Origin of the sequence: Actinoplanes xinjiangensis, from assembly GCF_003148685.1 — a bacterium.
Taxonomy (GTDB): Bacteria; Actinomycetota; Actinomycetes; order Mycobacteriales; family Micromonosporaceae; genus Actinoplanes; species Actinoplanes xinjiangensis.
The window spans coordinates 115,344-171,561 of record NZ_QGGR01000016.1 but is presented as its reverse complement, the minus strand read 5'-3'; the positions used below and the strand labels follow the sequence as shown (position 1 = coordinate 171,561).

The window sequence follows — 56,218 nt, the reverse complement described above, 5'->3', positions numbered from 1 at the left end:
ACCGGGTTGAGGGTCCCGCCCGTGACCTGAGCTGTGGCCGCCACCTATTTGCTTCATGGCAAACAGCGGCATGGGTCAGCTCTGCCACCCGATGGCCGCGTCAACGCGGCCCAGCACGTCGCTTTCCTGGTCGACGCCCCGCAACAAGTCCACCGCCGTCGTCCGGATCTGGCCCACGATCATCGTTACCGGAGCGGGTGAGGCGGAGTCGAGTAGTTTCGCAGCAACCCGGACCGCCTCGAGGGCGTTCGCGTCGGCGTGCCCAGCGTGCCGGCTCGGATCTCCGCCGCCGGCCAGATCCGTGGCCAGACAGGCGCCGGCGCAGCGGACGGCATCGGTCAGTGCCCGAAGAGCCGGATCCAGTTCGTCGGGCGTGTTGGTGTGCAGTCGGGTCAATGTCACCGCGTGCCGGGCCAGCACCCACACATTGTCGACGACATGGTCAAGCTGATGAATGGTCGCTTGAACGTTGCGTACCTGCTGAAGTCGTCTGCGGCGACGGATCCGCAACCGCAGGGTCTCGCCTGCTGCGAGGGCCGCAGCGTCGAGACGCTCGACGCAGATGTGGAGGCGGTGTGCCCGGTCGAGTGCCGCATCGGCGGCCTGCTCGTCGCACCGGGCGATGGCTTCGCGAAGAGCGTCGAGCAGATCGGCCAGATCGGTGTACGTCTGACGGGCTTGAGCCACGAGCGGGGCGAGGGGCTTGCGGGCGACAGCGACCTGACTCGCCAGAATCGCGATCACACCCCCGATCAGCGCGTCGGCGAACCGGAACGGGATCAGCCGGCCCTCCGGCGCAGCGACGACGACCAGGTACAGCGCGGACAGTGCGGCCTGCACCACGAGGGTGCTACCGGCGCCGACCGCCAGCATGGGACCTACCGTGAGCACCAGCACGACGAACAGACTGAGCACACCCGTGCCGAGCGCCTGCACAACGAGCTCCGCGACGAGAACCCCGGCGGCCACGCCCAGAACCAGCTCGGCGCTCTGACGTAATCGCCGACCACCGGATTCGCTGAGAACGATGAGCGCGGCGGATGGCGCGAAGACCGGATCGGGATGGCCGATGAGATGGGCGGCGACGAGCCACGCGAGCGTCGCCGCTGTGGCGGCCAGGAACGTCGGTACGGCAGCTCCCTGTAACCGGGCCACCGTCCCGCGAAGAGTCATGATCGGAAGCACGGGAAGTTGATCTACCCGAGCTGCGGTCGCCGCTAACCGGCGTCTACCTCGAGGGGATGACTGCGCTGGCGATCGTCAGAAACCGTGCAGCGGTGATGAGCCATCTCGGCACGACAGGACGCCGATCCGTCACAGCCGCTCACCAGTCGTGACGGTGGCTGGCCCAGCGCGGATCGCGGCACGAGAGTGAAACCTCGCTCAGCACGGGCCGTCTTGACCGGGCAGCTCGTTTAGCCTCGGCTAGCCAGGCAGGTTCGCCACCTGAAACCGGACGCCGGCCTCCCGGAGTTGGTGTTGACGGTGAAGCTGTAACCGGCTTTCTCCTGTCTCCGTATTTGTGTGATCTGCTCGCCGAATTCGACGTCCGGGTCACTCTCCACCGCGGGGCGCGTGAGATCGACTACGTCACGCACCACACCCTCGACCTCAGTAGCTACTATTCGCCTTCATCGATTTTACGGGGGCAAAGGTAGTGACGGTCAGGCGAAGCCATGCCCGTAAGTTCATCGCGATGGTTGCCGCGGCAGCTCTGATCGGGGCGGCAGCCCATGCCTCGGTGTCGCCCCCGGCCGGCGCCTCCGCATCGGACACGGCCGATCCGGCGCCCGAGTCGCCCACGCCGTCGTCGGTGGGTCGGCAGGACCAGGGTCGTGATGCCCAGCGCTCCCCGCGGCCCGTCCTGGTCGGCCGGTCCGTCGCGCCGGCCGCGAAGCCCGCAGTCGTCGAGGCCGCACGCGAGGTGGTCCGGGCCAACAGGAAGGCCGTGCACGCCGTCGCGGGGGAGGAATACGAGGCTGACGACGTCGTCATCGACAGCAGCGGGGCCCGGCATGTGCGCTTCGACCGCACCTGGAACGGCCTTCGCGTGCTCGGCGGTGACTTCGTGGTTCACACCACCGCCGCGGGCAGGTTCGCCGGCGCCACCGTGGCTCAGGACGCGGCCGTCGACGTGTCCCGTACGCCTGCGGTGGCGAAGAACGACGCGATCGCCACGGCCGGGAAGCAGTCGCCCGGGTCGGCGGAGGCGCAGCTGGTCGTCGACGCCCACCGGGGTGAGCCGGCGCTGGCATGGCAGGTGACGATCGCGGGCCATCTCGTCGTGGTCGTGGACGCCACCACGGGCCGTATCCGGCGCACGTACGACCTGACCAAGCACGCCGACACCGCGACCGGGCACGGGTTGCACAACGGTGAGGTCAAGCTGTCCACCACGCGTACCGCGGAGGGCGCCTTCACCCTGATCGACCCGGACCGGGGCGGCAACACGACCCGGGACGCGCTGAACAGCCCCTCCGGGTCGACGCCGGCCAACTCCCGGGCGTTCATCGACGCCGACGACGTTTGGGGCGACGGCACGACCGCCGACCGGGCGACCGTGGGCGTCGACGTGCACTACGGCATGGCCAGGACCTGGGACTACTTCAACGACACCTTCGGCCGCGCGGGCATCAACGGCGACGGCAAGGGCGTCACGGCGTACGTCCACCACGACGTCGACTGGGCCAACGCCTCCTGGAACGACACCTGCCTCTGCATGAAGTTCGGCGACGCCAACGGCGACCGCAAGCCCTACACGGCACTCGACGACGTCGCACACGAGGTGACGCATGGGCTCACCTTCCGTACCGCCGACCTCGTCTATGCGGGCGAGTCGGGGGCGCTCAACGAGGCCACCAGCGACATCTTCGGCACACTGGTCGAGTTCGCAGCGGACAACCCGGCCGACGTGCCCGACTACCTGATCGGCGAGATGACCGCTCCGCAGCCGCTGCGCTGGATGGACGAGCCGACCCGCGACCGCAGGTCGGTGTCGTGCTGGAGTCCCTCGATCAAGGATCTCGACGTGCACCGTTCTTCCGGTGTGGCCAACAAGTTCTTCTACAGCCTGGCCGTGGGCAGCGGCGCGACGCGATGGGGCAGCAGCAGCCCGTGCGGCGGTGCGGCCCCGGTGACCGGCATCGGCAACGACGCGGCCGGCGCCATCTGGTACCGCGCCCTGGCCACGTACATGGTGTCGAGCACCGACTTCGTCGGGGCGCGACAGGCAACGCTACAGGCGGCGGCCGACCTGTACGGCTCGGACAGCGCCGAGCGGTCCGCGGTGCAGGCCGCGTGGCTCGCGGTCGGGGTGGACGGCTCGGGCACCGTGCCCGCGTCGAACACCGCACCCGTGATCGGCCCGGTTCGGTTCGCGCCGGCGCACCTCGGCACCCCGGTCCAGCATCAGCTGACCGGCAACGACCCGCAAGGACAGGCCATCCTCTGGTCGGCGGAAGACCTGCCGCCCGGCCTGACGATCGCGCCTGACGGCCTGATCAGCGGCACGCCGACGGCCAAGGGCATGTCGACGGTACGGATCCACGCCACCGATCCGGACGGCAACCGGACCGACGCGTCGGCGGCCCGCTGGTACGTCACCGGACCGCCGACCGTGGCAGGGCTTCTGCCCACCTCGCAGACCTTCAACGTCGGCGCCGCGACCTCTTTCCGGGTGAACTTCGAGGACTACCCCGACTTCCGCCTTCTCGGCCAGATCACGACGGTGACGGTGGAGACCACCGGGCTCCCTGACGGCCTGACCGCCACCACCTCCGTCGACCCCGATCTCGAATGGATGACCAGGGTGACCGTGGCGGGCACCCCCAGCACGGCGGGCACCGGGACGATCCGGTTCACCGCGACCGATCCCGACGGTGAGACGGCGACCTTCGACCTGCCGTACACCGTCGGACCGCCGCTGGCACCCGCGACGCCCATCGCGTACGTGTACTCCGGCGAGGTCGGCGGCACCGCTACCGTCAGCTGGTTCGCGCCGGCCACCGGAAGCCCTCAGGTCACCGGCTACGTCATCAAGGTCACGCCCGGCACGGAGCAGGTGGTGCCGGCGACGACCCGATCGGTCGCCCTGACCGGTCTCGACCCGGCGCAGGCGTACGAGATCAGTGTTCGTGCCCGCGGCAACGCGATCGACAGCGCCGAAAAGATCCTGACGATGAAACCGGCCCAGCTGACGCTGTCGCCGTCGTCGGCGACCGTCGATCCTGGCGCCCCGGTCACGCTGACCGGAACCGTCACGGGCCCGCCCACTCTCGGCCGGCTCTTTCTGGAGCAGAAGGCCCCCACGGCGGGCACCTGGACGCGGGTCTCCGCGCTCACGGCGGATGCGGCTGGCGCGTGGAGCCTCACGGTGAACCCCACCGTGACGACTGCTTACCGCGTGTCGTACCCGGCAGGCGCGATCGGCTGGTGGCCGAGCAGCAGTACGACCACGACGGTCCGGGTCGGTACGGCCGGTCCGGCGGGCAGCATCGTGTCGCCGTCGGCCGGCGCGCGCATCCGAGGCTCGGTCAAGGTCGTCTTCCGTGGTTCGGCCGACGTCGCCTCCGCCGAGGTCAACGGCGTGGCGATGCAGCGGGCGGGCAACGATTGGTCCGCGACCGTTGCACCGAGCGGCGGCCGGCTCGTGGTCGAAGCCACCGACAAGGACGGCTACCACAGCCGATTCACCCAGACCGTGGTGGTCGACAACGACGGCCCGACCGCGACCGTGACCCCGAAGCAGAACACCCACGTCCGTGGCACCTTCACCACCTCGCTCACCGCGGTGAGCGACGCCTCCGGCGTGGCCAGGGCCGAGCTGTGGGCGAACGGGAAGTACCTGGGCGCCGGGTACACGAAGAAGGTCGCGACCGGCCACAGCAACGGCACCGTCAAGCTCGTCTGGAAGCTGACCGACAAGCTCGGCAACACCCGCGGCTACACCCGGACCGTGATCGCCGACAACAAGGCTCCCTCGCTCTCGATCACCGCGGCGCCGGGCAACAAGGCGAAGGTCAAGGGCACCGTCAAGGTCGCGGCGAAGGCGTCCGACGCCTCCGGCATCGCGCGGATCGAGCTGATCGTGAACGGCAAGGTAGTAGCGACGGACACGACCGCCGGCTATGTGCTGAGCGTCAACACCAAGAAGCAGAAGAAGACCATGACGGTACGGATTCGCGCGTACGACAAGCTCGGCAACATCGCCTACACCAGCACCCGCACCTGGTACCGCAGATAGGGCGGCTCAGCCCCGGGCGGTGTGCCGGCGGGCAGGCGCACCACCCGGGCCGGACCGGCGACCACATTGGTCCGAGTGCCTCCAGCGATCCAGTTGTGGACCCGCCCATTGCCCGGCGGTTCTGCGTGCATGTCCTGGGGGCACGCCCGGTTTGCGGCGCTCAGTCGAAACAGTCCGCTTCATCGGTGAGCGCTGCACGACACCGCGATTCCCAGTGCGCGAATCGCGGCAAATGAGTAACTTGATTTCCCCTCGACCGGCTAGTCCAGCTGTCGTGCGCTTGCCAGAATGCCGATCTTCTCGACGAGGGTTACGGGTATCAGAAAGGCGATGTCCCACGCCTCGTCGTCATGTCCGATCAACACCGTCGCGATCTCAGGATCCGATCCCTCGCCGGGAGCACACCAAAAAACCCTGCCACCAGCGCTTACTCCAGCCGCGATCGACCTACGTCGGTCCCAGGCAGCGGCTCGAACGCCGCGCAGCCTGGCCAGATCCTCGAAGGCTGCCCAGACGTTCAGCTCCCAGTCATCACCGCCTTGGAGCTTGACCACAACCTCGTGCGGTGGGCCCGCGGCGCCCAGCGTCACGTCAATGACCGGTTGCATGCGGCGATCATAAGCTGCGAAGCGGCGCACCCAGATCGGCCCGAGCGTGCGCTAGCTGACCAGGCTGGCGCACAGAGCGTGACCAGCCCGGTAGGCGTACGCGCCGTCAGCGGCAGATCGTGTATGGCTTGACGACATGATCAAAGGATCATGACGGCAGGGGAGATGAATGCGTCGTGAGTGACTATGACGTGAGGGGCGGCTGTCAGGGACACCAAGGACCGCGACGGCGGGACCCTAGTCTTCGGCCGCTCTGAAAGGTCCGCCTTTTTGGCAGGGGTCAAGGACGGCGCGTTCGACGTCTGAATTAAGACAACGGAGGCCCCGTCCATGCTGACCGGACCGTCCTACGCGCAGGGCTGAGCTGTACGGAAACGATCAAGGCCTTCGGTGCTGCCCGAGTGTTCCGTGGCGCTGTAGCTACAGGTTGCACCGTCCGTCCTTGAGTCAGCGTCCGAACCGTTGGCGCCTGACCCCCAAGGTCGCTCCAAGGTCGCTCCGTGGTCGCCCTCTTGGGCCGTGCAGGGCTGTCAAAGCGTAGATCCATGGGGGCCTCGGTATCTGCCCGATACCGCCGAGAATCATCTTTGAGCTGCAAGAACACGTACTTCGGGGTATCCCGGTGGGCGTCAAGGTCGCACGCCGGTAGTCTGTCTGCTGCGGGCTGCTAGCTCAATGGCAGAGCTGAGGACTTTTAATCCTTAGGTTCAGGGTTCGAGTCCCTGGCGGCCCACTGTATTGGCTGGTCAGTGCCGGGTTACCGGTACTGACCAGTTCCGTATACGGGGCCGTACAGCAGCAAAGTACAGCAGCGCACGTCCGGGAGGTGCCGTGAGCGAGTCCGTGGCCGCTGATCGACTGCTGCTGGCCAGCCGGGTCGACTGCTGTCTCCAACTGCGTGAGCCGACCTTCATCAGCGCCGGGCAGACCTACTGGGTCGAGCACGAGACCGGCGAGCTCTGCGTGGACCGGGGCGCCGGCCGAGTTACCCGACACCCCGGCCGTCGACGGCCTGTCAGTGATCAAGGGACTCGCCCAACTTCTTGAGGGCCGCGCGAGTGGTTGCCGAGGACACCACGGTGTAGATCTCCATGGTGATCGAGAACTGGGCGTGCCGAAGGATCTGCATGGCCACCCGGGGATGAACGTCAAGATCGGCGAGCAGCGAGGCACAGGTACGGCGTGCGTCGCGGATCGTGATGCGGCGGACGCCGGCCAGGTCGCAGCGGCGGTCCCAGTAGCGGTTGAAGTTCCGCGGCTCGATCGGGGTGCCGAAGCGGGTCGTGAAGACCAGATCGGTCGGCTGCCACGCTTCGCCGGCCTCCTTCTTGGCTGAGTTCTGCGCGGTGGCGCGCTCCCGGAGGGCAACCGCGCAGATCTCCGGGAGCGGCAGGGTGTCATCCGAGGTGGGCGTCTTCGTCTCGCGGTGCAGCAGCTCCTTGCCGACCCGCTGAATCTGCATGTCGACGGTCAGCTCGGCCGCGTCCAGGTCGATGCCGGGCCAGGTGACGCCGAGCATCTCGCCCTTGCGGAGGCCGAGCACGAGGACCAGGACGTACGCGGCGTAGAACGGGTCCTTGTCGCCGCGAGCTGATTCCAGGAATTGCCGAGCTTCGTCGCTCGTCCAGGCGCGGCGCTTCTTCGAGCGGACCGACGGCAACTTGACGTTCGTCGCGGGATTGGTCGTGCGGTGGCCCTCGGTGATGGCTTGAGACAACAGAGTCCGAAGCACTCGCCGGATGTGGGCGACGGAGGTTGCCGAAGGCATGTCGCGGCAGCATTTGCCGAGCGCGCAGCACCGCTTCTTGGGCCGGCGTTCGTCCTTTCCCTGGGCGCAGCACTGGCACTGCTGGCGGACAGCGTTGAGCCAGGTCTGCACCTCGCTGAGCTGGAGCTTGTCGAGGCGCCGCTTTCCCAGACCCGGGACGATGTAGAGGCGGGAGGCGACCTCATACGTGACGTAGGTGCCGGGGGACAGGTTCGGCTTGACGATCTCGCTCAGCCAGTAGGCGGCGAAGTTGCCGAGCGTCAGAGCCTTGGTGACCATCGGACCTTCCTTGGCCTTCTGGTGAAGCGTCAGCCACTTGTCGTGGGTCTCCTCGCGGGTCTTGCCGTAGACGTACTTGCGGGTGCGTTTGCCGTCCGGCTTGGTGACCCAGACGTACGCGGCGAACCCGCCGTTTCGGTAGGGGTAGATCGAGCCCTCACCGTTGGCGCGAGTGCGGGGTGGCATCAGGCGGCCTCCTCGCTCCGGGAGACCTGCTCGTTGATGTATTCGTCGACCCACTCGGGCAGGATCCGGCGGTACTTGCCGTCCTTCACTGAGCGCAGCTCACCCGTGGCGATCTTCATCTTGACCTTGGACAGGCCGAAGCCGAGCAGGATGGCGACCTCTGCGGGCGAGTACCACCGGGGCTTCAGCACGGTCTCTCGGGCGGACATCACGCGGCTTGGCTCCTTCCAGGTAACGCGGGGGTGGTCGATTGCCGAGACATTCCAGGTGGGTCAAGTCCGGCCGTCTTCCGGGCGGCATTCAGTTGGGTACGGCGGTGGATTCGCTCGCTGATAGCCCGCAAGAGCCGGTGTTCGAGGGCCGGGAGATCCGGATCGTCATGTCGGGCCATCTCCCAAGCGACCGCCGGCTTTTGCTCGGTGTCGGGTTCGGGTTCCTCGGTGGTGATTCCGAGCAGCGCCTTGACCCAGGCGTGGGCATCCGCGCGGTGATCGGCCAGCGTCTTGCCGGACCAGTCGCGGGAGACCAGCACCCGGCGTCCGCCGATACCGAGGGTCGTCTTTTGGTGCACGCGTCCCTTGCAGTGGCCGGGCCGGAGCCGTCCGTGGGCCTTCTTGGGCTGGACGCCGTAGAACAGCCAGTTCGAGCACCGCTCGGAGCACGGGGTGACGCGGAGTTCGTGCCAGAGTCGGTCGAGGTGGGCGCGTTGTGGGTCGCTGGTGGTGGTGTGGCAGTCTGCGGCTGACTTGGTTACGTACTTGGTGATGTAGCCGATGGTCCGCTCGGCATCGCGGGTGCCGGGGTCGACTCCCTTGGCTTTGACTTGGGCGCCGAACCGGACCAGGTGTGCCGGCTCTGCGTCGGGGTCGTCGTCGATCGCGTCCAGGGCCTCAGCCCACGTCGCGAGGGGCCGTCCGGTGTCCGGGTCCACCCACGTCTCGGCTTTGCTGTCCCAGACGGGTGGTCGGTCGATCGGGTAGCGGAGCCGGTTGGCCGCCGGCCACCACACCTGGTGGTAGGTGGCGGTGGCGACCAGCTCCAGCATCGACCGCGCGATGGTGCCGCGGATCGCGAAGTGCGCATGCGGCACCAACCGGCGCTGAGGCTCGACACAGCCCGCGTACTGGACGTTCCAGCCGATCGCGCGGCGCAGGTTCTGCCAGTACCGGTCGAGCAGCCGCGGGAAGTGCACCGCATCCCACGCCGCGCGCCGGTAGTCGTACCTGCTTGGGTCGACCGGCGTGCCGAGCAGCGGATCACCGTCGGTGTGCCAGCGTCGGCACGAGCACGGCCGACCGGCGTGGATGGAGTGGACCGGGCCGTAGCTGTCCAAGGTCAGTGTGAGCCACATCGATGGACGGTGCTCGACACCATCGGTGCCGACGTAGGTCCGGCCGACCGTACGTGCCTCCACCTTCTGCCGGGGCAGATCCGGCACATCCTGACGCCGCTTCGTGGACCGGACTCGCCGAGGGCCGTTGTCGTCGTCGCCCTGGGCGTTCCGGGTGTGACCCGGCGCGATACTGCCCCGCAGGCCCTCCGCGGCGATCTCCTGTTCCACCGCTTCGATGGCCGTGTCGATGCGTTCGAGTTCCGCCGTGCGCTGGTCGGGGTCCATCGCGGCGAGCTGGAGGGCGGCCCGCTCGAACTCAAGGTGTGCCCGCGCAGTGATCAGGTCTCGCTGCCGAGGAGTGGCTGGCGCCGGACCGGGTAGCGGTTCGTCGGTGCGGTGCCAGCCCTCGCGGATCTGGACCTGCCGCAGCCTGCGTGCCCGCTTCGCGCAGGGCGGGCACTTGGCTTCCAGGGTGGCGCCGCAGGGCAGGTCGACGAGTTCTGTCTTGCCGGTGGCCAGGTCGGTCCGGCGTAGCGCCACCGGATGGATGCAGACGCCGTGATCGACAGCGAGGTCTTTGAGCGCGTCGACCGCCCGGGGGAGGGCCAGGCGTGCGGCCCGGGAGCCCGGCCGAGGCGCCGTTGTCTCGGCCGGGACGGGCAGGGTTGGTGTGGTCATCGGGTCACCTGCCCGATGACCGGCACGCCGTTCGACCGCGTGACCGGCCGGACAGGCACAGTTGGAACCACGGCAGGAATAGGCTGCGGCGCCGGAACGGTGACCGGGGCCGTGGCGCCGCCCGGCTTAGGAGCCGCCGTGGGGCTGGTGAAGACGAGTTTGACCAGGGCCATGAACGCCAGCGCGGGAACCGCGGACAGCAGCCACCCCGACGGGCTCGGCTGAGCGACGGCGAGCTGGGCGGACAGCGACAGGGTTCCGGCGGCAACGAGCAGGAACAGCGGGTAGCCGATCGGCCCACCCGTCCGGCGGCGTCGCTTGATCGTCAGTAGGGCTGCGACGGGAACGAGTTCGGAGATGACCGCGTTGACCCAGCCGAACGCGTCGGGGGTCCCGGCCGGAGCATGGCGCATGGTCCAGTCGTGGACGTGGGAGAAGGACGCCCACCCGGCCGCGAGGGCAACGGTGGTGAGGATGGCGGCCAGGGTCAGCGATTCCCACCGGTTCGTGTCGGTGCTGAAAGGTACGTTCATGACTGGTCTCGCCGGTGGGGATTGAGGTCGCGGTCGGTGTAGTAGCGAGCGAAGTCGCGAGCAACGCCGGGTGCCGGCTCGATGATTCGGCCTTCCTCATGGATGCAGATCCAGGCGCAGTCGAGGCAGTAGGGTGCGCCGTCGTGCCAGTGCGTGGCGGGTCGGATGCAGTAGATGGTCAGGCAGCGCACCGGCGCGGTATCCGCGGTCATGCGGCACCCCCAGCCGCGTTGCCGCCGACCAGCCGCAGGCGTCCGTAGTCGTGGGCCATGTCGCGGACGGTGTCGTCGTCGCAGTAGGTCAGCCGGACCCGCATCGGCGTCGGGTCTCCCTCGAGCACGACGTAGCCGATGCCGGGCTGGGTTTGGGGGATGCGGTCGCAGAGGGCGCCGCGGTCGCGCATGCCGTCGCCGAGGACCATGTCGACCTCTGCCGGCTCCGATAGCCGCAACCCGATCCGGGTCGGGAACAACCCACGCGCGGGCAGCACCTCCTTGCGGGGGTCCTGGATCGCGGCGACGACGTGGACGCCGACGGCGCGGCCCTGGGTCAGGACGATGCCGAGCGCGGCCTTGATCCGGTCCTTGAGCTGCCGCTCGGTCAGGTAGGCGGTCAGGTTCGCCAGCTCGTCGATGACCAGCACGATCAATGGCTCATCCACCGTCGGCACATGCTGGCGCGTCTGACCCGCCAGCCGGGCAGCACGTTCCTGCGCGGTGGCCGCCGCCTGTTCGATCATGGCGGCCATCTCGGCGAAGTCCCTGGAGGCGAACCGGGCGAACAGCGGCCGGCCGATCCCCAGCTCCATGCCGCCCTTGGGGTCCAGGCCCCACAGCTCGACCAGCCCATCGGCGACGCCACCGGACAGGGCACGGACGATCGACCAGATCACCGAGCCCTTACCCGAGCCGGTGGCGCCGACGATGAGGACCTGGGTACCGAACAGCCGCAGCCGGTAGAGGTCGCCGTCTTCCTGGGCGCCGATGGGTAGGGCGGTGAAGTCCAGCGCGTCGGGCACTGGCAGCGGCTCGACCGTGGCGTGGAGGGAGTCGCCGCGCATGAGGACCAGGACCACGGTGGCGTAGGTCGGGCCAGGCATGGCCTTGAGCTGCCGCACCCCGAACGTGTGCGCCAGCCGCTCGGAGGCTTTGGCGAAGTCGTCCGGGATCTGCCCGGTCACCATCCGCACCAACACTTCGTCACAGCCCGCGCGGCAGCGGACCCGGCGGATCTGCGGGATGATCGTGCGCTTGTCGTAGGAGACCGACAGCTTCGCGGTCACCATCGCGGCCATCCACCGCCGCCGGTACACCAGCCGCCGCACCCTGGCGAGGATCGGCCACCAGCCGAACCGCAACCAGCTCAGCCGATGCCCGAAGGCCCAGCCGGTCGAGATCGCTGCGATGCCGGCCACCAGTCCGGCGAGAGCCTGCCAGCCGTGGGCGAGATAGAGCCACGTCAGGCCGGTCGCCGGGAGGGTGGCGTACCAGTGGCGGATGTAGGTGGCGACCAGCCACGCCAGGGCCTTGATCGTCTCCCAGACGACGACGGCCCAGATCGGCAGCTTGAAGACGGGGGTGCGGACGTTGAGCGGCGCGACCGGGATGGTCTCCCCGCGGATGATGTTGATCAGCGGCATGGTCAGCTCACCGCCTTGTCGTCACCGGCGTTGAGGGTGGCGAGCACGTCGCGGATGCTGGCGATGCGTTCGGAGTCGGTGACGTTCGGGATCAGCACAGCCCACGCCTCGATCCGGCCGATCGCCCCGGCGTAGCGGTTGACGTGCTCCCAACCGGAGAGTGCGTGCTCGCGTAGGGCCTCCTGATCTGCTGCGTCTTCGCAGTCGTCACAGCGGTCGATGTCCGCGGTCATCGGTTTGGTCTGGCTGCATCCGATGCAGGTACGCCATACGGTGTTGCTCGGTGTGGTGACGCGGGCAGCGTCGACTACCTTGGCCATTACAGCCGTCTCCTTTTGCAGGTGGGTGGTTGAGCGCCCGGGGCGGGGATGACTTCTTGGCGGTTGTTGGCCCCGCTCCCGGACGCGACTTCTCTGGTCAGGCAGCCGTCGCACGGCTGGCCTGCTGCTGCGGTGTGGTCATGGCGCTGGCCTTGATCGACCAGGCCAGGCGCGACCGGCACTTGTTGGCGCCGCCCTTGCAGCGCTGCGAGTCCACGTACGGCGTGAGCATCACGTCGGTGAACTCGACCATCGGCGGGTAACCCGGCACCGCCGACGCGGGCGGAACCGGCTGCTGCGCGGCGACAACCTTGACCTTGAACTCCTTCGACGCGCCGAACTTCCCGGCCTCCGGGTCCAGGTCGAGAACCCGGACCAGCCACACGCGTTCGCCGGTGTCCTTGTCGCGGAGCTGGTCGTCGCCCTGTCCGCGCTTGTCGAAGTCGGTGGCCGGCTCCACCCCGAGGCAGAGCACGCCATGCGGCGCCACGTAGTCCCACGGCACCGGCACCTTGATCGAGTTGGGAACCACTTAATCCTCCGTCTGGCTATCAAGTCGACAACTTGACTTGTTATGTAGGGACGATTGTAGCTCGCGATCCTCCATCGGCAAGGTTGTCGATGGAAAAAGATCAGCGAAGGGGGAAGGAACCCTCGAGCTCATGCCGGACGGCCGGGATCACGACGTCGACCGCGAACCGCGGGTCTCCACTGCGGTCGAACACCGTGACCAGCACCGTTAGCACTGCGTCGCGCTCGTCGATCCGCAGGAGTTCCGCTTCCTCGGCGGTGGGGAGCCGCGCTGAGATTCGTTCCGTGGCGTGGTCGAAGTCGATGCCCTTGCGCGCCTTGAGATGCTGCAAGACGCCGTCGGGCAGGGGCGCCTTGCGGCCGATGTCGGTGCCGGCCGCCAGCTCGACCGGGACGTAGAGCGAACTCAGCTCGACCGGGCCGACCTCGGACTCGACGAGGCGCCGCCGCAGGATGACCGGGGTATCCGACTCCAGTTCGAGAGCCACGGCCGCCCGGTTCGGCGTCATGATCGCCCCGACCCGCAGGAGGGTCACGTCCGCTTCCTCGCCCTGGTCGAGGAGTTCGAGCATCCGGTCGGCGGATTGCTGGGCGGCGGGGGAGGGCCGGCCTTTCACGAACCGGCCTTTACCCTGCTGCGACTCGATCCAGCCGTCTTGCTGGAGGATGCCGAGTGCCCGCACCACCGTCGGGCGCGAGGTGTCGAACTCGGCCATCAGTTGCGTCTCGCTGGGGATCGCCGTGCCGGGCGCGTAGGTACCGTCCTCGATGCGCTGCTGCACAGCGTTCACGACGACCGCATATTTCGGCGGTGGCACGTTGATGGCCATCCGGCTCTCCGCCCGCTCAATGAGACAACAACTCAACTTGTCAACACAGTAAAGCAAGTCGCGGACGCAGGGAACCGCGCCCATCTGCCACAACTATCTGCCGGGGATCTTTCCCCAGGCGCCGTACGCCAACCGGCGTACCGACGTGAGACGAGTCATGGCAGGCGGCGGATCATCCCGAGAATGGTCGTCAGGTCCGACCGGGCCACCCAATGTGCGATCTGCCGCAGCTCGTCCTGTCGCCGCTCCACGCGGGCGGCGAGTTGGTCCAGGTCTGGTGCGAACAGTGGCAGCTCCCGCAACTGGTCGTGCACCGCGTAGAACGATCCTTCGGGGATGTGCACGTACCGGACCCATCGGCTGTTCATCGCGTGCAGTACCTGCCACCCGGGAAACCGGGCCTCCAGCGCGAGCTGCGCTCGCATCTGTTGTCGTAGATCCTCGGCCCCTGGCCACTCGTCGTCGCTCACCGCTCGGTCCACCGCAGGAACCGATCGAACAGGTCCGCCGGATGCCGATCGGCCAGCGCGCGAGCGGCCCTCTCCAACTCATCCCACATCCGCATCGCAAGCTGGACGTGATCAGGTGTCGTGGCGATCAGGTAGTCCCGTGCCGGCGCACACGGCCACGGCAAGGTGCAGGCACCACAGGCGTACGTGGCCGGGTCTGGCTGGTGCTGCGCCCCGGTGCTCACATCGGCGGTCATGCCGACCGCCGCTTACGGCCGCCGGCGCGGTACTCCTGCGCGGGAGTCAGCCGCCCGACCCGGCCGACCTGAGGGAACATCTCCGTCGGTGCGGTCCAACCCGGCAGCGCCGGTCGCGGCTGGGAGCGGATCTTCTCAAGCCGTAGTTCCAGACATGGCCACGGCAGCCCGCACGTACAACGGGCGCGGCGAAACAGAATCCGTCTGGCTTTCCGGTGCATCACGGTCCCATCCGGTCGTCGGGAGCCCCGACACGGCGAACCGAAGCGCCACCGGCCTACAGGGATCCCCTGGTAGGCGCGAGGCAAGGCCGAGCCGGAGCAACAGTTCGGCGAATTCCGTGACGGCGGCCAGCACGGTCACGACTTCCGGGCTGGGCGGACCGGTGAACAGTCGGGACACGCCCGCCGCACCATCCGCACGACGGTCTCGTCAGCGCGGATCACCCGACGCTTCGACGCCAACCGCCAGCCACGCCCTTCACAGGACCGGCACACCCCCGAGGAAATCGCCATGGCCCTGATCGTGGTCGTCTGTCGGTTTTCAACCCATCACCCGCGATAGTCCATCAAGGGGTAACTTCTATCCGGTGACCGGATATCGAGGTGCATGGTCGGTATCCGATGCACGGATCAAACTGACTCGGGAGGCCACGTGAGCAGCCGAAACACTGCCGTCTTCGCTGTCCCGGCACCGCTTTGGGACACCGATCCGATGCTCGACGCGTTGGCAGCCCGTGACATAGCTCAGCTGTTCCGCCTTGTTCAACGTGAAACCAAGGTCAGTCAGAGCCACCTCGGAGTGGCCGTCGGACTGAGTCAGGCCCAGGTCAGCGAGATCATCGGCGGCTCCCGTCGGGTAAGCAGCATCGACGTGCTCACCCGCATCGCATCCGGTCTCGGTATGTCCAGCCGCGCCCGCATCACCCTGATGCTCGGCGACCGTAACCGCACCACCGCCACTGTGCCGTTCGAGGCTGGTTCGGCCGGGCAGCAAACCACTGACCAGGAATTCACCGCCCGGTACGGCGACGTCGAGGCCGTCTACCCCAGCCGGTCGGAGTTCACCTCCCGCATGCCGCCGCATGACCTGTTCGACAACGCCACCGACATCCGCGCCGTCGGCCTATCCCTCAACCTGATCTGCCAGCAGTACGCCGACAGCCAGCTCGCCCAACTCGCGCAGAACGGCGCCCGCCTTCGCCTGCTCTTCCTCGACCCCGCCGGCAACGCCATCCGCCAACGCGAGATCGAGGAAGACATGACCGCCGGCACCCTCGGCGCCCTCACCACCCTCAACCTCCAAGGCGTCCTCCGAGTCCGCGACCGACTCCCCGCCGACATCCGGGACCGCATCGAGGTAGCCACCTACGACCAGACGATCCGTGCCAACATCACCTTGATCAACGACTCGCTCTGCATCGCGCAGCACTACCTGCCCCACGCCCGAGGCGTCGAGTCCCCCACCATGGTGATCAAGAAGCGATGGCCGGCCGCCGGCCTCTACCACGTCTTCGAGCGCACCTTCGACGAACTATGGAGCGGTGGCCACCCCCGATGACCGACTACGCCGACCTACTACCCATCGCCCACCAAGCCGTTGACCTCGCACAGGGCATCATGCGAAGCATGCAGCCCGGCACCCTAACAGCCAAGGGTGACCGCGACATGGCCTCTGAGGTCGACTTTGCCATTGAGGAACAGGTACGCGCGCTCTTGGCGAAAATCACGCCAGGCATCGGCTTTCTCGGAGAGGAGAACGGAACAAGCGGAGGGACTGGCGGCCTTATGTGGGCCTTGGACCCAGTCGACGGGACCGTCAATTTCGTGCACGGGTCGCCGCTCTGCGCGGTCTCGCTCGGCCTGATCACGGAGAACCGGTCGGTCCTAGGCGTAATTGACCTGCCCTTCCTCTCTATGCGCTACTCAGCGGCAGAAGGGGACGGCGCCCAGGCGAATGGGACTGCCATCTGCGTGAGTAGGACGGACCGCATCGGTGATGCGGTGGTGGCACTTGGTGACTATGCAGTGGGTGCGGGGGCAAAAGAGAAGAACCGGATCCGATTTGCGCTGACCCAGCGACTTGGGACCGACGTACAGCGAATCCGTATGCACGGTTCGGCCGCAATCGACCTGGCATGGCTTGCCGCCGGACATGTTGACGCCGTGGTCATGCTCGCCAACAAGCCGTGGGACACCGCCGCCGGTGTGGTGATCGCCCGTGAGGCGGGCGCTGTCGTAGTTGACCACGACCGTTCGCCGCATACCTTAGAGTCGGAGGCAACTATCGCGGCGAACGCAGAGCTGATCCCGTCAATACTTGCGTTGGTCGACGAGGATTAGGGCCTCGGCATCACTCTAGTTTCGTTTCCTGACTGGGCGAATAGCATAGAGGAGGCTAAGCGGCCAAACTGGGTATCTTGACTTGGGACCCGGATCCCAAGGTGAAGGCTGGCGCCTGCGTCGGACCACCCTTTGTTTGGCCTGTTGTATCGACGCCTGTTAAGCACCCATTTTTCGTGGGTCAGAGCCCAGGCTCCATGCGGCAACCTGGTCCAGGCGAACCCTCCATGGCATTTTGGAGCTTGTTTGGTTTCCTGCGGTTAGTGCGCCATCGATTACATGTAGGTAATCGCCCGAGTGGTCGATGAATTCACTGTCAGGACCGAGCCTTCCCGATGCTGAGAAAAGATGCTTTAGGGTCGTCGCGAATGACTCCGCACCTTCTCCGCCGTGTTCTATTAGTTCGAACCACTCCTTATACCAGGTAGCCTTTCTCACAAGTTGACCACTAAGCATCCCGCCGGGTATCGCTAAGACGATGCCTACTCTGGAGTCTAGAATGCTGACCATCGTATTCAGCATGGAAAGCGTTGCATCTATGTTTCCGGTGCTGTCTCTTGTGGGGTAATCCATAGAGGATGGCAGGTCCGTCATTGATCCTCCAGTGTCAGTGGGGCATACTTACGTCGACGTGTCACCCTACTAAGGTCCGGTGAGGTATGTCCAGCCAGATGGTTGGCATAATTGACGCAGGGTTCATTACTCGATCCGGTCGATTTTTGCTTGGCAATCCAACCCTCATGTTCGAGCCTGAGGAATTGGTCGGGTGGCTTCACTCATCAGCGCTACGCATGGGTGTCCGATTCCTTCGGGCCTATTGGTATGACGGCGCCTATGAACCGGGCTCCCCGCACTTTCAACAACAGCGTGAGAAGTTTGCGCGGCTGGAAAGCTGCCCAGGATTACAACTTCGCCTGGGGCATTTGCAAAAACGGAAGTTCGACTACAAGCCGGCTCTTCGCAGAGCTGCTGGCGAGATGGGTATCGATTATCAAGAGCTTATGCGACATTTTCAACCTGAAGCCATCTATCAGCAGAAGGGGGTAGACAGCCTTATCGTTCTGGATATGGTGCGCCTAGTCCAGCAAGGCGCATGCTCGCATGTCATGCTGATGGCGGGCGATAGGGATCTAGCTGAGTCCGTGCGCGCAGTGCAGCAGTTGGGGGCGACAGTTACTCTGGCTTTTCCGAAGGGTGCTCCGGTTGCCACTGAGGTTCGGAATCTCGCGGATGAAGTAGTCACCTGGAGCCCTGAGGCAGTTGAGCGTCTTACAAAGCCCTTCATGAAGAGGTTCGGAGATCTTTTGGGGTACGACCCAGATGATGACGAGGACGGGCCGTCGTGAGGGGGATGTAGGTGCGGCGGTCGCCGTGGGTGAGAGACCGTAGCTCTCATGTGTCTCGGGGCTGGCCTGACCAGCGTGAGAACGAAGTGCATCTAGGTTGACGACTTTTTGAGATCTGTACGCCTCCCGCCGCGACGTTAAGCGGTATCCTATTGCCGTGGCAGGGAGTGAACGCAAAACACCGCAAACGTACGGACGCTGGACCGTGGGAGCCAAAATTGGTGGTGGTGGCAACGGTGATGTGTACCGTTGCTCCGATGCCGGGTCATCTGCGGCCATCAAAGTTTTTCGTCACAGGAACGCCTCAGCCGACAGAATGGAAAGGTTTCGAAGGGAGATAGGTTTTCTACTCGCGGCTCAAGAATTCCCGGGCATCCTCCCTCTAATTGACCACAGTCTTCCTGGCAATGGCGGGGGTACGGCATGGTATGTGATGCCTTTGGCTGAGCCGCTGAGCGAAGCGCTCGGATCCGAGCCGACGCTTGACTTGGTAGTGACTGCCGTAGTCGCCTACGCCTCAACTCTGCGCGATCTTGCAAAATCTGATGTCCATCACCGCGATATCAAGCCTGACAATTTGTTTCGCTTGAATGGGCAGTGGGTCATCGGAGACTTTGGCCTAGTTAAGTACCCTGATGCATCCCCGCTCACTCGTGAGGGAAGGAAAGTAGGGCCAACGGACTATATAGCGCCGGAGATGCGACACAATGCAGACACTGCCGACGCTGAATTGGCAGATGTCTACTCGCTCGCGAAGACGCTGTGGGTCCTTGCTACCGGTTCAAATCTTCCACTGCCGGGGCAGCAGCGGGTGGAGGACGATTCTAGTCGGCTCACGGCGCGTTCAGCTCATCCATGGGCACCCTACCTAGACCGACTGATCGAACGCTGTACCGACAATAATCCGGCTGCACGTCCGCGTATGGACTATGTTTCTGCGGAACTGAATGCGCTAGCCAATCCAGCCGAACGGCCACCATCCTCGACGCCGGACCTCGCCGAGGAGGCCGATAAGATTTTAACACTAGGACAACCGCATACTCGCAAACGAGAAGAGATTGACCAGACGCGATTTGCGGGAGCGAAGGCGGCAGTTCGTATCCATGAATCGGCAAAATCGGTTTTTGATGAAGCTCTGAGCAAGTTGCCACATTTCTATATTAACGATCCAGTTCAAGTGTCGCCGCCCCGATCGTGGGTGGCAGATGGTGCTACAAACATATTTCACAGCTCCTGGGGTGCTGCCCTTATCGCACCACCCGGAATTGGTGTTTCGGTCACCGTAGGTTACGTCCTCAAGGTTCTCAATACTGCCGGTTCTTCCCGCCTCTTTATTTGCGTAACTGCAAATAGGAAGAATGGGGGGCGTGGCGACCAGAGGGAGATTATCGCCTCTAGTTTCGATGTTGATGTTCCGTCTGCACAGTTCGACGTTCTTGCATCTGAGGTCGAGTCCCTGTATCGCGAATGCTTGCCCGATATATTCAAGGCAATCAGGGAAATGATGGAGTCCGAACTCGCCCTCCAGCGGTCACTACTCCTCGGCGAGGTTGATTCAGGCGGTAATCCGGACGGGGCAACTGCATAGCATTTCTAGGCAAAGCTGCTGTCTGCCGACAGCAGCGTCACATACCTGTCCCGGAGCAAGTTCTTGGATCCGCTCTTATGAGATTGCCTTCTAGGTAATTGCTTAGTTGACCCGCTCCGCAGTGTAGGCAAGGTTGCGGCAGTCGGTGTTAATCGCGAACCAAGCATCCGGATCTCTGGTGATCCGGCGGCAGTTATTTCCACGAATTAGTCGCCGCCGGTAACAGGCCTGCGTGACTGGTGTCTGGCAATTAACGCCTCGATCAACGCCTCGACTACTGCCGAATCTGCCTGTTCTGGATCAAGGCGCCGCGCAAGCGCGGCGCTGGTCGGCCGCGCTCGGCCTGCTGGCGGGCTTCGCCCGGCATCGGCCGGCGCGCCGACCGATTCGGTGTTCGGGCCAGGGTCCTTGCCGAGCCGGGTGGTGGCCAGCCCTGTTCTCCGGGCCTACGGCTGTAGCGTGACTTGCCGTGATGATGTGCCCAGACTGCGGATCGAATCTCGACAGCGTGGCGCTAGGTGACCTCTGCCCGGCGTGTGGCGGAGCCCGTCGCAGTGCCGTGGTCCAAGCCGGGGCAGCCCTCGCTTCGGCCGGGGCGCTGAACGCCCATGTGAGTGTCGGCTATAACCCGGCTCGACCATGGCAGCAGAAGTGGCGAGACGTTGAGAACGGCTTGCACATGTTGGAAGACCTCTACAGCCGTGACGGTGCCAGCAATGAGGATGTCCGGCGTGAGGTCGAGGAGTTCTTCAAGAGCTGCCGCGAGCTGGCGGACTGGCTGAGTGAGCACGCCGGTAAGCGCGATGCGATGACGTATGTCAACAGTGACCCCGACCTGGTGCTATGTAACGGCATGACACAGACCATCAAGCACCACACAAGGAGACCCGGGCGCGACCCCGATCCCATCACCGCCCGGGTGTCGTGGGTGCATGGAGGCGGCGTACGTGCGGAGATCGAATGGTCTCGGCCGAGCGGACCGAGAGGCACGGAGGACGCCTTGGATCTTGCGCGGCGGTGCGCGGCGGCATGGACTCGGTTTTTCCAGCAACACAGACTGGATCCCTCCGGATAGCGCTCGGACGCCGTCAAGTTGCTGCCGCGCCGCTTCGCGGCTTGCCACTGGATTGGGTGGTCACCGTGAGCGGGGCATCGGGTGGTGGTCCGGCGCCGCGGGCCGTGCCAGCGTTGCTGTACAGCAGTGAAGTACAGCAACGCCAGCAGTCGGACCGGTCGGGACGGAACCTGATCAAGCCGTCTGACCTCATACGACGCTTGATCAAACCGCGTTGCAGGCAATCCTTAGGTTCAGGGTTCGAGTCCCTGGCGGCCCACTGTATTGGCTGGTCAGCGCCGGTTTCCGGCGCTGACCAGTTCCGTATCCGGGGCCGTACAGCCGCGCGTCCGGGAGGTGCTGTGAGCGAGTCCGTGACCCCTCTGATCGACTTCTGCTGGCCAGCCGGGTCGACAGCTGCCTGCAACTGCTTGAGCCGACCTTCATCGCCCGCCGACCAGACCTACTGGGTCGAGCACCAGACCGGCGAACTCTGCGTGGACCGGGGCGCCGGCCGAGCGACCCGGCACCGCGAACGCAGACGGCCAGTCAGTGATCAAGGGACTCGCCCCACTTCTTGAGCGCCGCGCGGGTGGTTGCCGAAGCGGGTCGTGAAAAGACCAAGTCGGTCGGCTGCCACGCTTCGCCGGCTTCCTCCTTGGCTGTCTGCTGGGCTGCGGCTCGCTCGCGGAGGGCGACCGTGCAGGTCTCCGGGAGTGGCAGGCGTCATCCGAGGTGGGTGTCTTCGTCGCGCGGTGCAGCAGGTCCTTACCGACAAGCTGGAATTGCATGTCGACGCCATCAGAGTCTCTTGACGATCCACAGTGGGACACCGAGGGTAGAGGGCATGCGATCACCTGAGCCTTCGGCCTCCACGCATGCCCACACCCCTAAACACGGGCTGACCGTCGGTGCCGCCGGTGTCGTCATCGCGGTAGCGGTCTTGGGTGCGGCTGTAACGGCGCGGGCCGACGGGGACACTCCGTCACCCGCGAGTAGTGACGACACCTCCTACCAGCTCCCGGCGCCACGAGAGTCCGCACCGATGGCGCAGTTGGTTGACCGCGATTCTGCCGACCCGAACACCGCCCAGCCAGCCGACTTGACGCCCGAAGAACTACAGCGCATAACCCAAAAGGCACTTGCGGAAGAAGCAGCCAGGCGCGCTGCCCTTCCGAACAACTAGGGATCTGCCGCCACAACCGAGGCGGAGGGGTGTCGGACTCGGTTTTACTCCGTTGACCAGCTATTACTGCCGAATCTTGCCTGCTCTGGATCAAGGCGCCTAGCAATGGCGAGGATCAGAGATTGCTGATCGAACTCATAGGCGCAGTCCGCGCAGACCCAGCCATTTGAATCCCAGTGCCGGATTTCCGGCACTGACCTGTTCCGTTGCCGGGCCGTACAGCAGCACCGGTTCGGGGCGTCAGCGGATGTGGCAGTTGACCTCGACGCCGGTGAGGCCGTCGGTGGAGACCGTCAAGGGGGTCTCGGCCCGGCAGGTCGGCGGCTGTTGAGGATCGCCGCCGGGGGCTCCGGTGACCACGTACCGGCCGGCGGCAACGGTGATGGTGAACCGGCCGCTGTCCGCCGTCGGGGCGGGTGTGATCGTGCCGTCGTCCGCCCGGAACCAGACCGTTCCCGGGATTCCCCGGGGTGGGGTGCCCTGGGGTCCGCCGACCTGCTGCAGCAGACCGGTGACGGTGACCGGGAACGGTCCGGCCGGCGCACGGACCGTGTCATCAGGGCGGCCGGGATCCGCTTCGAGGAAAGCCGTAGCGCCGCCGGCTCCGGCCAGGGCGATGAGCGCCACGCCGGCGATCAACCGGGTTCGTTGCCGCCGCCTGGCCCGTACCAGATCAGGGAATGCGGGCTGATGGGCCGGCTGTAGCCGAATCGCCTCGGTGGTCAGCAGTTCGCTGAGGTCAGGCATGCGTGGTCTCCTCTCGCAAGGTCGCGGCCAGTGCGGTGCGGGCCCGGCTGAGGCGGGATTTCACCGTTCCGGGGGCGACTTTCAGTGCTCGGGCGATCTCTTCGATGCTGAGCCCGAGAACGTGGTGCATCACCACGGCCTGGCGTTGGCCGATCGGCAGCCGGCGCATCGCGTGGGTCAGGTCGACCCGGTTGGGGCTCGGTGGTGGCTCGGTGGGTGGCGGGCCGTGGCGCAGCAGCGCGCGGATGGCGTTACGTGCCTTCCGTCGCCGGTTCGACAGCAGGTTGAAGGCCACGGTCCGGACCCAGGCCTCGGGGGAATCGAGCTGTGACACGTGGTCCCACCTGCTGAGGACGCGGAGGAATGCCTCCTGGACGCACTCCTCGGCCTCGGCCCGGCTCGGGGCGGCGAGGGTGATCACCCCGACGAGTCGCCGGTAGCAGGATGCGTACAGCTCTGACACGGCATCCTCGGCGGGCTTTCGGCTCATACCTCTCTCACCCGCGACCGTCTCGGAAGGTTCCCGGCATGCACAGAGTGGCCTCCCGCGGTACATCAAAGACGGACTCAAAGGGATTAAGCGGATAGGTCGGAAATTTCGGGCTCACCTTTGGGGTGTATTCGCTTGGGGTGACGGCCTTCGCGTGCCAGGGTCGGAGGCGGGCCGCATCGGGCGGTCCGTCAGATCGGAGAATGTTTTGTCGGTTTACGACCCTGGGCAGCTTCTGGCCGGCTACCGGTCCATGAGGATGCTGGCCGGCCTCGTCGAGCGGGGTGGCCGCCCGGCCGCGGTCAGCCCGACGGTTCCGCTGTGGGCCGGTGAGAAACAGTATGGATGGTTCCCGGTCGACGTCATCGGGGGCGATCGGGAAATCGCTGTGGTCACCAACCGGCGGTTGCTGCTGGGCGACGATTCGTTCGCGCTGCGGGCGGTGACCGGGCTGCGGCCGCGGCCCGACGAGTGGGCGCTCACGCTGGACGTCCGCGGGTACGGGACGGTGGAGATCATCGGGCCGTGGGTGCCGTGGCTCGGTGTGGTGCTCTGTGCCGAGATCCACGGTGCGGCGTGGCCGCCCGGATATGCGCCCGTCGTCATCCCGGCACCCCGCCGGGCACGGCGCCTGGAGGCGGTGCGCTGACCGCCTCAGTACACCCAGACCCGCATCTTCAGGGGAATGGCGTCGTTCTTCCACAGCCAGTTCATCGCGGAGACGGAGACGCGGGCGCATCCGTGTGACGCCGGATAGGGCGGAACGCTCGGGGCGCCGTGCACCGCGATGCCGCCGTTGAAGTACTTGGGGCGCCACAGCAGGCCGAGCGGAGCGTCACGCCACCCGTCGATCTGGCGGCCCACCTTGAACTTCCCGCGCGGGGTGTCGGCCAGGTAGGTCTCACCCTCCTGCTGGTAATACTCGTTCGACCCGGTCGACGTGTTGAAGGTGCGGGTGACCTGACCGTCGGTGACCAGGAGCAGCAGCTGCCGTTTCAGATCGATCTCGACCATGGTGCCGGTGGTGGAGCGCGCCTTCGGGCGTACCCCCTGGTCCAAGGCCTTTCGGGTGTTGGGGCCGACCGTGCCGTCGCGGCGGATGCCCGCCGCCTTCTGCACCGCGTAGACCGCCTGCTGGGTGGTCGACCCGAATTTCCCGTCCGCTTCGCCGTTCCAGTAACCCAGCTCGGTGAGGCGCTGCTGGAGCGCCAGGACGTCCGGGCCCTCCAGGCCGCTCTTCAGCTTCCGTTTCGGCTCCGGCGTCGCCGGAGCCGAGGAGGCGGTGGGCGCGGGAGCCGGCTGCGACGGCGATCCGGTGGGCGCGGCAGGCGACGACGATGACGGTACGCCCGGAGGCGGCCCGTCCGCGGTCGGTGTCCCCGATTCGCAGCCGGCGGCGAGGGTCAGCGCCACCGCGGCCGCGATCGTGATCGCCAGAGCTCTACGCACAGGTGAAGTCTAGAGACTCATTCACGACCGTCCACCGATGAACGGCAATCGTCCACTCGCGCGGGTGGCGTGGCGGGCGCACAGGAAAAAGAGCCGAGTAGGCTTTGTTTATGTCATGGAAGGCGAGCGCGCGGCACGGCGTACGGGAGGCGCCCGGTGGATTCGCGCTCGTGCAGGAGCTGCTGAACACCCGCCCGGCGATGTCGTATGCACCTGACCTGCTGGGCAGCGTCGAGGACGCCCAGTGGTGGGTGACCGATGCGCTCGGTCTGTGGTCGCATGTGTCGGGGCTGCCGGGGCCCACTCTGCTGCTCTCCGTCGCCGATCTGCGGTCGATGCGCCGGCTGCGGACCGCCTTCGAGCATGTGGTGACGGCGGGGACCAGCCCGGAGGTGGACGAGGCACTGCTGCCGCCGGCCGACGTCCAGGTGAGCCTGGTGCCGGACGGGGCGGGCTGGGTGCGGGTGGTGCCGACCGGCCGCGGCGTGCGGTGGCTGGCGTCGGCGTTGTGGGCGGAGGCGCTCCTGGCCCAGCAGGCGGGGATGTGGCCGCGGCTGAAACTGTGCAACAACCAGGCGTGCCGGGCCGCCTTCTTCGACACCTCGCGCAACAACAGCGGGGTCTGGCATGACGTCAGCACCTGTGGCAACACGGCGAACCTCCGTGCCTTCCGCGAGCGGCGCCGGATGCTCGGCCACGAACATCAGTGAACCCCGGCGGGAACTCGGGCGACCTCGCAGGCGACTATCAGGGCATGGCATGTGAGCGGTGGCGCGAGATGCTCTCCGCGCAGCTGGACGGCGAGGACGACCCGGCGATGCGCCCGTTGGTCGACGAGCACCTGGCCGGGTGCGCCGGCTGCCGGGACTGGCTGGACCGGGCGGCGGTGGTCAACCGGCTGACCCGGACGGCGGCGGTGCCCCAGGTGCCGGACCTGACCGAGGCGATCCTGGCCGCCCTGCCGGAGCAACCGCCGGCCCGGCGCCGGTGGCGGCCCCGACTGCCCGCGGCGGCCGTGCTCTACGTGGCGCTGGCCCTGGTCGGGGCGGTGCAGCTGATCCTCGGGCTGACGCAGGTCGGTGGCGGGGCGACCGTGGACCACGCGCACAACGGGCTGGGCGCCTCACAGGGGCACCTCTGGCACGAGTCGGCGGCGTGGAACGTCGCGGTCGGTGCCGGATATCTCTTCATCGCGCTGCGGCGGACCCGACCGACCGGGCTGGTGCCGATGCTGACCGCTTTCGTCGGGATGCTGCTGCTGATCTCGGTCACTGACCTGACCGCCGGGCGTGTCGACGCCGGCCGGCTGGTCGGCCACGGGTTCGTGATCGCCGGATATCTGCTGGTGGTGGCGTTGTCCCGAGGTGCCGGAGGCGAGGTGCGGCCGCCCGGTTCCCGGATGGGTGCCGGCTGGCGGGCACGTTTCGACGCGGAGACCCTGGAGGAGGCTCCCCGGCCGGGACTGCGGCTGCTGCCGCCGCCACACGGCCCGTTGACCGCGCTGCATCGGGACGATCATCAGGCGGCCTAGCGGTCTTCGCCGTCGGCGCTGCCTTACCGGTCGGGGCGGTCTTTATCGGTCGGCTGGTCGGACCGACAGCTCACGCCACTCGTCGGGGCCGGAGAGCAGGGCGCGGATCATGTCGAGAGCCGCGTCCTCACTGTCGTACTCGAAGAAGTGCGAGACCCCGTCCGAGCCGCCGGCGCGCTGCTCGACATACCACTGATCGCCGCTGGTGCGTAAGTAGACGTCCTTACGGGCCAGCCGCCCCCATTTGCTGTTCCACCAGTGCTTACGCTGCTCCATCCCGGCACTGTATCGAACATGTGTTCGATACAGTGCCGGGAGGGCTGATCTTTTCAGATTTTCAGCGGGGCTGGTCGGGCTGCGACCGCTTGAGGACCTCGTCGAGGGCGCTGTTGGGCACCTGGTTGCCCTGGCCGCGCAGCAGCGCGTCGCGGATCTCGGTGAGCAGCTTGACCTCTTCGCTGGGGGCCTTCGGCGGCGGCTCCTCGCCGCGGCGACGGCGCTCGGCGAGCCGGTTCAGCGGGAACACCACCAGGAAGTAGAGCACCGCGGCGGTCAGCAGGAAGGTGATGACCGCGTTCACGAAGGATGCGTAGTCGAAAAGGACCCCGCGAACCTTCCAGGTCCCGGCGTTGAGGCCTTCGCCGCCACCCAGCAGCTGGATCAGTGGCTTCAGGAACGCGTTGGTGAAGCTGGTGACCACGGTGGTGAAGGCAGCACCGATCACGACGCCGACCGCGAGGTCGACGACGTTGCCGCGCATGATGAAGTCTTTGAAGCCTTGGAACATCTTGCTCACAGGCACACTCCTGGGGCCGGGGTATTCAGTCCGGCGACGGGGTGCCCGCCACCGGTCGACGACAAACTACGCCGACCGGTGCCTCAGTCGAGGGCAGGCTCGTCGGCGGCGACCGCTTCGCCGACCGTGGGGTAGGTGTGCAGCACCTCGACGAGACCGCTCACCTCGAGGATGCGGAGCACCCCTCGCTGCGGCGCGGCCAGCCGGACGGTGCCGCCGGCGTCGTCAGTGCTGTTCTTCGCGCGGACGAAGACCGAGAGACCGGTCGAGTCGCAGAAGGACACCTCGGCGAGGTCGAAGACCAGGCGGGTCCGGCCCTTCTCCAGCAGGTCACTGATCTGATCCTGCAGCTGGGGGGCGGTTGCCATGTCGAGCTCACCAGCGACCGACACGACCACCATGTCGTCGCGTTGTTCCGTTTGTACCGTCAGGGACATTCGCCGACCTCCAGTTATTGCTGCACGGTACTCCACGTACCCCGGGGCGTGCAGAACGGGACGCACCTTTGGGTTCGGTCCGTTACTTGGCTTACAGCAACTATTGGACATCCTGATGATAAAGTCCGGCCGTTGTGCAGGTTCGCTGTAGTTGGGGGAGGCACTGATGCCGCTCAGTCCGGACGAGGCGAGTCGCTTCGCCGAACTGCTGGAGGGCCAGGCCGAGCAATTGGCCGGCCGCTGGACCGAGCTCGCCGCTGCCGGCCTTCGGGGCCGTCTGAGCAGTGCCGAGTTGCGGCGGCAGACCGCCGACCTTCAGCGCGGATTTCAGCAGGCGTTCGCCGGTGGGGCACTCGACCTGGGTGACGATGCGGCCGCCGAGCTGCGCGCCCAGCTCAACGAGCTGTCCAGCAACCGGGCCCGGCAGGGGTTCAGCGCCACCGAGACGGCGGTCAGCATCTACGCGTTCAAGGACGCGACCCGGGATGCGCTCGGCGACCAGAACGACGCCGCGGTCCTGCGGGACTACGTCGCCTTCTCGAACTTCGTCGACCAGGCCGCCCTCTTCACCTTCGACAGCTACGTGCGCGTCCGTGAGGCGATCATCGCGGACCAGGCCGAGCAGTTGCTGGAGCTGTCCACCCCGGTGGTCAAGCTGTGGGAGGGCGTCGTCGCGGTGCCCCTGGTCGGCACCCTCGACTCGGCGCGTGCCCAGGTGGTGATGGAGCGCCTTCTCCAGACCCTGGTGGACACCGGTTCGCCGTACGCGATCATCGACATCACCGGTGTGCCGGCGGTCGACACCCAGGTCGCCCAGCACATCCTCAAGACCGTGGTGGCGGCCCGTCTGATGGGCGCCGACTGCATCATCTCCGGCATCCGTCCGCAGATCGCGCAGACCATCGTCGCCCTCGGCATCGAGTTCGGCGACATCGCCACCAAGGCTTCGCTCGCCGACGCACTGCGCCATGTGATCAGCCAGAGCAAGCGATCGGGACGCTGACGTGGAGCGCGTCCCGGTCCTGAAGATCGGTGACATCCTGCTGGTCTCCATCCAGATCGACATGGAGGATCAGGTCGCCCTGCAACTGCAGGAGGACCTCGCCGAGCGGATCGTCGCGACCGGTGTGCACGGCGTCATCATCGACATCAGCGCGCTCGACATCGTCGACTCGTTCGTCGGCCGGACCATCGCCACCATCGCCTCGGTCTCCCGGGTGCTGGACGCCGAGACGGTCGTGGTCGGCATGCGCCCGGCCGTGGCGATCACGCTGGTCGAGCTCGGCCTGTCGCTGCCCGGTATCCGGACGGCGCTCAACGTCGAGCTGGGCATCGAGATGCTCGGCCGCCGGGCCGACCGGGACGACGAACTGTTCGACGACGACGACGAACCCGGCCAGGCAGTGGTAACCACGCCGTGAGCGATGAGAGCCAGCGCCTTCGGGTCGTGACCGATCAGGACGTCGTCCGGGTTCGGCAGCTGGTGCGTACCGTCTCGGTCGCCGTCAAGCTGTCGCTGGTGGACCAGACGAAACTCGTCACCGCGGCGAGTGAGCTGGCCCGCAACACGCTGGTCTACGGTGGTGGCGGCGAGGTCGAGGTGACCCGGGTCCACAACGAGCGGCGAGCCGGCATCCGGATCGTCTTCGCCGACCAGGGCCCCGGCATCGTCGATCTCGACCTGGCCCTCACCGACGGGTACACGACCGGTGGCGGCCTCGGTCTCGGTCTCAGTGGTGCACGTCGCCTGGTCGACGAGTTCGCCATCGACACGGAACCGGGTAAGGGCACGACCATTACGATCGTCAAGTGGTGCCGATGAGCGGAGGCGCAGTGGCGTCCCTACCCGAAGGACTCCTGGACGGAGGGGTCTGGTTCCGGGTGGAGGAGCCGGGGACGGCCTCGGCCGTGCGCCGGGCCGCCGAGCGCCTGGCGGCTGAGCTGGACATGCCGGAGCGCCGCATCGCCGACCTCTCCATCGTCGCCGCCGAGGCGGCCGGAAACCTGACCAAGCACGCCGACCAGGGCACCATCCTGGTGCGCGTGGTGCGGATCGCCGATCAGGCCGGGGTCGAGCTGATCGCGGTCGACAGCGGGCCGGGCATGGCCGACATCGGGCATGCCATCGGCGACGGGCACTCCACCGCCGGGACCCTCGGCATCGGTCTCGGCGCCATCCTGCGCCAGGCCAGCCGGTGGGACCTGCACTCGGTGCCAGGCAAGGGCACCGTGCTGAGCGTGCAGGTGTGGCCCGACGTGGTGCCCGAAGCGGGGTGGGCGGCGGGGCTGACCCGGCCGCTGCACGGCGAGACGGTCAGCGGGGACGCCTATGCGGTCCGCGAGATCGACGGCCGCAGGCAGCTGCTGCTCAGCGACGGGCTCGGGCACGGTGGCCTGGCCGCCGCGGCGTCGCAGGAGGCGGTGCGCGGGTTCCTCCGGGCGCCGGCTGTTCCGCCCGCCCAAGTGGTGGAGGTGCTTCACCGTACCCTCGGGCACACCCGTGGTGCCGCGCTCGCCGTCGCCGAACCGGATCCCTCGGCCGGGGTGGTCCGCTATGCGGGTCTCGGCAACATCTCCGGCATGGTGCTCGCGCCGGACGGAACCCGGCGGGGCATGGTCTCCATGCCCGGCATCGCCGGTCATCAACGACGGCAGATCCGGGAGTACGACTACGCCTTCGCCCCCGGAGCGATCCTGGTGATGCACACCGACGGCCTGGTCGACCGGTGGAACCTGGCCGACTATCCCGGTCTGGTCACCCGCACACCCGAGGTGATCGCGGCCACGCTGCTGCGTGATGCCGGAACCCGCCGGGACGACGCGGGCGTGCTGGTCGCGCGGGTTCCATGACCGCCGAGCCGCTGATGCGCATGCGCCTACGGGTCGAGCAGGACATCTTCGTGGTACGACAGATCGGGCGTGAGGTGGCCCAGGCGGTCGGCCTGGAGTCCCAGGATCAGACCCGGCTGGCCACCGCGCTCAGCGAGGTCGGCCGCGTGCTGCTCGGGGGCGGGCACACCGATATCACGTTCACCGTTGAAACGATCGGGGTACCTACTCTCCGCGTAGCCATGGCGCGCCCCGAGCCCGGGGAGGCGCCTCGGCTGGCTGAACAGCTACAGCAGGTCGGCCGCCTGGTCGACACGATGGAGGTCGACGATGGTGGGACGGGAACAGTCGTCCGGATGGCCCGGCGGTTGCCGATCGGGGCCCCGCTGCTGACCCCCGATCGGATGGACGAGATCCGCGCCGGACTGGCCCGCCACGTTCCGGGTACCCCGTTGGACGAGCTGGCTGTGCAGAACCAGCAGCTCATCGGCGCCCTCGACGAGGTGCGCGCGCAGCGTGACGACCTGGCCCGGCTCAACGCCGAGCTGGAGGAGACCAACCGCGGTGTGATGGCCCTCTACAACCAGCTCTCCCAGGAGCTGGAGGACACGAACCGCGGCGTGGTGGCCCTGTACGCCGAGCTCGAGGAGAAATCGGCACAGCTCGCGGCGGCCAGCGAGGCGAAGAGCCGGTTCCTGGCCAATGTCAGTCACGAGCTGCGGGCCCCGGTCACCGCGATCATCGGTCTCGGCCGGCTGCTGACCGACTCCGGCTCCGACGAGCTCACCGCCGAGCAGCGCCGCCAGGTCGACCTGATCCGGGGCTCGGCAACCGATCTGCTGACCCTGGTCAACGGCCTGCTCGACCTGGCCAAGGCGGAGGCCGGCCGGATCGAGCCGACCTGGTCCGAGGTCGACCTCAAGGTGCTCTTCGGTCAACTGCGCGGCACCCTTCGCCCGCTCGCCACCCGGCCGGAGGTGGAGTTCACGGTGGAGGAGCCGGGTGTCCCCGTCCTGCGCTCCGACGAGGTGCTGCTCGCCCAGGTGCTGCGCAACCTGCTGACCAACGCGCTCAAGTTCACCGAGTCCGGCTCGGTGCGGCTCAGCGTGCGCCGGACCGACGGTGATGCCGAGTTCGTCGTCGCCGACACCGGTTTCGGCATCCCCGCCGAGCTGCAGGAACGCATCTTCGAGGAGTTCTACCAGGTGCCGGGGAGCATGCCGGTCAGCGGCAAGGGCACCGGTCTCGGCCTGCCCTATGCCCGGCGGCTCGCCGGCATCCTCGGCGGCGCCCTGCGGGTCGACTCCGCGCCGGGGAAGGGCAGCACCTTCACCCTCCGGCTCCCCCTGACGTCATGACTCCGGCCACCGTCCTCGTCGTCGACGACAGTCCGACGAAGCGATACCTGCTGGTCAGCTGGCTCAGTCGGGCCGGATTCACGGTGCGCGAGGCGGAGACCGGGGGCGCGGCGCTCGCCAGCCTCCTGGAAGCCGAATTCGACCTGGTCGTCCTCGACGTGCGACTGCCCGACATGAGCGGATTCGACGTCTGCGAGACGATCAAGAGCGATCCGCGGTACGGCGTACTCCCGGTGATCCACGTGTCCGCGCACGCCGTCGACGTCGCCGACCGCACCCAGGGCCTGAACCGGGGCGCCGACGCCTACCTCGTCGAGCCGATCGAACCGGACGAGCTGATCGCCACCGCCCAGGCCGTCCTCCGCTACTACCGGGCCCGGCAACGCGCCGAGCTGCTCGCCGAGCGCATGGTCCGGCTGGCCGAGACCACCCTGGCGATCAACTCGGCGCCGACCCTGCCCGCGCTGCTCGAGGCCGCCGCCGAAGGCGCCGTCGACATCTTCGGTGGTCCGGTCGCGGTGGTCGCCGAGACCTCCGACGGCGAGAGCCTCGCTGCGACGGGCAAACCGCCGACAGTGCGCCGATGGGCCGTCCCCGGGCACCGCGTGGCCGTCGGATCGCTGGTGCGCAGCGACGAGCCGGGCGACTGGGACGTCGTCGAGTGGCCGGCCGGCGAGACCGTCGCGGTCGCCGCCGCCCGCCTGCGCATCGACCGGCCACCCGTTTACGTCGCCGTGCCCGGCAGCTCGCAGACCCCCGGTTTCCCGGTCCTCCGGCAGCTCTCCCAGGCGGTCGCCGCCGCCGTGGAGGCGCAACGGTCCTTCGACGAGGAACACCGGATCGCGGTCACCCTCCAGCGCAGCCTGCTCCAGTCGCGTCTGCCCGAGGTGCCCGGCGTCGACCTCGCCTTCCTCTACGAGCCGGCCGGCGCGCAGACCGAGGTGGGCGGCGACTTCTACGAGCTCACCATGCTCGACGACCGGCTTCTGGTGGCGATCGGGGACGTGGCCGGGCACTCGCTGCACGCCGCCACGGTGATGGCCGAGATCCGGCACGCCGTCCGCGCCTACGCCGTCGAGGGGCACTCGCCCGGGGCGGTGCTCGAACTGGTCAACCGATTCATGCGGACCGTCCTGCCCGCCGAGTCGGCCACTCTCTGCCTGCTCACCCTGGAACCGGCCACCGGCCGGATCCGGATGGCCAGCGCCGGGCACCTGCCGCCGCTCGTGCACGTCGACGGCGAGGTGCGATATCTCGAACCACGTGGCGTGCTGCTCGGTATCGCCGCGCCACCTCGCGCCGAACTCGAATACACCCTGCCGCCGGGTGGGACGCTGGTGCTCTACACCGACGGCCTGATCGAACGCCGGGACGCCGACCTGGACCAGGGGATGCGGGCCCTCGCGGCCGGCGCCGCCCGGGTCGAGGACGACCTCGACGCCTTCTGCCGGCGCCTGCTCACCCAGCTCACCGGGACCCGGGAACAGGCCGACGACATCGCCGTCGTCGCGCTGCGGCGCTCGCTCTGACATCACGTCCCCCTCTCGCGGCGGCGGCTTGACGGCAGCTATTCACTGAGTGAATAGTAGCGGCCATGTCCACGGCGCATGTGCTTCTGGGGTTGCTCGCCGGTGGGCCGCGGCACGGTTACGACCTCAAGCGGGCCCACGACGAGCGACTGCCACAGGCCAAACCACTGGCGTACGGCCAGGTCTACGCCACGCTCGGGCGGCTGGAGCGGGACGGGTTCGTCGAGCCGTCCGCCCACGAGCAGGACGGCGGGCCGGAGCGTACGGCGTACACGCTGACCCACTCCGGCCGTGACCGGCTCGCCCAGTGGCTCACCGAGATCGAGCCGCCCGCGCCCTACGTGACGAGCACCCTCTTCGCCAAGGTGGTGGTCGCCCTGCTCGCCGCCGACGCCGACCGGGCCCGGGACTACCTCGCCGCTCAGCGCGCCGCCCACATGGCCCGCCTGCGCGAGCTGACCGCCGTCAAATCCGCCCCGGGTGCCACCGTCGGTGACGTCGTCGCCGCCGACTACGCCATCGGCCACCTCGACGCCGACCTGCGCTGGTTGCAGACCACGCTGGCCCGGGTCGCCGACCTCCAGAAGGAAGTGACCGCGTGACCACTCCGCTGCTGACCGCGACCGGCATCACCAAGGACTACGGCGCCACCCCGGCGCTGCGCGGCGTCGACGTGCGCGTCACCGAGGGCGAGATCGTGGCGGTCACCGGCCCGAGTGGCTGCGGCAAGTCCACCCTTCTGCACTGCCTGAGCGGGATCCTGCGGGCCGACCGCGGTTCGGTGATCTTCCGTGATCAGGACATCGGGTCGTGGTCCGAGGCGGCCCGGTCGCGGCTCCGGCGTACCGAGTTCGGGGTGCTGTTCCAGTTCGGGCAGATGGTGCCCGAGCTGACCGCCGCGGAGAACGTCGGTCTGCCGTTGCTTCTCGCCGGTTCGGGGCGGCGGGAGGCACGGCAGGCGGCACTCGACTGGCTCGACCGGTTCGGCGTCGCTGACGTCGCCGACCAGATGCCCGGAGCGATGTCCGGCGGGCAGCAGCAGCGATGCGCGGTGGCCCGGGCCATGGTGACCCGGCCCCGGGTGCTCTTCGCCGACGAGCCCACCGGAGCGCTCGACCAGCTCAACGGCGAGCAGGTGATGCAGGCGATCGTGCGGACGGTGCGCGAGGAGGGTACGTCGGTCGTGCTCGTCACCCATGAGGCGCCGGTCGCGGCGTATGCGGACCGGGAGATCGTGCTGCGGGACGGCGCCGTCGACCCGACTGGCCTGGGGGTGGCAGCGCCGTGAGACCAGCCACCCTGTTCCGGCTCAGCACCGCGGGGACCAGGACGGACACGTTGCGGACCGTGCTCACGGGGACGAGCGCGGCACTCGCCGGCACCGTGATGCTCGCGGCCGTCACGGTGGCCGCCGTTCAGGGCGGGGAGCCGCTGGAGCAGCCGGACGGGACCGCCTGGCTCGCGCCCGGTGCGGAGCACTACACCAGCCCGCTGCTGCGCGAGCCCGGCCTGCGCCCCGGCGTGATCTTCGGGCTCCTGCTGCTCACCCTGCCGGTGCTGGCACTGGCCGGGCAGTGCATCCGGCTCGGCGCACCGGCGCGGGACCGGCGGCTGGCCGCCATCCGGCTGGCCGGCGCCACACCCGGTCAGGCCGTCCTGATCGCGGTCGCCGAGACGATCGTGGCGAGCATCCTCGGCTCGGCCGCCGGTCTCGGGATCTACCTCGGTCTGCGGCGGATCCTGCACGAGCCGGGGCCGGGCGGATCGTTGAGACTGCCCACCGACGTGTTTCCCGACCCCGTTCCACTGGTGGCGGCCCTGCTGGCGGTGCCGGTGCTGGCCGGTCTGATTGGGTTGATCATGATGCGCGGGGTGGCGGTCACTCCGCTCGGTGTGATCCGCCGCCAGCGTGGGCGCGGCCCCCGGCCCTGGCCCGGACTCGCCATCGCCGTCGGCATCCTGCTCTTCAACGTGCCCGTCTGGCTCTCCGACCGGATGGTGCTGTCCGGCTATGTGTTCGGCGCGCTGATGCTGGCCGGCGCGGCGCTGGTGATGGTCGGGGTGGTGGTCGGCACCGGGTGGATCTCCTACACGGCCGGCTGGCTCCTGCACCGGTTCGGGCGCGGACCGGTCACCCTGCTGGCCGGCCGGCGGATGATGGCCGACCCGTGGAACGGCAGCCGCACGTTGGGGGCGCTCCTCGGCGCCACGGTGATCGGTGGAGCGGCCATGGGTTACCACGCGCTCTTCGTGACCCAGGGCCGGGCGGAGGACCGGTTCAGTGTTCTGATCGGGATGCCGCCGGACCCCGAGCACGCCGCCTTCTACGTCAACGCCACCCGGCTGGTGCTGATCGCGGTCGGTGCCGGCGTGGCCGTGTCGGCGGCCGGCATGCTGGTGGCGCTGGCCGAGAGCGTGGTCTCCCGGCGGCGCACCTATGCGGCACTGACCGCTGCCGGCACACCCGGCCGGACGCTCGCCGGGACGCTGCTGTGGCAGACCCTGGCACCACTGGTTCCCGCACTCGGCCTCGCCGTCGTCTCCGGACTGGTCCTGGTCCGGTCCCTTTACCACGAGGTGACGGTCGGCGGCGGGACGACCGAGACCTGCACCGACCCGGCCGCCGACCCGGACACCTGCGCGCGGACCGTGCAGACCGATCCGGTCGTGACCCTCCCCGTGCCGGTGCCGTGGGAACAACTGATGCTGCTCTGCGGCGGAACCGTCCTGACCATGCTGGTGGTGGCCGGGATCGGGATGCTGGTGCTCCGCGGCAGCACCGACCTCGAGGAGATCCGGGCCGTATGACGGGTGTACGCATCAGCCCGGACGCGGCCGATGCGGTGCGGCGGGCACATCGCCTCGTAGTTCCGGGACGGGGTGGGTTCGGCGGGGCGGGCTGGCCGTACCCCTGAGCGGGCTTGATCTCCGGAAGGCCCGGAAACCGTGACGCCGCGGCAGGCGCCGGGTGCGACTGCCGCGGCGGCGGACCGGATCAGGCGAGGTGGAGGACGTCCAGGATCCAGGCGATGTTGAAGGCCTCTTCCTTCCAGGCGTCATAGCGACCGCTCGGGCCGGCGTGGCCGGCGCCCATCTCGGTCTTGAGTAGATAGGTGCCGTCCGGGGCCACAGCGCGCAGCCGGGCGATCCACTTGGCCGGCTCGTGATAGAGGACCCGGGTGTCGTTGAGGCTGGTCACCGCGAGGATCCGGGGATAGTTCTGCTTGGTGACGTTCTCATACGGGCTGTAGGCCTTCATGTACGCGTAGACCTCGGCCGACTCGATCGGGTTGCCCCACTCCTCCCACTCGGTGACCGTCAACGGAAGTGACGGGTCGAGGATCGAGGTGAGCGGGTCGACGAACGGGACCTCGGCGAGGACGCCGGCGAACGCCTCCGGGGCGATGTTGGCGATCGCACCCATCAGCAGGCCACCGGCCGAGCCGCCGCGGGCCACCAGGCGGTCGGCGGACGTCCAGCGGCTGCGGACCAGGGCCTCGGCCGCCGCCACGAAGTCGGTGAACGTGTTGCGCTTGGCGAGCATCTTGCCCTGCTCATACCACTGTCGACCCATCTCGCCGCCGCCGCGGACGTGGGCGATCGCGAAGACGACACCGCGGTCCAGCAGGGAGAGGCGGGCGATCGAGAAGTATGGGTCGATCGAGTGCTCGTAGGACCCGTAACCGTAGATGAGTGCCGGCGCCGAACCGTCCCGCCGCACGCCCTTACGGGTCACGATCGAGATCGGCACGCGGGTGCCGTCGGGGGCCGTCGCCCACTCGCGGAACTGCTCGTAGTCGTCCGGCCGGTAGCCGCCGAGCACCGGCTTCTGCTTACGCAGCGTCATCGTCCGGGTGACGAGGTCGACGTCGTAGACCGCGTCCGGAGTGATCAGCGAGGTGTAGGCGATCCGGACCGAACTCGTCTCATACTCCGGATTGCCGGCCAGGCCGACGCTGTACAGCGGCTCGGGGAACTCCATGTCGTAGGAGGCCGTGCTGCCGTCGGCGATCACCCGCAGGCCGGTCAGCCCGTCGCGCCGCAGCGAGATGACCAGGTGCCGGGAGAACGCGTCGACCGACTCGAGGCGGGTGCCCGGCTGGTGCGGGATCATCTCGATCCACTCGCCCGGGTTGTCCACCGACGTCCAGGACAGCGCGAAGTCCTCGGCGTCCCGGTTGTGCAGGATCAGGAACCGGTGTCCGTGGTGCTCGATCGAATACTCCACGCCCTGCTGACGCTCGGTGATCAGGGCGGGCTCGGCATCGGGCGTGTCGGCCGGGATCACCCGCACCTCAGAGGTGATCTTGCTCTGGGTGTCGATGACGATGAACTTCTCACTGCGGGTGAGCTCGACACCCACCCAGAACCGCTCGTCCGGCTCCTCGAAGATCAACGTGTTTTCCGTGGAACCGACCGTGTGCCGCCACACCCGGTAGGGCCGCCACGCCTCGTCCACCGTGATGTAGAACAGCGTGCTCCCGTCGGCCGACCAGGCACTGCCGTAGAAGACGTCCGCCACCTCGTCGGCCAGCACCTCGCCGGTCACCAGATTCTTGACCCGCAGGGTGAACCGCTCGTCACCGTCGAAGTCGGTCGAGAAGGCCAGCCAGTTGCCGTCCGGGCTCACGTCGAAGGTGCCGAGCGCGAAGAAATCCTTACCCTCAGCCAGCTCGTTGCCGTCGAGAAGGACCTGCTCACCGGGCTTGTCGGCGTCCATCGGCGGATTCGTCTCGCCCGCGCGCACCGGGACGCGGCAGTGAATCCCGTACTGCTTGCCCTCCTCGGTGCGGGTGTAATACCAATACCCGCCCTTACGGCTCGGGACCGAGAGATCGGTCTCCTGGGTGCGGCCCTTGATCTCCTGGAACACTGTCTCGCGGAGGCCCGTCAGGTGCGCGGTCGCCTGCTCGGTCCAGGCGTTCTCCGCCTCCAGGTGAGCGATGGTCGCGGGGTCCTCCTTGGCCATGAGCCAGGCGAACTCGTCGACGACCGTATCGCCGTGGAAGGTGCGCTCGGTCGGCGCCTGGCGAGCGGTGGGTGGGCCTTCAATCGTCACCGGAAACACGTTACCGCCCTGATTTCCCGGACACACGAACCTCGGTCATTCGAACATGTGTACGATATGCCAGAGTGGACGATCTTCGCTGTGGGGGGAGGCATCGGAGTGAGTGGTTCCCTTCTCGCCGAGCTCGTGGAGATCTGCGGTCCCGGCGCTGCACGCGTCGCCCGCGGGGACGATCGGATCGCCGGCCGGCACGCCGACTACGTTGCCGCGCCGGCCACCTCCCACGCCGTCTCCCGGCTGCTGCGCCTCGCCGGAGAGCGCGGGCTCAGCGTCCGACCGCGAGGCGCGGGCAGCAAGGCTGACTGGGGTGTGCGAGCGCCGCGCCTGGACATCATCATCGACACCGCGCGCCTCCACGGCATGTGGGACCACGACGGCTCGTCCGCGGTCGTCGCCGCCGGCACCCCGGTCGGTGCGGTGCAGGCCGCCCTCGCCCGGCACGGCCGACGGCTCGCCCTCGACCCACCGTCACCCGGCGCCACGATCGGCGGAGTGCTCGCGGTCAACGAGTCCGGGCCGCTGCGGCACAGGTTCGGCCCACCGGCCGGTCAGGTCGTCAGCGTCGCGCTCGTCGACCCGGCCGGGGAGCCCGTCGACCTCGCCGAGTGGGAGAGCCCGGCCGCCGGGGTGATCACGTCGGCGGTGCTGCCGGTCGAGGACCTTCCGGAGGCACAGCGCTGGGTGATCCGCCCGGTGTCGACACCGACCGAGGTCAGCGACCTGACGACCCGGCTCGTGGCGCAGGAGTTCGCGTTGAGCGGCGTGGAGGTCGACCTGCCCGCCACCGGCACCGGCTCGTTCGCGATGCTCCTCGAAGGGTCGGCCGACTTCGTCGCGGCGGGCGCCGTCCGGCTGGCCCGCGAGCTGGGCCCGCTCGCCACGATCCGGACCGAGGCGCCGGAGTGGTGGGGGAGCTACCCGTTCCGGCCGTCCGATGTGGCACTGCGACTCCGCGTCCGATCCCGTGACCTGCACGCGGTCGGGTTCGTCCTGCGCGACGCCGTCGGATCGGCGGTGGCGGTCCGCGGATCGGTCGGCGCCGGAGTGGTCCACGCCGTCCTGCCGCGAGGCCTGAGCCCAGCCCGCATCGGCGACATCATCACCGGCCTCGAGCAGGTGCTGCTGGCCCGGCGCGGGCGGGCGGTGATCGTGAGCGCCCCGCCCGACATGGCCGAGCGCATACCGATGGCCCGACCCGAAGACCTGTTCTGACCGGCTTACGTCCCACTCCGGCGGCAAGCCGGGCGGTAATGCCGGCGGGGAAACCTGGCGCTGGACGGTAAGCCTGGCGGTAACCCCCGCGGGACAGCCGCGAGTGGGGCGGTGGGCTCGGCGGGATAGCCCGGAGCCCGGGTGGTGGGCTCGGCTCCTTGACCCGGAACGGCTCTGGTCGGGTCAGAAACGGGCGGGGATCAGGGCCACGGTTTCGGCGGCGAGGTGGCGACCCATGCGGGCTACGTCGCCGACCGCGTAGGTGAGGTAGGCGAACTGGCCCACTTCCCGGACACCGGTCAGGATCAGATCGTCGACCAGGAGGCGGCGGCGCAGTATCGGGGTTCCCTCGCCGAGGATGGCCGGGGCGATGCCGAGGATGATCTCGTCGAGCAGTCCCTCGGCGACGAACTGGCTCACCAGATTGCCACCACCGGCCAGCCAGACGTTCTTGCCCTGCGCGGCGACGACCATGGCCTCGTGCACCCGGCGGACATCGCCGCTGATCATGAACACATTGGCGTCCGGCACGGGCGGGAGATCACGGTGGGTGAAGACCCAGCACGGTACGTCGCCGTACATGTCGTGCCAGTTCTCCGGCTCCTCGAGCAGGTTGTCGTGCTTGAGGACCCATTCGTAGGTGGTCGCGCCCATGGCGAACGCGCCGACACCCTCGAAGAATTCACCGAACGGATTGTCGGTGCCCTCGTCGACCTCGAAGAGCCAGTCCAGCGAATTGTTCTCGTCGGCGATGAAGCCGTCGATGCTGGTGGCGGTGTAGTACTGCGTCTTCGCCATGCCAATCACCATGCCACGCCCGGCCCGACAAAAAGGGCAGATCGATCAGGACCGGCTTGGTCTCTGCACGACCGCCCCCGGTCGGCGGCCGGACTGTCCCGCCGATCTTCACCGGGAGCTTCAGACCGAGCCGGGAACTCCCGTGTCCGGCCAGGAGCCCTGACTCCGAGTCGGGGAGCTCCCTTGTCCGGCCAGGAGTTCCCGTGCTCAAGCCGGGACTTCCGGTTTCTGGCCAGGGTCCGGGGCCTGAGGCCAGGGGCGGGCCTGAGCCTGAGCCAGGAGTTCCCGTGTGCGGCCAGGAGCTCCCGTGCTGGAGCCAGGAACTCCCGGCTCAAGCATGGAGCCGGTAGCTCCCATGTCTGAAAGGGGCCCGGGATCTGAGCTGGGAACCTTCGTGTCTGACCAGGGCTCGAGGCCCGAGTCACGAGCTTCCGCGTCTGGCCAGGAGCTGCTGGCGGACCGCGTCAGGGCCTGCGTGTCCGCCCAGGAACGCACACGCGACTGTCCATGTGACCGCGGATTCCGGCGACCGGCGCGACGTCGGCCATGGACGGGAGGCCGACGGGGACGGTAGCGGGCAGGGATCCGGTAGCGGCTGGGAGACGCCAGGCTGCCGGTCGCGGGTGGGCAAGCGCGGTGCCAGCGGCCGGGGAAGCGGGGTGCCGGCAGGACCGGGGAAGCGGGGTGCCGGCAGGACCGGGGAAGCGGGGTGCCGGCAGGACCGGGAAAGCGCGGTGCCGGCAGCGGCGGGAAAGCGGGGTGCCGGTGGCGGGTGGGGTGTTGCCGCACCCAGCCCGCCACCGTCACCGGCTCGACGCCGCGGCCTCCGGGAATTCCGGCTGCGGGGTCCCACACCGTACTCCAACGGATGGGGTCACGGGACCGACTCTCACATCTCGGATCGGCGTCGGTGGACACCCTGTCCACACTGCTCAAACGCAAGAGCACCGGCAGAGTGGGGGACACGTTGACGGGCGACGCCGTGGGTCATCCGGCGGGGCGACAGGGTGGGAAAAAGCGGCAGAAGGCGTTCGCGGCAGAAGGCGGCTGCGGCGCCCGACAAGATCGAACCCGGTGCCCGGGCGAAGCGTGGACGGCGGCGGGAGATACCCAACCCCGGCGGCGCGGCCGGGCGGCCGACGTCAGGAAAGGTCTAACCCACGGTCAGGACAAGGGCGGACAGCGACGGGAAACCGGAAACCGGCGTCCTATGGTCCGCCAACGGCGGAAGGCGGCAGGCGACCGCAGTCCTGTGGCCGGCACAAGGGCGGAAAGCAGCGGGCGACCGGAGTCCGGTAGCGGGACATGGACGAACGCGAGACAAGGGCGGACAGCGGCCGAAAACCGAGTTCGTTGGCCAAGGCAAGAACGGCCGGCGGCGGGCGGCGGGAACGAAGTTCGGTGGCCTGGGACAAGGGCGGCGGGAAACGGAGTCCGGTGGCCGGGACAAGGGCGGCGGGAAACGGAGTCCGGTGGCCGGGACAAGGGCGGCGGGAAACGGAATCCGGTTGCCGGGACAGGCGCAGGCTGTGGCAGGAAACGGAGTCCGGCGGCCGGACAAGGCCCGACGGCGGCGGGAAAGGCGCCGTCAGACCGGTGGCCGGAGGTCGTAGGTGAGGTAGGCGAATTGGCCCACCTGGCGGGTGCTGGTCAAGGCGAACCGGGACGATGTGATGCGGCGAGGCAGGACAGGGGCTCCGGCACCCAGGGTCACCGGCGCGACGCCGAGGATCACCTCGTCGAGGAGGCCGTGGTCGGCGAACTGGGCGACCAGCTCACCGCCGCCGACGAGCCAGATGTTCTTTCCGGCGGCGGCCGCGGTCATCTCGGCGTGGACGGGGCGTACGTCACCCCGTACGAAATGGAGGTCTGCTCCTGGGACGACCGGCAGCTCACGGTGAGTGAAGATCCATGCCGGGGTGTCGCCGTAGGGCTCCAGCCAGGAGGACGGGTTTTCCAGTGCGTTCTCGTGGGCGAGCACCCACTCGTAGGTGGTGGCGCCCATCGCGAACGCGCCGACACCCTCGAAGAACGATGCGAACGGATTCTCGCCGGCCTTGTCGTCGACCTCGAAGAGCCAGTCCAGTGAGTTGTGCTCGTCGGCGATGAAGCCGTCGATCGTGGTCGCGGTGAAGTACTGCGTCTTCGCCATGACCGACACCCTGCCACGGGGGTCTGACAGGAACACGGCCGTGAAGGGGGCGAGGGGGACGGGGTCAGGCGTCGTTGCGGAGGACCAGGATCGCGATGTCGTCGCGGGGTTCCTCGACCGAGAAGTTGATCGTGGTGGAGCGGATCCGGGCCGCCATCACGTCCGCCGGGTAGCCGGCCAGGGGGGCCGAGGCCTCCTTCAGCCGGGCGGATCCGAAGAGCTCGCGGCCGCGCCGGCGCTCGGTGACCCCGTCGGTGTAGAAGATCAGTGAGTCGCCGGAGTCCAGGGTGATCGTCACATCCGGTGACGTGATCGTCTCCAGCAGGCCGAGTGCGGTGCCGCCCTCGCCGACGAACGCGGTCTTACCGTCGGCGCGGACCAGCACCGCCCGGTCGTGCCCGGCCAGGTGCAGGCAGACGGTGAGCGCGCCGGTCGGCTGCCGGGTCACCGACGCCATCGCGAGCGTGCAGTATCGTCCGCCGCCGCGCTGCACGAGGGTCCGGTTGACCCGCCATAGGATCTCGCTGAGCGCCTTGCCGTCGTCGACGAGGATCCGGATCACGTCGCGGACCAGGCCGGTCACGGTGGCCGCCTGCACGCCCTTGCCGGAGACGTCGCCGACCACGACCAGCCACTGGTCGTCGCCGGACGGGATGACGTCGTAGAAGTCGCCGCCCACCTCGGAGCCGGTCGGCACATACTCGGCCGCGAAACCGATGCCGTCGACCCGGGGCAGGGCCGGGGGCAGCAGCGACGCCTGGAGGGTACGGGCGACCGTCCGCCGCTCGTCGTGGATGCGCGCGTTGTCGATGGCGAGCGCCGCCCGCCGGGCCACGTCTTCGAGGACGGCGACCTCGTCGGCGTCGTGCCGGTGTTTCGGGTGCCGCCCGACGGCGAGGGTGCCGAGCCGGGCGCCACGGGCCACCAGCGGCACCGCATAGCCCTCCAGCGGTGAGTTGAACATCACCTGGGTGCCCAGGCGGGACGACTCCTCCAGCCGGGCCAGCAGCGACTCGGGCCCGGGCTCGGCGAGGGTCGCGTGCAGCTGGGCCAGCACGGACTCGTCGGCGTGGGTGGCGGCGGCGAGTTGCAGGCGGCCCCACGCGTCGGTGGTGTGCACGGCGCACCACTGGCCGAGCCGCGGGACCACCAGCTGCGGGATCAGGGCCATCGTCAGGTTGACGTCGAGGGACTGGGCGAGCAGCTCGCTGGCCTCGGCGAGGAACGTGATCCAGGTCTGCCGGCGGATGTCGGCGCGGCGCAACCGGTCATTTTCCAGATGCAGGGCGAACCGCTCGGCGACCATGGTGGCCAGGGCCAGGGCGTATCCCTCGGGGGCGGCGTCGAGTTCGAGTTCGCCCGCATAGGGTCTCTGCACGGCCAGGGGCACGCGGATGGTGTCGGCGTTGTCGCGGGGCGCCCGACCGTACCGTGCGAGAAGTTGTCTGCCTATGCCGTCGCCCCGGTCGAGCCGGACCACACCGCCGGCCGCGCCGGTGAGGCGCGCGAGCCGGGAGAGCAGGTCGGCGGCCAGGTCGGCCAGGCCCTCGTCGGAGTGCCGGTCGGTGCCGCTGCGCAGCAGCCCGGTGAGCGCGCCGAGGCTCGGGGTCTCGGAGACGTTGGGCAGGCGGACCGGGACGCCGGCGCCCTCCCGCTGGTCGATCCGGAACCAGACGCCTTTGCCGTCGCCCTCGTGAACGGTGCCCCAGCGGCTGGCGAAGTGGTCGACGAGCAGCAGGCCACGGCCCCGCTCGGCGACCTCGCCGATCTCCGAGGTCTCGTTCTTGGGGCCGATGGTGAGCTGCTCGACGGGCCCGGAGGCGAAGTCGGTGACGGTGACGGTGAGCCCGCCCGGGTCGGCCGAGACCTCGATCTCCAGCTCGGTGTTGGCGTGCACCACGGCGTTGGTGGACAGCTCGGTGGTGAGCAGCAGAGCCTCGTTGAGCAGGCCGACCAGCCCGGTCTCCTCGAGCACGGACCGGACCAGCGCGCGGGCCGCCGCGGGGGTCCGCCGGTCGTTGGGCAACCTGGTCCGGCGCACCAGCGCCTCGGACGGGGCTCCCGACGGGATGCTCGTCCTCGTTCCGACCTCGGCTGGCACCCATGCATCCTCTCCCGTCGAAGGGTGGATGCACAAAGTCGTGTCTCGCATTGACCCGGTCGGGCGAGAGAGGATAGGTAGCCCCCGGGAGTCGACAGCAAGTGAGGACACCATGACTGCGGCGAAAGAGGCCAGCGTCGGCGTTCCCGACGAGACCGTTCTGCTCGGCGAACTCGCCGACGCGCTGCGCCGTGTGCGCCGTGGCGATCTGAAGGTCCGGTTGCCCCGCCGGGGCGGTACGGCCGGGGCGGTCGCGGAGGCGTTCAACGAGGTCGTCTCGTTGCAGGAGCGGCAGAATCTGGATCTGCGCCGGATAAGCCGCATCGTCGGCCGGGACGGCCGGCTCACCGAGCGCCTCGACGAGGAGGGCCTGGACGGCTCGTGGGAGGACAGCGTCCGGTCGGTGAACTCGCTGATCGACGACCTGGCCCGGCCCACCACGGAGATCTCCCGGGTCATCGTGGCGGTGGCCGAGGGTGATCTGTCGCAGCACATGGCGCTGGAGATGGACGGCCGCCCGCTGCGTGGTGAGTTCCTGCGGATCGGCCGGACCGTGAACACGATGGTGGATCAGCTGTCGTCGTTCGCCGACGAGGTGACCCGTGTGGCGCGTGAGGTGGGCACCGAGGGCGAGCTGGGCGGTCAGGCCGACGTGCGTGGTGTGGCCGGCACGTGGAAGGACCTCACCGACTCGGTGAACACGATGGCGTCGAACCTGACGCACCAGGTGCGGTCCATCTCACAGGTGGCGACGGCGGTGGCCCGCGGCGACCTGTCGCAGAAGATCACCGTGTCGGCCCGCGGCGAGGTCGCCGAACTGTCCGACACCATGAACGGGCTGACCGACACGCTCCGGCTCTTCGCCGAGCAGGTGACCAGGGTGGCCCGCGAGGTGGGCACCGAGGGCAAGCTGGGCGGCCAGGCCGATGTGCCGAACGTGGCCGGCACCTGGAAGGACCTCACCGACTCGGTGAACTCGATGGCCTCCAACCTGACGAGCCAGGTGCGCAACATCGCCCAGGTCTCCACGGCGGTGGCGAAGGGTGACCTGTCGCAGAAGATCACGGTGGCCGCGCAGGGCGAGATCCTGGAGCTCAAGGACACCGTCAACACGATGGTCGACCAGTTGTCGTCGTTCGCCGACGAGGTGACGCGGGTCGCGCGTGAGGTGGGTACCGAGGGCCGGCTCGGGGGGCAGGCCCAGGTCCGCGGTGTCTCCGGCACCTGGCGTGACCTCACCGAGAACGTGAATCAGCTGGCCGCGAACCTGACCGCCCAGGTGCGGAACATCTCACAGGTCTCCACGGCGGTCGCCAAGGGTGACCTGTCGCAGAAGATCACCGTCGACGCGCGCGGCGAGGTTCTGGAGCTGAAGAACACCGTCAACACGATGGTCGATCAGCTGTCGTCGTTCGCCGACGAGGTGACGCGTGTCGCGCGCGAGGTCGGCTCGGAGGGCAAACTGGGCGGACAAGCCCAGGTCAAAGGCATTTCTGGTACGTGGCGCGACCTCACCGACAACGTCAACTACATGGCGTCGAACCTGACCAGTCAGGTGCGCAACATCGCCTCGGTCACCACGGCCGTGGCGAAGGGTGACCTGTCGCAGAAGATCACCGTCGACGCGCGCGGCGAGATCCTGGAGCTCAAATCGACCGTCAACACGATGGTCGATCAACTGTCGTCGTTCGCCGACGAGGTGACCCGGGTGGCCCGCGAGGTGGGCACCGAGGGCAAGCTCGGCGGCCAGGCCCAGGTGCGCGGGGTGGCCGGCACCTGGCGCGACCTGACCGACAACGTCAACTCGATGGCGTCGAACCTGACGAGTCAGGTGCGCAACATCGCCCAGGTCTCCACGGCGGTGGCGAAGGGTGACCTGTCGCAGAAGATCACCGTCGACGCGCAGGGCGAGATCCTGGAGCTGAAGAACACCGTCAACACGATGGTCGATCAGTTGTCGTCGTTCGCCGACGAGGTGACCCGGGTGGCCCGCGAGGTGGGCTCGGAGGGCAGCCTGGGCGGTCAGGCGCAGGTGCGCGGGGTGGCCGGCACCTGGCGTGACCTGACCGACAACGTCAACTACATGGCGTCCAACCTGACGGCTCAGGTGCGCAACATCGCCTCGGTCACCACGGCCGTGGCCAAGGGTGACCTGTCGCAGAAGATCACCGTCGACGCGCGCGGCGAGATCCTGGAGCTGAAGAACACCGTCAACACGATGGTCGATCAGTTGTCGTCGTTCGCCGACGAGGTGACCCGGGTGGCCCGCGAGGTCGGCTCGGAGGGCAAGCTCGGCGGTCAGGCCCAGGTCAAGGGCGTTTCCGGTACGTGGCGCGACCTCACCGACAACGTGAACCAGCTCGCCTCCACCCTGACCATCCAGCTGCGTGCCATCGCCGAGGTGTCCACCGCCGTGACGCGCGGTGACCTGACCCAGAGCGTCGCGGTCGAGGCGCAGGGCGAGGTCGCCGAGCTGAAGGACAACATCAACCGGATGATCGTCACGCTCCGCGACACCACGAAGGCGAACGCGGAGCAGGGCTGGCTCGACTCCAACCTGGCCCGGATCGGTGGTCTGCTCCAGGGGCAGCGGGACGTTGGCGAGGTCTGCCGCATGATCATGACCGAGGTGACGCCGCTGGTCGACGGCCAGCTCGGCGCGTTCTTCCTGGTCGACAACGAGGAGGCGGTCACCCGTCTGCGGCTCAACGCCGCCTACGGCTACGTCGCCCGCGACCACGACGTGATCTTCGGGCCGGGGGAGGGCCTGGTCGGCCAGGCCGCGGTCTCCCGCCGGACCATTCGGGTACGCGCCACCCACGACGGAATACTGACGATGCGGTCCGGGCTGCTCGCCATGCCGCCGAACGACCTGGTGGTGCTGCCGGTCCTGTTCGAGGGCGAGATGCTCGGCGTGATCGAGTTCGCCTCGGTGGCGGCGTTCTCCGGGCTGCACCTGACGTTCCTGGAGCGGCTGGTCGCGACGATCGGGATCGCTCTCAACACCATTCAGGCCAACCGGCGTACGGAGGCGCTGCTCGCCCAGTCGCAGCGGCTGGCCCGGGAGATGCAGGACCAGTCGGCCGAGTTGCAGCGCACCAACGCCGAACTCGAGGACAAGGCCAAGCTGCTCAGCGATCAGAAGGCGAACATCGAGCTGAAGAACCGGGAGATCGAGCTGGCCCGGCTCGGCCTGGAGGAGAAGGCGCAGCAGCTGTCGCGGGCGAACACGTACAAGTCGGAGTTCCTCGCCAACATGAGCCACGAGCTGCGGACCCCGCTGAACTCGCTGCTCCTGCTGGCCCGCCTGCTCGCCGACAACACCGAGCGCAACCTGACCGGCAAGCAGATCGAGTTCGCCAAGACCATCCACAGTGCGGGCTCGGACCTGCTGTCGCTGATCGACGACATCCTGGACCTGTCCAAGATCGAGGCCGGCCGGATGGACGTCGAGGCGGACGTGGTCGACTTCGACGGCATCCGCAGCTACGTCGAGCAGGCGTTCGTGCCGCAGGCGGAGGTCAAGGGCCTGGACTTCCGGGTGGACGTGGCGCCCGAACTGCCCGACTCGATCGTCACCGACCCGCAGCGCCTCCAGCAGATCCTGCGCAACCTGCTGTCGAACGCGGTCAAGTTCACCGACAACGGATCGGTGACGCTGAGCATCTACGCGACCGCGCTCGCCGCCGACGTCGACGCGCCGCCGATGCTGCACTCGGCGCAGCAGGTGGTGGCGTTCGCCGTGGCCGACACCGGCATCGGCATCTCCGACGAGAAACTGGCGATCATCTTCGAGCCGTTCCAGCAGGCCGACGGCACCACCACCCGCAAGTACGGCGGCACCGGTCTGGGCCTGTCGATCAGCCGCGAGTTCGCCGCGCTGCTCGGCGGTACCATCACGGTCTCCTCGGTCCCGGGTGAGGGCTCGACGTTCACGCTCTACATGCCGGAGGCGCTGACCGCGGACGCGATCCCGATGCCGGTGCTGCCGCCGGTGCCGGCGAAGGCCATCTCGGTACGCCCGGCGGCCTCACTGGGCCTGCCGCTGATGGAGATGCCGCCGCGGGTCGAGGAGAAGCAGTCGGTGAGCCCGGCGGGCCGGAAACTGGAGGGTGTCACGGTCCTGATCGTCGACGACGACGTGCGTAACGTCTTCGCCCTGACGAGTGCCCTCGAGATGCATGGACTTCACGTGCTGTACTCGGACAACGGGGTGGACGGTGTTCGGATCCTGGCCGAGCACCCGGAGATCGACATCGTGCTGATGGACGCGATGATGCCGGACCAGGACGGCTACGAGACCACCCGGGGAATCCGGCGCAATCAGCGTTTCCGGGACCTACCGGTAGTCTTCCTCACGGCGAAGGCGATGCCGGGTGACCGGGAGTCGGCCCTCGCTGCCGGGGCGAGTGACTACATCACCAAACCGGTCGATCTGGACGAACTGATCGAACTGATGGACCGCTGGGTGAACGCGGGGGGAACAGGATCCCGGAAAGACGGCTGAGACCAGCCGGAACGGGGTAGCGCCATGGAAGGGAACTACCGGTGGGTGAGGTGAGCACGGGTGGGTGAGCGTGCCAAGGCGCTGCTGGTCGACGACCGGCGGGACAACCTGCTGGCCCTGGAGGCGATTCTCCAGGGCCTGCCCGTGACGGCGGTCGCCGTGGAGAGCGGCGAGGCGGCGCTCAAGCAGTTGCTGACCGACGACTTCGCGGTGATCCTGCTGGACGCGCACATGCCCAACATGGACGGCTTCGAGACGGCGAGCCACATCAAGCGCCGGGAACGCACCCGGCACGTGCCGATCCTGTTCCTGACCGCCGCCGACCGGGACGCACAGTTGGCCCTGCGGGGTTACGCGGTCGGCGCCGTCGACTACCTGACCAAGCCCTTCGACCCGTGGGTGCTCCGGGCGAAGGTCTCCATCTTCGTCGAGTTGTGGATGAAGAGTCAGCAGCTCAAGTCGCAGGCCGAAGCCTCCAAGGAGCGCGAGGCCCAGTGGCAGCGGCTGACCGGGACGGTCGACGAGGCGGCCCGGGTGCTGCGGGCCGGCGGCGAGCAGGCCGCCGCCGAGGCGCTCGACCTGCTGGACAAGGCCCGCTGGGGAGACTGATCCCGAGAAAAATGTGACCTGGGTCACTACTGGCAACTTTGCCGGGCAGCCGCACCACTACCGGGGCGTGATCGCTTGATCATGCGACGCCCGCCGTCACGACGGTGGCCTCATCCCCCTGAGTAGGAGCAACATGCGGCACGCAATGCCCCACGCGACCCCGAGCCGGCGTCGCCGTCGTCTGGTCGCGGGTCTCGGCGCGGCCGGAGCGGCCGGAGCCGTCACCGCACTGGTCGCCGTCCTCGTCCCGTCCGCGTCGGCGAGCACGCTGTTCAGCGACGACTTCGAGAATGGCGCGGGCAACTGGTCGAAGTCGGGCGGCACCTGGTCCGTGGTCTCCGACGGCTCCAAGGTCTACCGGCAGGCCAAGGCCGACAGCGAACTCGCACGGGTCTTCGCCGGCGAGACGTCCTGGGCCGACTACTCGGTCGAAGCCAAGGTCAAGGGCCTCGACCTCAGCAAGGGCCTGGCCGGTGTCGCGGCCCGGGCCAGCGGCTCCTCCACGATGTACCGTCTCGCCCTCACCTCGGCCGGCAAGGCCGAACTCCAGTCGGTCAAGGGCAGCGCGGTCACCGTCCTCGGCGCGGCCGCGGTCAGCGACCCGGCCGCCTGGCACACCCTGAAGGTGGACGTCTCGGGCAGCAGCGTCACCGGTTACGTCGACGGCGCCAAGGTCGCCTCCGGAACCGGCTCGCTGACCGGTACCGGCCGGATCGGCCTGGTCACCAGCTTCGCCTCGGCCGAGTTCGACGACGTGGCGGTGAACCCGCTGGGCGCCGGCTCCCCGACTACGGCTTCGCCGACCGCGACCAGGACGGCCTCCGCGACGCCGACCGCGACCAGGACGGCCACGGCGACCCCGACCGCCACCAAGACCGCGACCAAGACCCCGACCGCGTCGCCGACGGCCACCAGGACGGCCACCGCCACCCCGACCGCGACCAGCCCGACCGCGTCGTGGCCCACCGCGACCGGCTCGAAGCCGGTCACCGCCACCATTCCGGTCTCCGGCACCCTGGACGGCGGCAACGTCCGCTACTTCGGCAGCGGTGCGCTCGGCGGCGACGGCCAGGACGAGGGCCAGGACCCGCTCTTCAAGCTCGCCGACGGCGCGGTCCTGAAGAACGTCATCCTCGGCGCCCCGGCCGCCGACGGCATCCACTGCTCCGGATCCTGCACGCTGATCAACGTGTGGTGGGAGAACGTCGGTGAGGACGCGGCCACCTTCAAGGGCGGCGCGTCGGCGACGTACACCGTGGACGGCGGCGGTGCCAGGGGTGCCGACGACAAGGTGTTCCAGCACAACGGCGGCGGCACGCTGACCATCAAGAACTTCCAGGTCGAGGACTTCGGCAAGCTCTACCGCTCGTGCGGCAACTGCTCGACCCAGCACAAGCGCGCGGTAGTCGTGCAGAATGTCGTCGTCACCGCCCCGGCCGGCAGCCTGGTCGGCATCAACGCCAACTTCGGCGACACCGCCAGGATCTCCGGCGTCACCGTGGTCGGCAAGAAGAGCCTGGACATCTGCGTCAAGTTCACCGGCAACAGCTCCGGCAAGGAGCCGACCAAGATCGGCACCGGCCCGGACGGCGTCAACTGCATCTACAACGAGTCCGCCATCACCTTCAAGTGATCGTCCGTGGCCGCCGGAGGCTCTTGCCGGCGGCCACGGCCCGCGAACCACAGGGATGCCGATGCGCGACACCGCCTTCCGCGAGTACTTCGAGCGGCACCACGACTCCATGTCACGGCTCGCCTATCTGATGACGGGTGAGGCGGAGATCGCCGACGACCTGGCCGCCGATGCGCTCACCGAGGTGTGGCGGCACTGGGACCGGGTCACCGCCGCCGACGACCCGGCCGCCTACGGGCACGGCATCCTGATGAACCTGGCCCGCAACTGGGTCCGGCGCCGCAGCCGGGAACGGCTGCTCACCCTGGAACCGCTGCGCCGGGCCCTCGACCCGGACGTCTCGGCCGTCGTCGACGTGCGCGGCGCGTTACGGCGGCTCCCGCACCGGCGGCGGGCCTGCGTGGTGCTGCGCTACTCGTTCGACCTCTCCGAGAAAGAGGTCGCCACGATCCTCGGCATCTCGGTCGGGGCGGTCAAGAGCGCGACCTCGCGCGGCGCCCGGCAACTCGCGGAACTACTCGGCGGCAGCAGTGTCGCTCTCGCACGAATCGACGGTTGGGAGGCGGCGCGATGACGCTCATCGAATCCGAGCTGCGCGCGGCATTACGCGCCGAGGCGGCGGCGCACCGTCCCGACCGGGAGGCGATGCTCGACCGGATCACCCGGACCGCGATGCGCCATCAGGCGGCGAAGGACCGGCCCGGCCCTCGCCTGCGGATCACCGGCGCCGCCATCGCGGTCGCCGCGGTCCTCGGCGGTGGCGGTTTCGCCCAGTGGGCGGTCGCCGGCGACGGTGAGAACCGTCCGGAACCCGCCCCGACCGCGGTGGTCCCGGTGTCACCGTCGCCGAGCGTCACACCGTCGCCGAGCGCGACCGGGCCCACGACGAAACCCAGCCAGTCGCTCAGCCGCCCGCCGAAGTCCCGGCCGCCCGGCCGGTCACCGAGTCCGTCGCTCTCGACCGGTGGCCCGGCCACCACACAGGGCGCCCTGTGGTCGGACGGCTCGGTCGTCCCGGACGGTGACTCCCAGGGCGGCAGCGTCGTGACGGTGACGGCGAGCGAGCGGCTCACCGCCCTGGAGGTGACGATCCGGCTCGCCCGCACCCCGGACCTGGTGGCTCGCGGAGGCAGCCAGCAGGTGCCCGGTGCGAGCGTGACCAGCACGGTCACCGAGGAGCCGGGCGCCTACGTCTACCGGTTCGTGCTCTCCTCCGGGGACACCCTGGAGCCGGGGACGTACACGTTCTCCGCGCGGTACACGCACCGCGAGGGCGGACGGGCCGCGGGCGGCGACACCTACGCCGCGGCGGCGACCACAGAGGGCGGAGCGGCGCCGGCGGTCAGCGGGGACTTCCGCTGAGACCTTCCCCCGGCCGACGGGATCCGGCCGGGGGAACTCAGTTCGGGCTGATCATCAGAGCCGAACGCAGGCCCGTGATGTCGAGCACACGCATCAGGAAGTCGCCGACGTTCGCGAGGGCCAGAACGATCTGCGCGTGCTGTGCTTTTCGGCTCAGCACCACCAGCGTGCCCAGGCCCTGCGAGTCACAGAACGTGACGCCCGACATGTCGAGCACGATGCGATTGAGCTGGTCATCGACCACGAGCTCATTGACGACCGTGGACAACTCGGTGACCGTGAGCACGTCGATCTCGCCGGTGAGCTGAATCGTCACCTCATCGGGTGCGCGCTGAACCGCGATGGACAGCTCGGGTCGTTCCACGCCGGTCAGCCTATCCTCTTCGGGGCGAATCAGCCCGTCCGGCACGGTCAGGCCAGGTGCTCGGCGGACATCATCCGATGACGTGAAGAACCCTCTCGCAATACTCGTTCCATGCCGCTGACAGAATGGGGACTGCTGTGACCACGACATATCCCACCGGCGGGCTTCCGTACCCGGAGGACGCCCCGGTCTCCCAGGCCCTGTTCGACCGCGCCCAGGCCATCGTGCCCGGCGGGGTGAATTCACCTGTGCGTGCGTTCCGTGCGGTCGGCGGTACGCCCCGGTTCATGGCCTCGGGCTCCGGCCCCTGGCTCACCGACGCGGACGGGCGACGATACGTCGACCTGGTCTGCTCCTGGGGCCCGCTGATCCACGGCCACGCGCACCCCGAGATCATCGAGGCGGTGCAGCGGGCCGCGGCTCTCGGGACCAGCTTCGGCACCCCGACGGCCGGTGAGGTGGACCTGGCCGAGGAGATCGTCCGGCGTACCTCGATCGACGAGGTCCGGCTGGTCAACTCGGGCACCGAGGCGACCATGACCGCGATCCGGCTGGCCCGCGGCTGGACCGGCCGGTCCAAGGTGGTGAAGTTCGCCGGCTGCTACCACGGTCACGTGGACGCACTGCTCGTCGCGGCCGGATCCGGCGTCGCCACCCTCGGCCTGCCGGACTCGCCCGGTGTCACGGGCGCGGCGGCCGGCGAGACGATCGTCCTGCCGTACAACGACATCGCCGCCGTGGAAGCCGCCTTCGCCGCCGAGGGTGGCGAGATCGCCGCCGTCATCACCGAGGCGGCGCCCGGCAACATGGGTGTGATCACCCCGCGGGACGGTTTCAACGAGCAGCTCGCCGAGATCGCGCACCGGCACGGCGCTCTGCTGATCCTCGACGAGGTGATGACCGGTTTCCGGGTCTCCGCCGGCGGCTGGGCCGGGCTGCACCCGGTCGACGCCGACCTGTTCACCTTCGGCAAGGTGATGGGCGGTGGTCTGCCCGCCGCGGCGTTCGGCGGCCGCCGGGACATCATGTCGCGGCTGGCCCCGGCCGGCCCGGTCTACCAGGCCGGCACCCTTTCCGGTAACCCGCTGGCCTGCGCGGCCGGTCTCGCCTCGCTGCGGCTCGCCGACGAGGCGACCTACAAGCGGCTGGACGAGCTGTCCGGCACGATCGGCTCGCTCTGCGCCGACGCGCTGGCCGCCGCGGGCGTGCCGCACCGGTTGCAGTACGCCGGGAACATGTTCTCGATCTTCTTCACCGAGGACGAGGTCGTCGACTACGACTCCGCGAAGACGCAGGACGCGGCCGCGTTCAAGGCGTACTTCCACACCATGCTGGCCAACGGCGTCTACCTGCCGCCGAGCGCCTTCGAGTCGTGGTTCGTGTCGACGGCGATCGACGATGCAGCGCTGGAACACATCGCCGCCGCGGCGCCGCTCGCGGCCCGAGCCGCCGCGGGGGCGCAATCTTGAGCGAGCCGACCAGGACCACGGTGCACGTGCTGCGGCACGGCGAGGTCTTCAACCCCACCCAGATCCTGTACGGGCGGCTGCCCGACTTCCACCTCTCCGAACTGGGCAACCAGATGGCGAAGGCGGCCGTCGAGGTGCTGGCCGGCCGGGACATCACCCACGTGGTGGCCAGCCCGCTGGAGCGCGCGCAGGAGACGGCCGCGCCGTTCGCCGCCGAGTTCAAGCTGGACATCGCGTCGGACGTCCGGCTGATCGAGAGCGCCAACTACTTCGAGGGCAAGCGCGTCTCGGTCGGTGACGGCGCGTTCAGCAACCCCCGTCACTGGTGGGTCCTGCGTGACCCGATCACCCCGTCCTGGGGCGAGGCGTATCTGGTGATCGCGCAGCGGATGTTCGCCGCGGTGCAGGCCGCCCGGGTGGCGGCCGAGGGCCATGAGGCGGTCTGCGTCTCGCACCAGCTGCCGATCTGGACGCTGCGCCGCTACGTCGAGGGCAAGCGCCTCTGGCACGATCCGCGTAAGCGGGAGTGCGGACTGGCGAGTCTCACCTCGTTCCGCTTCGAGGGGTCCAAGGTGGTCGGTATCGACTACTCGGAGCCCGCCGCCCATCTGGTCGCCATGTCCGCGACGGCCAAGACCGCCAAGGGGGCCTGATGCACCGCCTCGTCGCCGTCGCCGTCGCCGCGGTCACCGCCGCCGGGTTCCTGACCGGCTGCGGCGGCGAGGAGAACTGGGCCAGGAAGTGCTCCACCACGAACCTGGTGGTGGAGTGCACCCCCGAGCAGCGGCCCCTGGTCTCCGGCGTCACCGGGGAGCTGCTCGACGGCGGGACCTACGACCTCGCGAACGACCGCGGCAAGGTGGTCGTGGTCAACTTCTGGGGCTCCTGGTGCGCGCCGTGCCGGGCCGAGGCCGACGACCTGGAACGCACCTACCAGGCGACCAAGGGCTCCGACGTCACCTTCCTCGGGGTCAACACCCGCGACGACCGGGACTCCGCGAAGGCGTTCGAGCGGGGCTACCAGGTCACCTACGGCAGCGTCTACGACTTCCGGGGCGAGGTCGGGCTGAAGTTCGACGTCACGCAGAACGCGATCCCGAGCACGCTCGTCCTGGACCGCCAGGGCCGCATCGCCGCCGCCATCCGGCGGGCCACCACGATCGACGAGCTGCAACCGCTCGTCGAGAAGATCGCGGCGGAGGCGACCGGCTGATGGGCGACACGTTCGCGGGTGTGGTGACCGACGGGCCGATGGTGCTGGCGATCGGCGCGGCCCTGCTGGCCGGCCTGGTCAGCATCCTGTCGCCGTGCGTGTTGCCGCTGCTCCCAGGCTACCTCTCCTATGTCACCGGCCTGGCCGGTTCGGACATGGAGACGGTGATGGGCCGGGGCACCACCCTCACCGCGACCCGGACGCTGGCCGTGAAGGGCAAGGTGCTGCTCGGCAGCCTGCTGTTCGTGCTCGGCTTCGCGGTCGTCTTCGTGCTGTCCGTCACCCTGGTCGCGAACATCACTCTCCAGCTGACCGCCAACCGGGAACTCCTCAACACGATCGTCGGCCTGCTGATCATCGTGCTCGGCGTGGGTTACCTCGGCTGGATCCCCGGT

52 protein-coding genes, 1 tRNA gene and 1 pseudogene (1 of these 54 running past the window's edge) are annotated in these 56,218 nt (G+C 68.4%); 30 read left to right on the top strand and 24 right to left on the bottom strand.

Going from position 1 to position 56,218, the window contains the following annotated elements; genetic code table 11:
- Window positions 1-75: 75 nt before the first annotated feature.
- Entirely contained in the window at window positions 76-1,173 is a 1,098-nt protein-coding gene (locus BC793_RS31375; RefSeq protein WP_203896404.1) for an FUSC family protein, read from the bottom strand.
- 523 nt (window positions 1,174-1,696) lie between these two features.
- On the opposite strand from BC793_RS31375, the gene BC793_RS31370 reads away from it, so the two are divergent.
- Window positions 1,697-5,242: a M4 family metallopeptidase gene (locus BC793_RS31370; RefSeq protein WP_146246510.1), complete on the top strand. Its 3,546-nt coding sequence runs from the start codon at window positions 1,697-1,699 to the stop codon at window positions 5,240-5,242.
- Between the two features lie 260 nt (window positions 5,243-5,502).
- Here BC793_RS31370 and BC793_RS31365 read toward each other — a convergent pair whose 3' ends face one another.
- The gene (locus BC793_RS31365; protein ID WP_109599072.1) at window positions 5,503-5,850 is read right to left on the bottom strand and encodes a hypothetical protein; all 348 of its coding nucleotides are present in this window, start codon (window positions 5,848-5,850) and stop codon (window positions 5,503-5,505) included.
- Window positions 5,851-6,063: 213 nt separating this feature from the next.
- On the opposite strand from BC793_RS31365, the pseudogene BC793_RS51710 reads away from it, so the two are divergent.
- Window positions 6,064-6,156, top strand: a pseudogene (locus BC793_RS51710) (DUF397 domain-containing protein); the annotation flags it as partial.
- 355 nt (window positions 6,157-6,511) lie between these two features.
- Window positions 6,512-6,583 (top strand) — tRNA-Lys (locus tag BC793_RS31355).
- Window positions 6,584-6,865: 282 nt separating this feature from the next.
- Here the strand turns inward: BC793_RS31355 and BC793_RS31350 are convergent.
- From BC793_RS31350 to BC793_RS31305, 10 genes are all read right to left on the bottom strand, one after another.
- Window positions 6,866-8,083, bottom strand: coding sequence for a tyrosine-type recombinase/integrase (locus BC793_RS31350; protein WP_109599070.1), 1,218 nt, complete (start codon window positions 8,081-8,083; stop codon window positions 6,866-6,868).
- Window positions 8,083-8,292 carry an excisionase family DNA-binding protein gene (locus tag BC793_RS31345; RefSeq protein ID WP_109599135.1) on the bottom strand — a complete coding sequence of 70 codons (210 nt, stop codon included), beginning with the start codon at window positions 8,290-8,292 and terminating at the stop codon, window positions 8,083-8,085. The genes BC793_RS31350 and BC793_RS31345 overlap by 1 nt, the downstream gene beginning before the upstream one ends.
- Window positions 8,292-10,094, bottom strand: coding sequence for a replication initiator (locus BC793_RS31340; RefSeq protein WP_109599069.1), 1,803 nt, complete (start codon window positions 10,092-10,094; stop codon window positions 8,292-8,294). Before BC793_RS31340 ends, BC793_RS31345 begins: the two co-directional genes overlap by 1 nt.
- The gene (locus BC793_RS31335; RefSeq protein WP_239170378.1) at window positions 10,091-10,627 is read right to left on the bottom strand and encodes a DUF2637 domain-containing protein; all 537 of its coding nucleotides are present in this window, start codon (window positions 10,625-10,627) and stop codon (window positions 10,091-10,093) included. The genes BC793_RS31340 and BC793_RS31335 overlap by 4 nt, the downstream gene beginning before the upstream one ends.
- The gene (locus tag BC793_RS31330; protein ID WP_109599067.1) at window positions 10,624-10,839 is read right to left on the bottom strand and encodes a hypothetical protein; all 216 of its coding nucleotides are present in this window, start codon (window positions 10,837-10,839) and stop codon (window positions 10,624-10,626) included. Before BC793_RS31330 ends, BC793_RS31335 begins: the two co-directional genes overlap by 4 nt.
- Window positions 10,836-12,266: an FtsK/SpoIIIE domain-containing protein gene (locus BC793_RS31325; RefSeq protein ID WP_109599065.1), complete on the bottom strand. Its 1,431-nt coding sequence runs from the start codon at window positions 12,264-12,266 to the stop codon at window positions 10,836-10,838. The genes BC793_RS31330 and BC793_RS31325 overlap by 4 nt, the downstream gene beginning before the upstream one ends.
- 2 nt (window positions 12,267-12,268) lie before the next feature.
- Window positions 12,269-12,586 (bottom strand): hypothetical protein, encoded by a 318-nt coding sequence (locus BC793_RS31320; RefSeq protein ID WP_109599063.1) that lies wholly within the window; start codon window positions 12,584-12,586, stop codon window positions 12,269-12,271.
- A 97-nt stretch (window positions 12,587-12,683) separates the two neighbouring features.
- Complete coding sequence (locus tag BC793_RS31315) at window positions 12,684-13,118, bottom strand: hypothetical protein (RefSeq protein ID WP_109599061.1); 435 nt, start codon at window positions 13,116-13,118, stop codon at window positions 12,684-12,686.
- A 100-nt stretch (window positions 13,119-13,218) separates the two neighbouring features.
- The gene (locus BC793_RS31310; protein ID WP_109599059.1) at window positions 13,219-13,947 is read right to left on the bottom strand and encodes a GntR family transcriptional regulator; all 729 of its coding nucleotides are present in this window, start codon (window positions 13,945-13,947) and stop codon (window positions 13,219-13,221) included.
- Window positions 13,948-14,102: 155 nt separating this feature from the next.
- Window positions 14,103-14,372 (bottom strand): hypothetical protein, encoded by a 270-nt coding sequence (locus BC793_RS31305; protein ID WP_109599057.1) that lies wholly within the window; start codon window positions 14,370-14,372, stop codon window positions 14,103-14,105.
- A gap of 890 nt (window positions 14,373-15,262) precedes the next feature.
- Between BC793_RS31305 and BC793_RS31295 the strand changes: the two genes are divergently transcribed.
- Together BC793_RS31295 and BC793_RS31290 are read left to right on the top strand one after the other, a co-directional pair.
- A complete protein-coding gene (locus BC793_RS31295) occupies window positions 15,263-16,213 on the top strand; it encodes a DUF5919 domain-containing protein (protein ID WP_239170379.1) in 951 nt (316 codons plus the stop codon).
- The gene (locus BC793_RS31290) at window positions 16,210-16,995 is read left to right on the top strand and encodes an inositol monophosphatase family protein (RefSeq protein WP_109599052.1); all 786 of its coding nucleotides are present in this window, start codon (window positions 16,210-16,212) and stop codon (window positions 16,993-16,995) included. The genes BC793_RS31295 and BC793_RS31290 overlap by 4 nt, the downstream gene beginning before the upstream one ends.
- Window positions 16,996-17,154: 159 nt before the next feature.
- Here the strand turns inward: BC793_RS31290 and BC793_RS49065 are convergent, their stop codons facing one another.
- Complete coding sequence (locus BC793_RS49065; protein ID WP_146246509.1) at window positions 17,155-17,589, bottom strand: hypothetical protein; 435 nt, start codon at window positions 17,587-17,589, stop codon at window positions 17,155-17,157.
- Between the two features lie 65 nt (window positions 17,590-17,654).
- Between BC793_RS49065 and BC793_RS31285 the strand changes: the two genes are divergently transcribed.
- The 3 genes from BC793_RS31285 (at window position 17,655) to BC793_RS31275 (ending at window position 21,004) form a co-directional block, all read left to right on the top strand.
- On the top strand, window positions 17,655-18,341 hold the full coding sequence (locus BC793_RS31285; RefSeq protein ID WP_109599050.1) for an NYN domain-containing protein: 687 nt from the start codon (window positions 17,655-17,657) through the stop codon (window positions 18,339-18,341).
- Window positions 18,342-18,498: 157 nt separating this feature from the next.
- Window positions 18,499-19,929, top strand: a complete 1,431-nt coding sequence (locus BC793_RS31280) for a protein kinase domain-containing protein (RefSeq protein ID WP_158319414.1) — start codon at window positions 18,499-18,501, stop codon at window positions 19,927-19,929.
- Window positions 19,930-20,608: 679 nt separating this feature from the next.
- Entirely contained in the window at window positions 20,609-21,004 is a 396-nt protein-coding gene (locus BC793_RS31275) for a hypothetical protein (RefSeq protein ID WP_109599046.1), read from the top strand.
- Between the two features lie 1,405 nt (window positions 21,005-22,409).
- On the opposite strand, the gene BC793_RS31270 is transcribed toward BC793_RS31275, so the two are convergent.
- Together BC793_RS31270 and BC793_RS31265 are read right to left on the bottom strand one after the other, a co-directional pair.
- Window positions 22,410-22,916 carry a hypothetical protein gene (locus tag BC793_RS31270; RefSeq protein ID WP_146246508.1) on the bottom strand — a complete coding sequence of 169 codons (507 nt, stop codon included), beginning with the start codon at window positions 22,914-22,916 and terminating at the stop codon, window positions 22,410-22,412.
- Window positions 22,909-23,379 (bottom strand): RNA polymerase sigma factor, encoded by a 471-nt coding sequence (locus tag BC793_RS31265; RefSeq protein ID WP_158319413.1) that lies wholly within the window; start codon window positions 23,377-23,379, stop codon window positions 22,909-22,911. The genes BC793_RS31270 and BC793_RS31265 overlap by 8 nt, the downstream gene beginning before the upstream one ends.
- 280 nt (window positions 23,380-23,659) lie before the next feature.
- Here BC793_RS31265 and BC793_RS31260 point away from each other — a divergent pair, with 280 nt between their 5' ends.
- A complete protein-coding gene (locus BC793_RS31260) occupies window positions 23,660-24,055 on the top strand; it encodes a hypothetical protein (protein ID WP_146246507.1) in 396 nt (131 codons plus the stop codon).
- Between the two features lie 5 nt (window positions 24,056-24,060).
- Here BC793_RS31260 and BC793_RS31255 read toward each other — a convergent pair whose 3' ends face one another.
- Entirely contained in the window at window positions 24,061-24,855 is a 795-nt protein-coding gene (locus tag BC793_RS31255) for a L,D-transpeptidase family protein (RefSeq protein WP_109599038.1), read from the bottom strand.
- Between the two features lie 110 nt (window positions 24,856-24,965).
- Here BC793_RS31255 and BC793_RS52430 point away from each other — a divergent pair, with 110 nt between their 5' ends.
- Together BC793_RS52430 and BC793_RS31245 are read left to right on the top strand one after the other, a co-directional pair.
- Window positions 24,966-25,565 carry a CGNR zinc finger domain-containing protein gene (locus BC793_RS52430; RefSeq protein ID WP_109599036.1) on the top strand — a complete coding sequence of 200 codons (600 nt, stop codon included), beginning with the start codon at window positions 24,966-24,968 and terminating at the stop codon, window positions 25,563-25,565.
- A gap of 44 nt (window positions 25,566-25,609) precedes the next feature.
- Complete coding sequence (locus tag BC793_RS31245) at window positions 25,610-26,386, top strand: zf-HC2 domain-containing protein (protein WP_109599133.1); 777 nt, start codon at window positions 25,610-25,612, stop codon at window positions 26,384-26,386.
- A gap of 42 nt (window positions 26,387-26,428) precedes the next feature.
- On the opposite strand, the gene BC793_RS31240 is transcribed toward BC793_RS31245, so the two are convergent.
- The 3 genes from BC793_RS31240 to BC793_RS31230 form a co-directional block, all read right to left on the bottom strand.
- Window positions 26,429-26,662 (bottom strand): hypothetical protein, encoded by a 234-nt coding sequence (locus tag BC793_RS31240; RefSeq protein ID WP_093620004.1) that lies wholly within the window; start codon window positions 26,660-26,662, stop codon window positions 26,429-26,431.
- 61 nt (window positions 26,663-26,723) lie between these two features.
- On the bottom strand, window positions 26,724-27,173 hold the full coding sequence (gene mscL / locus BC793_RS31235; RefSeq protein WP_109599131.1) for a large conductance mechanosensitive channel protein MscL: 450 nt from the start codon (window positions 27,171-27,173) through the stop codon (window positions 26,724-26,726).
- Between the two features lie 92 nt (window positions 27,174-27,265).
- Window positions 27,266-27,619 carry an STAS domain-containing protein gene (locus tag BC793_RS31230; protein ID WP_109599034.1) on the bottom strand — a complete coding sequence of 118 codons (354 nt, stop codon included), beginning with the start codon at window positions 27,617-27,619 and terminating at the stop codon, window positions 27,266-27,268.
- 166 nt (window positions 27,620-27,785) lie between these two features.
- Between BC793_RS31230 and BC793_RS31225 the strand changes: the two genes are divergently transcribed.
- From BC793_RS31225 to BC793_RS31185, 9 genes are all read left to right on the top strand, one after another.
- Window positions 27,786-28,622 carry an STAS domain-containing protein gene (locus BC793_RS31225; protein ID WP_109599032.1) on the top strand — a complete coding sequence of 279 codons (837 nt, stop codon included), beginning with the start codon at window positions 27,786-27,788 and terminating at the stop codon, window positions 28,620-28,622.
- Between the two features lies 1 nt (window position 28,623).
- Entirely contained in the window at window positions 28,624-29,040 is a 417-nt protein-coding gene (locus BC793_RS31220; RefSeq protein WP_109599030.1) for an STAS domain-containing protein, read from the top strand.
- Complete coding sequence (locus BC793_RS31215; protein WP_109599028.1) at window positions 29,037-29,441, top strand: ATP-binding protein; 405 nt, start codon at window positions 29,037-29,039, stop codon at window positions 29,439-29,441. The genes BC793_RS31220 and BC793_RS31215 overlap by 4 nt, the downstream gene beginning before the upstream one ends.
- The gene (locus tag BC793_RS31210; RefSeq protein ID WP_109599130.1) at window positions 29,438-30,469 is read left to right on the top strand and encodes an ATP-binding SpoIIE family protein phosphatase; all 1,032 of its coding nucleotides are present in this window, start codon (window positions 29,438-29,440) and stop codon (window positions 30,467-30,469) included. Before BC793_RS31215 ends, BC793_RS31210 begins: the two co-directional genes overlap by 4 nt.
- Window positions 30,466-31,806, top strand: coding sequence for a sensor histidine kinase (locus BC793_RS31205; protein WP_109599026.1), 1,341 nt, complete (start codon window positions 30,466-30,468; stop codon window positions 31,804-31,806). The genes BC793_RS31210 and BC793_RS31205 overlap by 4 nt, the downstream gene beginning before the upstream one ends.
- Complete coding sequence (locus tag BC793_RS31200) at window positions 31,803-33,335, top strand: fused response regulator/phosphatase (RefSeq protein ID WP_109599024.1); 1,533 nt, start codon at window positions 31,803-31,805, stop codon at window positions 33,333-33,335. Before BC793_RS31205 ends, BC793_RS31200 begins: the two co-directional genes overlap by 4 nt.
- 65 nt (window positions 33,336-33,400) lie before the next feature.
- On the top strand, window positions 33,401-33,937 hold the full coding sequence (locus BC793_RS31195) for a PadR family transcriptional regulator (protein WP_109599022.1): 537 nt from the start codon (window positions 33,401-33,403) through the stop codon (window positions 33,935-33,937).
- Entirely contained in the window at window positions 33,934-34,623 is a 690-nt protein-coding gene (locus tag BC793_RS31190) for an ABC transporter ATP-binding protein (protein WP_109599020.1), read from the top strand. The genes BC793_RS31195 and BC793_RS31190 overlap by 4 nt, the downstream gene beginning before the upstream one ends.
- Complete coding sequence (locus BC793_RS31185; protein ID WP_109599018.1) at window positions 34,620-36,143, top strand: FtsX-like permease family protein; 1,524 nt, start codon at window positions 34,620-34,622, stop codon at window positions 36,141-36,143. Before BC793_RS31190 ends, BC793_RS31185 begins: the two co-directional genes overlap by 4 nt.
- A 187-nt stretch (window positions 36,144-36,330) precedes the next feature.
- On the opposite strand, the gene BC793_RS31180 is transcribed toward BC793_RS31185, so the two are convergent.
- Window positions 36,331-38,394: a S9 family peptidase gene (locus BC793_RS31180; protein WP_109599128.1), complete on the bottom strand. Its 2,064-nt coding sequence runs from the start codon at window positions 38,392-38,394 to the stop codon at window positions 36,331-36,333.
- Window positions 38,395-38,502: 108 nt separating this feature from the next.
- On the opposite strand from BC793_RS31180, the gene BC793_RS31175 reads away from it, so the two are divergent.
- A complete protein-coding gene (locus BC793_RS31175) occupies window positions 38,503-39,615 on the top strand; it encodes an FAD-binding oxidoreductase (protein WP_239170380.1) in 1,113 nt (370 codons plus the stop codon).
- 183 nt (window positions 39,616-39,798) lie between these two features.
- Here the strand turns inward: BC793_RS31175 and BC793_RS31170 are convergent, their stop codons facing one another.
- The 3 genes from BC793_RS31170 to BC793_RS31160 all read right to left on the bottom strand — a co-directional run bounded on the left by BC793_RS31170 (window position 39,799) and on the right by BC793_RS31160 (window position 44,666).
- Window positions 39,799-40,413 (bottom strand): dihydrofolate reductase family protein, encoded by a 615-nt coding sequence (locus BC793_RS31170; protein ID WP_109599124.1) that lies wholly within the window; start codon window positions 40,411-40,413, stop codon window positions 39,799-39,801.
- Between the two features lie 1,588 nt (window positions 40,414-42,001).
- Window positions 42,002-42,565 (bottom strand): dihydrofolate reductase family protein, encoded by a 564-nt coding sequence (locus tag BC793_RS31165; protein WP_109599016.1) that lies wholly within the window; start codon window positions 42,563-42,565, stop codon window positions 42,002-42,004.
- A 64-nt stretch (window positions 42,566-42,629) separates the two neighbouring features.
- Window positions 42,630-44,666 carry a SpoIIE family protein phosphatase gene (locus tag BC793_RS31160; RefSeq protein ID WP_109599013.1) on the bottom strand — a complete coding sequence of 679 codons (2,037 nt, stop codon included), beginning with the start codon at window positions 44,664-44,666 and terminating at the stop codon, window positions 42,630-42,632.
- Window positions 44,667-44,778: 112 nt separating this feature from the next.
- Between BC793_RS31160 and BC793_RS31155 the strand changes: the two genes are divergently transcribed.
- From BC793_RS31155 to BC793_RS31135, 5 genes are all read left to right on the top strand, one after another.
- Window positions 44,779-49,173: a HAMP domain-containing protein gene (locus BC793_RS31155; RefSeq protein ID WP_109599011.1), complete on the top strand. Its 4,395-nt coding sequence runs from the start codon at window positions 44,779-44,781 to the stop codon at window positions 49,171-49,173.
- A 60-nt stretch (window positions 49,174-49,233) separates the two neighbouring features.
- The gene (locus BC793_RS31150; RefSeq protein ID WP_109599009.1) at window positions 49,234-49,782 is read left to right on the top strand and encodes a response regulator; all 549 of its coding nucleotides are present in this window, start codon (window positions 49,234-49,236) and stop codon (window positions 49,780-49,782) included.
- Window positions 49,783-49,927: 145 nt separating this feature from the next.
- Window positions 49,928-51,415, top strand: a complete 1,488-nt coding sequence (locus BC793_RS50730) for a pectate lyase (RefSeq protein ID WP_249037396.1) — start codon at window positions 49,928-49,930, stop codon at window positions 51,413-51,415.
- 61 nt (window positions 51,416-51,476) lie between these two features.
- Window positions 51,477-51,989 carry a SigE family RNA polymerase sigma factor gene (locus BC793_RS31140; protein WP_109599122.1) on the top strand — a complete coding sequence of 171 codons (513 nt, stop codon included), beginning with the start codon at window positions 51,477-51,479 and terminating at the stop codon, window positions 51,987-51,989.
- Window positions 51,986-52,777, top strand: a complete 792-nt coding sequence (locus BC793_RS31135; protein WP_109599005.1) for a hypothetical protein — start codon at window positions 51,986-51,988, stop codon at window positions 52,775-52,777. Before BC793_RS31140 ends, BC793_RS31135 begins: the two co-directional genes overlap by 4 nt.
- A 37-nt stretch (window positions 52,778-52,814) precedes the next feature.
- On the opposite strand, the gene BC793_RS31130 is transcribed toward BC793_RS31135, so the two are convergent.
- Window positions 52,815-53,141 (bottom strand): STAS domain-containing protein, encoded by a 327-nt coding sequence (locus BC793_RS31130; RefSeq protein WP_109599003.1) that lies wholly within the window; start codon window positions 53,139-53,141, stop codon window positions 52,815-52,817.
- 125 nt (window positions 53,142-53,266) lie between these two features.
- On the opposite strand from BC793_RS31130, the gene hemL reads away from it, so the two are divergent.
- The 4 genes in view from hemL to BC793_RS31110 are tightly spaced (each overlapping or abutting the next) and all read left to right on the top strand, a layout consistent with a single transcriptional unit that may run on beyond the window.
- A complete protein-coding gene (gene hemL / locus BC793_RS31125) occupies window positions 53,267-54,610 on the top strand; it encodes a glutamate-1-semialdehyde 2,1-aminomutase (protein WP_109599001.1) in 1,344 nt (447 codons plus the stop codon).
- Window positions 54,607-55,263: a histidine phosphatase family protein gene (locus BC793_RS31120; protein WP_109598999.1), complete on the top strand. Its 657-nt coding sequence runs from the start codon at window positions 54,607-54,609 to the stop codon at window positions 55,261-55,263. Before hemL ends, BC793_RS31120 begins: the two co-directional genes overlap by 4 nt.
- On the top strand, window positions 55,263-55,823 hold the full coding sequence (locus tag BC793_RS31115) for a TlpA family protein disulfide reductase (RefSeq protein ID WP_109598997.1): 561 nt from the start codon (window positions 55,263-55,265) through the stop codon (window positions 55,821-55,823). Before BC793_RS31120 ends, BC793_RS31115 begins: the two co-directional genes overlap by 1 nt.
- Window positions 55,823-56,218 carry the 5' portion of a cytochrome c biogenesis CcdA family protein gene (locus BC793_RS31110; protein ID WP_109598995.1) on the top strand. It continues 396 nt past the right edge of the window, so only the first 396 of its 792 coding nucleotides appear in the window; its start codon is at window positions 55,823-55,825; its stop codon lies beyond the right edge, outside the window. Before BC793_RS31115 ends, BC793_RS31110 begins: the two co-directional genes overlap by 1 nt.

What these genes read in the sequence shown, in the direction of transcription:
- BC793_RS31140 (WP_109599122.1), top strand. Translation starts at nt 51,477, where the DNA reads ATGCGCGACACCGCCTTCCGCGAGTACTTCGAGCGGCACCACGACTCC.
- BC793_RS31170 (WP_109599124.1), bottom strand. Translation starts at nt 40,413, where the DNA reads ATGGCGAAGACGCAGTACTACACCGCCACCAGCATCGACGGCTTCATC.
- BC793_RS31350 (WP_109599070.1), bottom strand. Translation starts at nt 8,083, where the DNA reads ATGCCACCCCGCACTCGCGCCAACGGTGAGGGCTCGATCTACCCCTAC.
- BC793_RS50730 (WP_249037396.1), top strand. Translation starts at nt 49,928, where the DNA reads ATGCCCCACGCGACCCCGAGCCGGCGTCGCCGTCGTCTGGTCGCGGGT.
- mscL (WP_109599131.1), bottom strand. Translation starts at nt 27,173, where the DNA reads ATGTTCCAAGGCTTCAAAGACTTCATCATGCGCGGCAACGTCGTCGAC.
- BC793_RS31230 (WP_109599034.1), bottom strand. Translation starts at nt 27,619, where the DNA reads ATGTCCCTGACGGTACAAACGGAACAACGCGACGACATGGTGGTCGTG.
- BC793_RS31115 (WP_109598997.1), top strand. Translation starts at nt 55,263, where the DNA reads ATGCACCGCCTCGTCGCCGTCGCCGTCGCCGCGGTCACCGCCGCCGGG.
- BC793_RS31285 (WP_109599050.1), top strand. Translation starts at nt 17,655, where the DNA reads ATGTCCAGCCAGATGGTTGGCATAATTGACGCAGGGTTCATTACTCGA.
- hemL (WP_109599001.1), top strand. Translation starts at nt 53,267, where the DNA reads ATGGGGACTGCTGTGACCACGACATATCCCACCGGCGGGCTTCCGTAC.
- BC793_RS31195 (WP_109599022.1), top strand. Translation starts at nt 33,401, where the DNA reads ATGTCCACGGCGCATGTGCTTCTGGGGTTGCTCGCCGGTGGGCCGCGG.
- BC793_RS31325 (WP_109599065.1), bottom strand. Translation starts at nt 12,266, where the DNA reads ATGCCGCTGATCAACATCATCCGCGGGGAGACCATCCCGGTCGCGCCG.
- BC793_RS31155 (WP_109599011.1), top strand. Translation starts at nt 44,779, where the DNA reads ATGACTGCGGCGAAAGAGGCCAGCGTCGGCGTTCCCGACGAGACCGTT.
- BC793_RS31260 (WP_146246507.1), top strand. Translation starts at nt 23,660, where the DNA reads ATGAGGATGCTGGCCGGCCTCGTCGAGCGGGGTGGCCGCCCGGCCGCG.
- BC793_RS31375 (WP_203896404.1), bottom strand. Translation starts at nt 1,173, where the DNA reads ATGACTCTTCGCGGGACGGTGGCCCGGTTACAGGGAGCTGCCGTACCG.
- BC793_RS31345 (WP_109599135.1), bottom strand. Translation starts at nt 8,292, where the DNA reads ATGTCCGCCCGAGAGACCGTGCTGAAGCCCCGGTGGTACTCGCCCGCA.
- BC793_RS31165 (WP_109599016.1), bottom strand. Translation starts at nt 42,565, where the DNA reads ATGGCGAAGACGCAGTACTTCACCGCGACCACGATCGACGGCTTCATC.
- BC793_RS31210 (WP_109599130.1), top strand. Translation starts at nt 29,438, where the DNA reads ATGAGCGGAGGCGCAGTGGCGTCCCTACCCGAAGGACTCCTGGACGGA.
- BC793_RS31305 (WP_109599057.1), bottom strand. Translation starts at nt 14,372, where the DNA reads ATGCGAGCGCAGCTCGCGCTGGAGGCCCGGTTTCCCGGGTGGCAGGTA.
- BC793_RS49065 (WP_146246509.1), bottom strand. Translation starts at nt 17,589, where the DNA reads ATGACGGACCTGCCATCCTCTATGGATTACCCCACAAGAGACAGCACC.
- BC793_RS31240 (WP_093620004.1), bottom strand. Translation starts at nt 26,662, where the DNA reads ATGGAGCAGCGTAAGCACTGGTGGAACAGCAAATGGGGGCGGCTGGCC.
- BC793_RS31370 (WP_146246510.1), top strand. Translation starts at nt 1,697, where the DNA reads ATGGTTGCCGCGGCAGCTCTGATCGGGGCGGCAGCCCATGCCTCGGTG.
- BC793_RS31245 (WP_109599133.1), top strand. Translation starts at nt 25,610, where the DNA reads ATGGCATGTGAGCGGTGGCGCGAGATGCTCTCCGCGCAGCTGGACGGC.
- BC793_RS31330 (WP_109599067.1), bottom strand. Translation starts at nt 10,839, where the DNA reads ATGACCGCGGATACCGCGCCGGTGCGCTGCCTGACCATCTACTGCATC.
- BC793_RS31225 (WP_109599032.1), top strand. Translation starts at nt 27,786, where the DNA reads ATGCCGCTCAGTCCGGACGAGGCGAGTCGCTTCGCCGAACTGCTGGAG.
- BC793_RS31135 (WP_109599005.1), top strand. Translation starts at nt 51,986, where the DNA reads ATGACGCTCATCGAATCCGAGCTGCGCGCGGCATTACGCGCCGAGGCG.
- BC793_RS31365 (WP_109599072.1), bottom strand. Translation starts at nt 5,850, where the DNA reads ATGCAACCGGTCATTGACGTGACGCTGGGCGCCGCGGGCCCACCGCAC.
- BC793_RS31275 (WP_109599046.1), top strand. Translation starts at nt 20,609, where the DNA reads ATGTTGGAAGACCTCTACAGCCGTGACGGTGCCAGCAATGAGGATGTC.
- BC793_RS31270 (WP_146246508.1), bottom strand. Translation starts at nt 22,916, where the DNA reads ATGCCTGACCTCAGCGAACTGCTGACCACCGAGGCGATTCGGCTACAG.
- BC793_RS31295 (WP_239170379.1), top strand. Translation starts at nt 15,263, where the DNA reads ATGGTCGGTATCCGATGCACGGATCAAACTGACTCGGGAGGCCACGTG.
- BC793_RS31335 (WP_239170378.1), bottom strand. Translation starts at nt 10,627, where the DNA reads ATGAACGTACCTTTCAGCACCGACACGAACCGGTGGGAATCGCTGACC.
- BC793_RS31320 (WP_109599063.1), bottom strand. Translation starts at nt 12,586, where the DNA reads ATGGCCAAGGTAGTCGACGCTGCCCGCGTCACCACACCGAGCAACACC.
- BC793_RS31290 (WP_109599052.1), top strand. Translation starts at nt 16,210, where the DNA reads ATGACCGACTACGCCGACCTACTACCCATCGCCCACCAAGCCGTTGAC.
- BC793_RS52430 (WP_109599036.1), top strand. Translation starts at nt 24,966, where the DNA reads ATGTCATGGAAGGCGAGCGCGCGGCACGGCGTACGGGAGGCGCCCGGT.
- BC793_RS31200 (WP_109599024.1), top strand. Translation starts at nt 31,803, where the DNA reads ATGACTCCGGCCACCGTCCTCGTCGTCGACGACAGTCCGACGAAGCGA.
- BC793_RS31310 (WP_109599059.1), bottom strand. Translation starts at nt 13,947, where the DNA reads ATGGCCATCAACGTGCCACCGCCGAAATATGCGGTCGTCGTGAACGCT.
- BC793_RS31340 (WP_109599069.1), bottom strand. Translation starts at nt 10,094, where the DNA reads ATGACCACACCAACCCTGCCCGTCCCGGCCGAGACAACGGCGCCTCGG.
- BC793_RS31205 (WP_109599026.1), top strand. Translation starts at nt 30,466, where the DNA reads ATGACCGCCGAGCCGCTGATGCGCATGCGCCTACGGGTCGAGCAGGAC.